General features: G+C 68.7%; 48 protein-coding genes and 1 pseudogene (1 of these 49 only partly in view). 26 read left to right on the top strand and 23 right to left on the bottom strand.

Annotated elements, in window-relative coordinates:
* Window positions 1-906: the 3' portion of a M28 family metallopeptidase gene (locus E2170_RS12810; RefSeq protein ID WP_133000998.1), read on the top strand. Its footprint begins 687 nt before the window's first position; 906 of the gene's 1,593 nt are visible here — the last part of the coding sequence; its start codon lies beyond the left edge, outside the window; its stop codon occupies window positions 904-906.
* A gap of 27 nt (window positions 907-933) precedes the next feature.
* On the opposite strand, the gene E2170_RS12805 is transcribed toward E2170_RS12810, so the two are convergent.
* The 7 genes from E2170_RS12805 to E2170_RS12775 all read right to left on the bottom strand — a co-directional run bounded on the left by E2170_RS12805 (window position 934) and on the right by E2170_RS12775 (window position 8,208).
* Window positions 934-3,459, bottom strand: coding sequence for a diguanylate cyclase (locus tag E2170_RS12805; RefSeq protein WP_207914977.1), 2,526 nt, complete (start codon window positions 3,457-3,459; stop codon window positions 934-936).
* A 29-nt stretch (window positions 3,460-3,488) separates the two neighbouring features.
* Complete coding sequence (locus E2170_RS12800; RefSeq protein ID WP_133000997.1) at window positions 3,489-3,704, bottom strand: hypothetical protein; 216 nt, start codon at window positions 3,702-3,704, stop codon at window positions 3,489-3,491.
* Window positions 3,705-3,861: 157 nt separating this feature from the next.
* Window positions 3,862-4,287, bottom strand: coding sequence for a DUF4920 domain-containing protein (locus tag E2170_RS12795; RefSeq protein ID WP_133000996.1), 426 nt, complete (start codon window positions 4,285-4,287; stop codon window positions 3,862-3,864).
* Window positions 4,288-4,345: 58 nt separating this feature from the next.
* The gene (locus E2170_RS12790; RefSeq protein WP_133000995.1) at window positions 4,346-4,885 is read right to left on the bottom strand and encodes a hypothetical protein; all 540 of its coding nucleotides are present in this window, start codon (window positions 4,883-4,885) and stop codon (window positions 4,346-4,348) included.
* A gap of 115 nt (window positions 4,886-5,000) precedes the next feature.
* On the bottom strand, window positions 5,001-6,575 hold the full coding sequence (locus E2170_RS12785) for an N-acyl-D-amino-acid deacylase family protein (protein WP_165942232.1): 1,575 nt from the start codon (window positions 6,573-6,575) through the stop codon (window positions 5,001-5,003).
* An 82-nt stretch (window positions 6,576-6,657) separates the two neighbouring features.
* Window positions 6,658-7,644, bottom strand: coding sequence for an SDR family NAD(P)-dependent oxidoreductase (locus tag E2170_RS12780; protein WP_133000993.1), 987 nt, complete (start codon window positions 7,642-7,644; stop codon window positions 6,658-6,660).
* A gap of 6 nt (window positions 7,645-7,650) precedes the next feature.
* On the bottom strand, window positions 7,651-8,208 hold the full coding sequence (locus tag E2170_RS12775) for a DUF3228 family protein (protein ID WP_133000992.1): 558 nt from the start codon (window positions 8,206-8,208) through the stop codon (window positions 7,651-7,653).
* A gap of 41 nt (window positions 8,209-8,249) precedes the next feature.
* Here E2170_RS12775 and E2170_RS12770 point away from each other — a divergent pair, with 41 nt between their 5' ends.
* Window positions 8,250-9,584, top strand: a complete 1,335-nt coding sequence (locus E2170_RS12770; RefSeq protein WP_133000991.1) for a M14 family zinc carboxypeptidase — start codon at window positions 8,250-8,252, stop codon at window positions 9,582-9,584.
* A gap of 24 nt (window positions 9,585-9,608) precedes the next feature.
* Here E2170_RS12770 and E2170_RS12765 read toward each other — a convergent pair whose 3' ends face one another.
* Window positions 9,609-10,613 (bottom strand): S66 peptidase family protein, encoded by a 1,005-nt coding sequence (locus tag E2170_RS12765; RefSeq protein ID WP_243708165.1) that lies wholly within the window; start codon window positions 10,611-10,613, stop codon window positions 9,609-9,611.
* Between the two features lie 188 nt (window positions 10,614-10,801).
* On the opposite strand from E2170_RS12765, the gene E2170_RS12760 reads away from it, so the two are divergent.
* Complete coding sequence (locus tag E2170_RS12760) at window positions 10,802-13,429, top strand: hypothetical protein (protein ID WP_133000989.1); 2,628 nt, start codon at window positions 10,802-10,804, stop codon at window positions 13,427-13,429.
* Window positions 13,430-13,520: 91 nt separating this feature from the next.
* Complete coding sequence (locus E2170_RS12755; protein WP_133000988.1) at window positions 13,521-14,702, top strand: DUF3667 domain-containing protein; 1,182 nt, start codon at window positions 13,521-13,523, stop codon at window positions 14,700-14,702.
* A gap of 79 nt (window positions 14,703-14,781) precedes the next feature.
* On the opposite strand, the gene E2170_RS12750 is transcribed toward E2170_RS12755, so the two are convergent.
* A complete protein-coding gene (locus E2170_RS12750) occupies window positions 14,782-15,591 on the bottom strand; it encodes an outer membrane beta-barrel protein (protein ID WP_133000987.1) in 810 nt (269 codons plus the stop codon).
* Between the two features lie 171 nt (window positions 15,592-15,762).
* A complete protein-coding gene (locus E2170_RS12745) occupies window positions 15,763-16,656 on the bottom strand; it encodes an RluA family pseudouridine synthase (protein WP_133000986.1) in 894 nt (297 codons plus the stop codon).
* Between the two features lie 145 nt (window positions 16,657-16,801).
* Here E2170_RS12745 and E2170_RS12740 point away from each other — a divergent pair, with 145 nt between their 5' ends.
* A complete protein-coding gene (locus E2170_RS12740; protein WP_133000985.1) occupies window positions 16,802-18,637 on the top strand; it encodes a glycerophosphodiester phosphodiesterase family protein in 1,836 nt (611 codons plus the stop codon).
* A 30-nt stretch (window positions 18,638-18,667) separates the two neighbouring features.
* On the opposite strand, the gene E2170_RS12735 is transcribed toward E2170_RS12740, so the two are convergent.
* The gene (locus E2170_RS12735) at window positions 18,668-19,372 is read right to left on the bottom strand and encodes a class I SAM-dependent methyltransferase (protein WP_207914976.1); all 705 of its coding nucleotides are present in this window, start codon (window positions 19,370-19,372) and stop codon (window positions 18,668-18,670) included.
* Between the two features lie 159 nt (window positions 19,373-19,531).
* On the opposite strand from E2170_RS12735, the gene E2170_RS12730 reads away from it, so the two are divergent.
* Both E2170_RS12730 and E2170_RS12725 read left to right on the top strand, forming a co-directional pair.
* A complete protein-coding gene (locus tag E2170_RS12730) occupies window positions 19,532-21,070 on the top strand; it encodes a hypothetical protein (RefSeq protein ID WP_133000984.1) in 1,539 nt (512 codons plus the stop codon).
* A gap of 5 nt (window positions 21,071-21,075) precedes the next feature.
* Window positions 21,076-21,342: a barstar family protein gene (locus tag E2170_RS12725; RefSeq protein ID WP_133000983.1), complete on the top strand. Its 267-nt coding sequence runs from the start codon at window positions 21,076-21,078 to the stop codon at window positions 21,340-21,342.
* A gap of 19 nt (window positions 21,343-21,361) precedes the next feature.
* Here the strand turns inward: E2170_RS12725 and E2170_RS12720 are convergent, their stop codons facing one another.
* Window positions 21,362-23,902, bottom strand: coding sequence for a hypothetical protein (locus E2170_RS12720; RefSeq protein ID WP_133000982.1), 2,541 nt, complete (start codon window positions 23,900-23,902; stop codon window positions 21,362-21,364).
* Window positions 23,903-24,186: 284 nt separating this feature from the next.
* On the opposite strand from E2170_RS12720, the gene fabR reads away from it, so the two are divergent.
* Entirely contained in the window at window positions 24,187-24,879 is a 693-nt protein-coding gene (gene fabR, locus E2170_RS12715; protein ID WP_425477864.1) for an HTH-type transcriptional repressor FabR, read from the top strand.
* A gap of 61 nt (window positions 24,880-24,940) precedes the next feature.
* Here fabR and E2170_RS12710 read toward each other — a convergent pair whose 3' ends face one another.
* Entirely contained in the window at window positions 24,941-26,386 is a 1,446-nt protein-coding gene (locus tag E2170_RS12710) for a hypothetical protein (RefSeq protein ID WP_133000981.1), read from the bottom strand.
* 297 nt (window positions 26,387-26,683) lie between these two features.
* Here E2170_RS12710 and E2170_RS12705 point away from each other — a divergent pair, with 297 nt between their 5' ends.
* Window positions 26,684-27,100, top strand: coding sequence for a VOC family protein (locus E2170_RS12705; protein ID WP_133000980.1), 417 nt, complete (start codon window positions 26,684-26,686; stop codon window positions 27,098-27,100).
* A gap of 33 nt (window positions 27,101-27,133) precedes the next feature.
* Here the strand turns inward: E2170_RS12705 and E2170_RS12700 are convergent, their stop codons facing one another.
* Together E2170_RS12700 and E2170_RS12695 are read right to left on the bottom strand one after the other, a co-directional pair.
* Window positions 27,134-27,529 carry a cupin domain-containing protein gene (locus tag E2170_RS12700; protein ID WP_133000979.1) on the bottom strand — a complete coding sequence of 132 codons (396 nt, stop codon included), beginning with the start codon at window positions 27,527-27,529 and terminating at the stop codon, window positions 27,134-27,136.
* 27 nt (window positions 27,530-27,556) lie between these two features.
* A complete protein-coding gene (locus E2170_RS12695; RefSeq protein ID WP_207914975.1) occupies window positions 27,557-28,396 on the bottom strand; it encodes an amidohydrolase family protein in 840 nt (279 codons plus the stop codon).
* Window positions 28,397-28,476: 80 nt separating this feature from the next.
* On the opposite strand from E2170_RS12695, the gene E2170_RS12690 reads away from it, so the two are divergent.
* The 3 genes from E2170_RS12690 to E2170_RS12680 all read left to right on the top strand — a co-directional run bounded on the left by E2170_RS12690 (window position 28,477) and on the right by E2170_RS12680 (window position 30,380).
* Window positions 28,477-28,953 carry a YaiI/YqxD family protein gene (locus E2170_RS12690; RefSeq protein ID WP_133000978.1) on the top strand — a complete coding sequence of 159 codons (477 nt, stop codon included), beginning with the start codon at window positions 28,477-28,479 and terminating at the stop codon, window positions 28,951-28,953.
* A gap of 144 nt (window positions 28,954-29,097) precedes the next feature.
* Window positions 29,098-29,574 (top strand): lysozyme inhibitor LprI family protein, encoded by a 477-nt coding sequence (locus tag E2170_RS12685; RefSeq protein ID WP_165942231.1) that lies wholly within the window; start codon window positions 29,098-29,100, stop codon window positions 29,572-29,574.
* Between the two features lie 245 nt (window positions 29,575-29,819).
* Window positions 29,820-30,380: a hypothetical protein gene (locus E2170_RS12680; RefSeq protein ID WP_133000976.1), complete on the top strand. Its 561-nt coding sequence runs from the start codon at window positions 29,820-29,822 to the stop codon at window positions 30,378-30,380.
* Here E2170_RS12680 and E2170_RS12675 read toward each other — a convergent pair.
* Window positions 30,377-30,739 carry a hypothetical protein gene (locus E2170_RS12675; RefSeq protein WP_133000975.1) on the bottom strand — a complete coding sequence of 121 codons (363 nt, stop codon included), beginning with the start codon at window positions 30,737-30,739 and terminating at the stop codon, window positions 30,377-30,379. The two genes, E2170_RS12680 and E2170_RS12675, sit on opposite strands and share 4 nt — an antisense overlap.
* A gap of 22 nt (window positions 30,740-30,761) precedes the next feature.
* Window positions 30,762-31,085 (bottom strand): hypothetical protein, encoded by a 324-nt coding sequence (locus tag E2170_RS12670; protein WP_133000974.1) that lies wholly within the window; start codon window positions 31,083-31,085, stop codon window positions 30,762-30,764.
* A 165-nt stretch (window positions 31,086-31,250) separates the two neighbouring features.
* Between E2170_RS12670 and E2170_RS14170 the strand changes: the two genes are divergently transcribed.
* From E2170_RS14170 to E2170_RS14270, 6 genes and pseudogenes are all read left to right on the top strand, one after another.
* On the top strand, window positions 31,251-31,385 hold the full coding sequence (locus E2170_RS14170; protein ID WP_279432869.1) for a hypothetical protein: 135 nt from the start codon (window positions 31,251-31,253) through the stop codon (window positions 31,383-31,385).
* Window positions 31,382-32,047: a hypothetical protein gene (locus tag E2170_RS12665; protein WP_133000973.1), complete on the top strand. Its 666-nt coding sequence runs from the start codon at window positions 31,382-31,384 to the stop codon at window positions 32,045-32,047. Before E2170_RS14170 ends, E2170_RS12665 begins: the two co-directional genes overlap by 4 nt.
* A 148-nt stretch (window positions 32,048-32,195) precedes the next feature.
* Entirely contained in the window at window positions 32,196-33,080 is an 885-nt protein-coding gene (locus E2170_RS12660; RefSeq protein ID WP_133000972.1) for an HNH endonuclease, read from the top strand.
* A 370-nt stretch (window positions 33,081-33,450) separates the two neighbouring features.
* A pseudogene (locus E2170_RS13845) lies at window positions 33,451-33,777 on the top strand (integrase core domain-containing protein); the annotation flags it as partial.
* Window positions 33,778-33,819: 42 nt separating this feature from the next.
* Complete coding sequence (locus E2170_RS12650; protein WP_133000970.1) at window positions 33,820-35,859, top strand: BbrUII/HgiDII family restriction enzyme; 2,040 nt, start codon at window positions 33,820-33,822, stop codon at window positions 35,857-35,859.
* Window positions 35,816-36,121, top strand: coding sequence for a PDDEXK family nuclease (locus E2170_RS14270; protein ID WP_425477863.1), 306 nt, complete (start codon window positions 35,816-35,818; stop codon window positions 36,119-36,121). The genes E2170_RS12650 and E2170_RS14270 overlap by 44 nt, the downstream gene beginning before the upstream one ends.
* 125 nt (window positions 36,122-36,246) lie before the next feature.
* Here E2170_RS14270 and E2170_RS12640 read toward each other — a convergent pair whose 3' ends face one another.
* On the bottom strand, window positions 36,247-37,308 hold the full coding sequence (locus E2170_RS12640; protein WP_133000969.1) for a DNA cytosine methyltransferase: 1,062 nt from the start codon (window positions 37,306-37,308) through the stop codon (window positions 36,247-36,249).
* A gap of 385 nt (window positions 37,309-37,693) precedes the next feature.
* Window positions 37,694-41,227: a methylmalonyl-CoA mutase family protein gene (locus tag E2170_RS12635; protein ID WP_133000968.1), complete on the bottom strand. Its 3,534-nt coding sequence runs from the start codon at window positions 41,225-41,227 to the stop codon at window positions 37,694-37,696.
* Window positions 41,228-41,394: 167 nt separating this feature from the next.
* Between E2170_RS12635 and E2170_RS12630 the strand changes: the two genes are divergently transcribed.
* A complete protein-coding gene (locus E2170_RS12630) occupies window positions 41,395-42,642 on the top strand; it encodes a serine hydrolase domain-containing protein (RefSeq protein WP_133000967.1) in 1,248 nt (415 codons plus the stop codon).
* Here E2170_RS12630 and E2170_RS12625 read toward each other — a convergent pair.
* The 4 genes from E2170_RS12625 to E2170_RS12610 form a co-directional block, all read right to left on the bottom strand.
* Window positions 42,626-43,963: a metal-dependent hydrolase family protein gene (locus E2170_RS12625; protein ID WP_133000966.1), complete on the bottom strand. Its 1,338-nt coding sequence runs from the start codon at window positions 43,961-43,963 to the stop codon at window positions 42,626-42,628. The genes E2170_RS12630 and E2170_RS12625 overlap by 17 nt on opposite strands.
* Before the next feature lie 14 nt (window positions 43,964-43,977).
* Complete coding sequence (locus E2170_RS12620) at window positions 43,978-45,678, bottom strand: GAF domain-containing protein (protein WP_133000965.1); 1,701 nt, start codon at window positions 45,676-45,678, stop codon at window positions 43,978-43,980.
* Window positions 45,675-46,268 (bottom strand): biliverdin-producing heme oxygenase, encoded by a 594-nt coding sequence (locus E2170_RS12615; RefSeq protein WP_133000964.1) that lies wholly within the window; start codon window positions 46,266-46,268, stop codon window positions 45,675-45,677. The genes E2170_RS12620 and E2170_RS12615 overlap by 4 nt, the downstream gene beginning before the upstream one ends.
* Window positions 46,269-46,356: 88 nt before the next feature.
* The gene (locus tag E2170_RS12610; RefSeq protein WP_133000963.1) at window positions 46,357-48,456 is read right to left on the bottom strand and encodes a C1 family peptidase; all 2,100 of its coding nucleotides are present in this window, start codon (window positions 48,454-48,456) and stop codon (window positions 46,357-46,359) included.
* Window positions 48,457-48,690: 234 nt separating this feature from the next.
* Between E2170_RS12610 and E2170_RS12605 the strand changes: the two genes are divergently transcribed.
* From E2170_RS12605 to E2170_RS12575, 7 genes are all read left to right on the top strand, one after another.
* The gene (locus E2170_RS12605) at window positions 48,691-50,325 is read left to right on the top strand and encodes a phospholipase D family protein (protein WP_133000962.1); all 1,635 of its coding nucleotides are present in this window, start codon (window positions 48,691-48,693) and stop codon (window positions 50,323-50,325) included.
* A gap of 197 nt (window positions 50,326-50,522) precedes the next feature.
* The gene (locus tag E2170_RS12600; RefSeq protein WP_133000961.1) at window positions 50,523-51,626 is read left to right on the top strand and encodes a Glu/Leu/Phe/Val dehydrogenase dimerization domain-containing protein; all 1,104 of its coding nucleotides are present in this window, start codon (window positions 50,523-50,525) and stop codon (window positions 51,624-51,626) included.
* 104 nt (window positions 51,627-51,730) lie between these two features.
* A complete protein-coding gene (locus E2170_RS12595) occupies window positions 51,731-52,888 on the top strand; it encodes an isovaleryl-CoA dehydrogenase (RefSeq protein WP_133000960.1) in 1,158 nt (385 codons plus the stop codon).
* 77 nt (window positions 52,889-52,965) lie between these two features.
* Entirely contained in the window at window positions 52,966-54,141 is a 1,176-nt protein-coding gene (locus E2170_RS12590; RefSeq protein WP_133000959.1) for a thiolase family protein, read from the top strand.
* Between the two features lie 137 nt (window positions 54,142-54,278).
* Entirely contained in the window at window positions 54,279-54,614 is a 336-nt protein-coding gene (locus tag E2170_RS12585) for a hypothetical protein (protein WP_133000958.1), read from the top strand.
* Window positions 54,615-54,734: 120 nt separating this feature from the next.
* The gene (locus E2170_RS13840) at window positions 54,735-55,124 is read left to right on the top strand and encodes a hypothetical protein (RefSeq protein ID WP_165942229.1); all 390 of its coding nucleotides are present in this window, start codon (window positions 54,735-54,737) and stop codon (window positions 55,122-55,124) included.
* Window positions 55,125-55,238: 114 nt separating this feature from the next.
* Window positions 55,239-56,846 carry a carboxyl transferase domain-containing protein gene (locus E2170_RS12575; protein ID WP_133000957.1) on the top strand — a complete coding sequence of 536 codons (1,608 nt, stop codon included), beginning with the start codon at window positions 55,239-55,241 and terminating at the stop codon, window positions 56,844-56,846.
* Window positions 56,847-57,014: the final 168 nt, after the last annotated feature.

Here is a 57,014-nt window from a genome sequence, read left to right as displayed (position 1 = left end):
GGCATCATCCGCGTGGCCGGCGGCGGTTCGCGCAAGGCCGGCGAACCGGTGGGCATCCCGGAGCTGGCGATGATCGCCGAGCACTTCAATCCGCTGGTGCGCGCGCTGGAGCGGAAGCAGACCGTGCGCCTGCGCGTGAACGTGGACGCCCGCTTCACCGGCGACACCGACGAGCCCGGCTACAACACCCTGGCCGAGATCCCCGGCCGCGGCCGCAAGGCGGCCGAGATCGTCATGCTCGGCGCGCACATGGACTCCTGGCACACCGGCACCGGCGCCGCCGACAACGCCGCGGGCGTGGCGGTGATGATGGAGGCCATGCGCATCCTCAAGGCCGTGGGCGCGCGCCCGGAGCGCACCATCCGTGTGGCGCTCTGGAGCGGCGAGGAACAGGGCCTGATCGGCTCGCAGGATTACGTCGCCCGCCACTTCGCGGCTTATCCGGAGCCCACCGACCCGGCGCAGAAGGCGCTGCCGGGTTCGCTGCGCGAACCCACCGGCGCCCTGCAGAAGAAGCGCGACTACGACCGCTTCTCGGTCTACTTCAACATGGACAACGGCTCGGGCCGCTTCCGCGGCATCTACGCGCAGGAGAACCTGGCCGCGATCCCGATCTTCAAGGCCTGGCTGGAGCCCTTCCACGACGTCGGCGCCACCACCGTGGCCACCCGCAACACCGGCAGCACCGACCACATCGCCTTCGACCGCGTCGGCCTGCCCGGCTTCCAGTTCATCCAGGACCGGCTGGACTATTTCACCAACGTCCACCACACCCACCTGGACACCTGGGACCACGTCGAACCCGAGGACCTGAAGCAGGCCGCGGCCATCGTCGCCTCGTTCGCCTACCACGCCGCGATGCGGGAGGAGCGCATGCCGCGCAAGCGGGTGATCGAGCCCAGGTAAATCCCTGCCGGCGAAGACGGGCGCGGCTCAGGCCGCGCCGGCAACGCCCCTCACCCGCTCGCGCGCGCCGGGTTCGGCGCGCGGCGTGTCCAGCGGCGGGATCGCCAGGGTGGTGTATTCCTCGTAGTGCGCCGTGGGCAGGTCGCGCAGGGCCAGGCGCTCGATCCGCGGCGCATCGATCGGCAGCTGCGCGGCTTCGTACAGGATCACTTCGTGGTCGGCGGGGTACCAGCGCAGCAGCTTGTCCACCAGCGCCTCAAGCCCGTCGGGATCGGCGTGCAGGCGCGTGCACGACAGGTCCCCGGCCAGCGTCACCTGCCACAGCAGCACCAGCGCGGCCGTGTCCAGCGGGCGGTCGTGGATGAGGAAGTGCGTCGCTTCCAGCGACTGCACCCCGCGCTGCCCCGGATCCAGCCCGAGGTCGGCGTACAGGCAGGCTTCGGCGGAGATGCCGGGCTCCATGCGCGCCGGCAGACCCTTCGCCAGCGTCCTGCGCATGACATCGTGCGGCACGTCGGCGAACACGCCCGGGTGGCCGTAGAACACCGCGCATACCCGGTTGCCGGCCTCGACCCCGGCCATGATCGCGTCGCCGATCTCCCGGTACGTCTCGCGCCGGTCCTTGCCGGGCGCGTAATGCACGCCGAGGTTGACCGCGTCGGGCCGGATCGCGTGGATCATGCCCAGGGCGAAGGGATCGACCAGGCAGAACACCTGCTCGGCCTCGCGGATTTCCGACAGGGTGCGTTCGCTGACGTGGCGGCCGAACTGGATGCCGCTGCCGACCACCACCAGCGAACCGTTCGCGGCGGCGTCCACGGCGGCCTCGCCCTTCGCACAGACCACGCGGTCGCGGCCGCCGTGCTTGGCCCGGTACAGCGCCTGGTCGGCCTTGTGGATCAACTGCTCGAGGGTGTCGATGCGGCCATCGTCCTGGCAGACGCCGGCGCTGAGGTTGAAGCCGAAGGTCTGCCCGAACACGGTGATCGGCTCGACCCGCTTGCGCAGGCGCTGCAGCAGCGCATCGGCCGCCGCATTGTCGGCGTCAAGCAGGATGGTGAACTCGTCGCCGCCGCTGCGCCCGGCCAGGCCCTGGCTCCCCATCACTTCGCTGATCCAGCCGCCGAGCGAGCGCAGCGCCTCGTCGCCCGCGGCGTGGCCGTAGCGGTCGTTGACCTGCTTGAACAGGTCGATGTCGGCGACGACCACCGTGAAAGGGCTCCCGTGCAGGCGCGCGCGCCGGAAGGCGTCCTCGCCCAGCAGGCGGATCTGCTGGTAGTTGTACAGCCCGGTCAGCCCGTCGCGCTCGGATTGCCAGCGGTAGCGGCGGCGCTCGCGGAACGAATGGCGCAGCAGCCCCGAGAGCAGGACCGCGGTGACCAGCAGGGCGACGATGCCCAGGCCCAACAGCCACTGCCGGCGCTGGGTCGCGGTGACCTGCAGCGCGGCAAGTTCCTTCTCGGCCTCGAGCAGCGCGATCTGCTGCTCCTTGAGACGGGTGTCGAACTCGACCTGCAGGTAGGCCAGGCGGCGCTCGCGGGCATCCCGCTCGGCTTCCTCCTGGGCAGCCATCGCCTGTTGAAGATGCGACAGGGCGCCCTCCAGATCACCACGCTGCTCGGCAAGCCTGGCATACAGGCGCTCCGTCTCGGCCACCGCGAGTTCGGAATTCTGCGCCCGGTAATACTGCAGCGTGTCGTCGAGCAGGCTTTCCGCGCGGTCAAGATCACGATCGAGCGCGATCAGGTTGCCCGCGATTTCCAGCGTGGCGCTCCACGCGCCGGCGCTGAAGCCCGCGGCCTCGAATTCCGACAACGCCTGGCGCGACCAGTCCAGCGCCTCGGCGTGCCGCCCCTGGGCAGCGACCATCTTGCCCACGCCATACTTGCCGTTGGCCACGAAGACGAGGTCGCCTGCAGCCTCGCAGGCCTCGATCTGGTGCCGCCGCCAGGTCTCGGCTTCCTTGAAGTTCCCCGCATGGTCCTCGGCCATCGCCAGGTCGGCCAGGGCCAGGCAACGCGCCCGCGGGTCGCCACTGGACTCGACCGCTTCGAGCGCCTGCTGCGCCAGATCCCGCGCCTTGCCGGTTTCCCCCACCAGGGTATGCAGGTAACTGGCCGCGCCCAGCAGCCCCGGCGCCGCCTCGGGTTCATCGGGAAGGTGCCCCAGGGCCTCGCTCAGCCAGCTGAAAGCCAGCGGCCAGTCCTCGACATTGGCGGCGACGCTGATCGCAGTGGTGTAAACGCGCAGCCGCAATGCCGGCGACATGTCCTGCTGCAGCAGCCGCGAGAAAGCCGGCAGCGCGGCGGACTCTCTGCCCGCCAGTCCCAGGTTGCGCAGGCGCACGAACTCGATCCGGTGGCGCTGCTCCGGGGACAATTCGTCGTGACGCGACGAAAGGTCGTCGATCCTGCGATCTGCTTCGCGCCAGTGCGCCGTCGTGGCCAGTCGTTCGATCTCGACGACACTCGCCTCCAGCGCGTCGTCGGCGGACACCGGTCCGCCCACGCATGCAAGCACCAGCAGCAACGCGATGCGGACCAGCCGGAACACGGTCTGAAGTTCGCCAGCCGGGAACGGGGCTACTCGAATGCCTTGACGATATGGTTCGTCGCGAACTGGCCGTCGGCGAGCCCGGTGAATTTCTTGATCGAAGCGTAGTCCTTGTCGAGCATCGCCTTCTGCTCTTGGTCGGACAGGCCGGCGCGCCGCAGCACCGTGGCAGGATCCTTTTCGTACTCGGCAGCGAGCGACGCGTCGCTAGCCAGCTTCCTCATCAGGTCAAGCAGTGTGACCATCTTGCGCCTCCCCTTGAACAATCCGGAACTTCCATTGTCATGTAGCCGGAAGCACCCCCTTGCTTCCGGTCCGTCAAGTAATGAACGACATTATCACAGGAGCCAGGCCAAACACCGCCGTGCCCGGCCATCGGAGCGCCCCCGGGGCCGCCGGATCTCAGCCCGCGACGAGCACTCCGTCGGCGACGATCCGGTACTCCACCGGCTCCGCCGCGATGCCCTTGCCGCTGTCGCCACTCAGGTGCTCGACCTGCTCCGGCGTCAGCGCCTTGCGCTCCAGCACGCCGTGCACCACGGCGCGGCCGGTGCTGTCCTTCGGGATGAAGAAATCGTGCTTGCCGAACATCACCCGCGCCACCTGGCCGTCGTCCTCCAGCATCAGCCAGCAGCCTTTGGCCTGGCAGACCTCGGCGATGCGGCCGCTGAAGCGCCGGGGCTGTCCCGCGACCTCGTCGAAGCTGGCGATCGCTTCGGACACCGGCATCACCGGGCCTTCGCTGAACGGGGCGCCATAGGACGCGGGGCCGCCGGCGTGGGCGAACGCGGCAACAGCGGTGAGGGCGGCGAAGGCGAGGATGCGCATGGGCGTGTCGACCAGGGGAATGCGGAAACCGGACCTTAGCGCATGCGGCCGGCGGCGGTCAGTCCCGCGCGTCGATGTCGCGGATCATCTGTGCGGCAATCGCGGCCAGCTGCTTCGGCGTCATCGCCGAGAAGATGCCCTGCCAGGCCGTGGACGAGGTCGAGTATTCGCGCGTGCCGGCCAGTCGCTGCTCCGGCAGGACGTGGAACGTGGCCTCCGCCTCTGCCCGCGCGTTGCCCGTCATCACGCCCAGGCCGTAGCGTGCGCCGGTGGACACGTAGCGGTAATCCGTGACGGTCACGACCACCAGCGTGCCGGGCCCGTCGAAGCTCGACGGCAGGCTGTCGAGCCAGACGAACTCGCGGCCCTCGGCCGCAGCGGCTTCGGCCATCGCCGTGCGCCACTGCGTGCGGAAGAACGTCCAGTCGTCCGACGCGGTCATCTCGGGTGTTCCCTTGACGTGCAGCTGGATGCGCGTGGTCGCCACCGCGGGGATCGCCAGTGGCGCGGCGCCGGCGGTCGGACGCTTGACCGTGGCCGCGCAGCCGGACAGGACGATGCACGACAGCAGGAACAGCAGCGCGGCGGACTTCTTCATTTCGGCGGAACCTCGTGGACTGGGGACTTGCATCGGGACTCTAGCGGTCATGCCCGGGAACGCATCCAGGGGAAAACCCTGAGTGCCCCCGACGCGGCCGACCCGCGGTGGCCGGTCAACGCCGCCGCAGCAGGCGCCCGTCCCGCCCGGCCGGCTCACCGGCCTCGTACGCAGGCCGCCCGTTGACCAGTACCAGGTCGAAGCCTTCGGCGATCGCCGTCGGGTTCACGTAGTCGGCGCGGGCGCGTACGCGACCGGGATCGAACAGCACCAGGTCGGCCTTCGCCCCCTCGCGGACCGTTCCACGGTCGCGCAGCCCCAGGATCGAAGCCGGGAGCGAGGTCGCCTTGCGAACGGCATCTTCCAGCGACACCCGCGGCTGGCGCACCACGAAGTCCTCGATCCACCTGGCGAAGGTGCCGGCGCCGCGCGGGTGGCTGCCGCCGGGCGAGCCGTCGCTGCCCAGGGCCACGAACGGTGCCAGCATCAGGCGGTCCTGCAGCGCGCGGTCCATCACGAAGTGCGCGGCCTGGCCGCCGCCGGGGCCGAGATCCACCAGGACTTCGGCGAAGGGCTTTCCTTCCGCCGCCGCCACCTGCGCCAGCGTCCGGCCGGCGTGGCGGCCGGTGCCGAACAGCAGCGCTTCGGGGCCGTTGCGCTGCTCCATCCGCGCCTGCAGGTGCGCGCGCAGTTCATCGCCGCGGGCGGCGGCCACCGCAGCGTAGTCGTTCGGCGGCAGCGCCCACTCCGGGAACAGGATGCCGACGCCGGTGTAGCTGGCCTCGTAGGGATAGGCGTCGGCGGTCGGCGAGTTGCCGTCACCGCGCAGCCCGCGCAGGAAGTCGAGCAGCCCGTCGGCGGCGGCCTCGCCCTTGCCGTAGACCATCTTCAGGTGCGAGACGTGGGCGCGCGCCGGCCCGCTGGCCTCGACCAGTTCCTGGATGGACGCGCGCACATCGTCGGCGTCCTCCGAGCGCATGTGGCTCATCGCCACGCCGTCGAAACGCGCGACCACCGGGCCGAGGCTGCGCAGTTCCCGCAGCTCCGCATAGCGCCCCGGCACGTACTCCAGGCCGCTGGACAGGCCGAAGGCGCCGGCGCGCAGGTCGGCTTCCAGCACCGACTGCAGCCTGGCGAGCTGTCCGTCCGAGGGTCTGCGCGTGCCATCGTCGATGCCGGCGCGGCGGCGCAATGCGCCGTGGCCGGACAGCGTGGCGATGTTGATGTCGGGCGTGGCCGCATCGACCGCGTCCATCCACGCGGCCAGGCTGCTGGCGTCGCGCGCAGCACCCTCCAGCGAGGGACTGCCGCCATCCTGTCCCAACAGCACCGTGGTCACGCCCATCGCGAGGAAGGGAGTGAACGCGGACTCCAGCGGATCGCCATGCGTGTGCAGGTCGATGAAGCCCGGTGCCAGCACGCGGCCACCGCCGTCGACCACGCGCAGACCGCGCGCCTCGCCGCGGGACAGGCGGCCGATCCGTTCGATGGTGTCGCCGCGCACCAGGACGTCCGCGCCACGCGCCGGCGCGCCGCTGCCGTCGACCAGGCGCACGTCGCGCAGCAGCAGGCCGGTGCCATCGGCAGCCGCCACGCGCCCGGCAGCGAACGTCGGCGGCATCGCCGCACAGGCGGCGCCCGCGATCATCGAAGCCAGCACCTTGCGCCTGGACCAGGCCTGCGTCGGCATCACCCGCTCTCCCATCGATGGACCAGAGGCCACGGTAGCCGAAGCCGATGGCGATGGTCACACCCGGGCCAGCCCTGAGCATTCAGCCGCGGGCGGCGTCCCCGACCAGCGCTTCCGAGACATCCCACAGGCGCCGGGCCATGGCGGCGTCGCGCTGCACCGCTCCCTGCTCCGCCGACCGGAAATCGCGCAGGTAGTGCCCGCTCACGCCGGCCATCGCGGGATGCACCGCCGCGTAGCACGGCGTCGCCGCGCCCACCGCCACCGTGCGCGCGTCGGCGCGATAGCCGTCCCCCACGTGGCGCAGGATGTTGGTACGCGTATGTCCGGGCGTCACGCAGTTCGAAGTCGCGCGGGTTCCGCGCAGGCGGCGCGCGAGTTCGAGCGAGAACAGGCCGTTGGCGAGCTTGGAGTGCGCATAGCGCGCCTCCCAGCCGCGGCCCGACAGGTCGTCGAACTGGATACCGCCGACGGGCGCGCGCTCGTGGTCACCGCTGCCCAGCACGACCACCCGCCCCGACGGCGCGGCCAGCACCTGCGGCAGCAGTTCATTGACCAGCAGGAAGTGCCCGAGGTGATTGACCACGAAGGTCTTCTCGATGCCTCGTACCTGCTCCAGCCGGTCCAGCACGATGCCGGCATTGCACACCAGCGCGTCGAGCCGGGGCACGAGCCCGCGGACCCGGACGGCGGCGTCACGCACGGAATCGAAATCGGCCAGGTCCAGGACCAGCGGCGTGAAGCGGCCCGGAATGGCGGCCGCGGCAGCCGCGCCTCCGGCCTGGCTGCGTGCGGTGCCGATCACGTGCGCGCCGCGAAGCGCGAGCACGCGCGCGGTCTCGCGCCCGATGCCGGAGGTGGCGCCGGTCACCAGCACCGTGCGGCCGGCGAGGTCGAGCCCACGGGTGGCGGCTTCGGCCGTGGTGGTGTCGTCGAAGCCCTCCGGAGGCTCCGGTATGCCGGGACCTGCGGCGGGCCCCGCCCGCAGCGCTGCCGCCAGCGGCGTGGCCGCGAGGAACGCCGCGGCCTGCAGGAAGCGCCGGCGCCGGATCATCGATACAGGTGCCATCCGTCCCTAACCCCGCCAGTTCGCGTGCGTGTCCCAGAATTCCACGCTGCGCCGGTAGGCCTCGCGGTCGATGGGCACGCCGGAGCCGCCCTCCTCCACGCCCAGCGCGTTGCGCATCATCGTGATCGGCGCCATCGGCGTTTCCTCGGGCTCGGCGGTGTACATGCAGCCGACCACGCCCCAGTCGGCGTCGACCGGCGTGCCCTCCTTCGCCATCTGCTCGCGGCTGTAGAGGATGACCACAAGGTACTCCGCCACCGGCGGCTCCAGGCCTTCGAACCAGCGCACCAGCACCGGCAACTCCTCGCGGCTGCGCGCCTCGTAGGCCGAACGCAGCAGGTGGCGGTTGGCGTCGGTGATGGGCACTGAGAGGCAGCGGGTCGAGGTCCAGTTGCGGTGCACGTGCAGCTTGCAGAACGGCGCATAGCCGTCGAGGACCTTCAGCGGCGGCACCTCGTTGAGATGGCGCTCGAACTGCTCCGGCGTGCAGTCCTGGATGGTGTTGCGGCGCGGTTCCCGGGGGAACAGGCGGGCGCGGGCGAAATCGGTGAGGATGATCGACATGGGGGCCATGCTACAGCCCCGCCCGCACCTGGAGCCTTGCGATGCGCCTTGCCCTGATCCTCCTGCTTTCGCTGTCGATGCTGCCGGCCACCGCCGCGACCGCGACGCCACCACCGCCGGACTGGCTGGACGGGCTCGAGGCACTGTATGACGCCGGCCTCCGCGTCGACGGCCTGGATGACCGCCGGTTCCAGCCGGAGGCGTGGTGGGACATCGCCCTGCCGCTGGCGACCCGCAAGCGCGGCTTCACGGTGGAAACCATCGGCAGCAGCGTCGAAGGCCGGCCGCTGCGCCATGTGGCCTGGGGCGAAGGCGACACGCGCGTGCTGCTGTGGTCGCAGATGCACGGCGACGAGAGCACGGCATCGATGGCGCTGGCCGACCTGCTGCGCTTCCTGGGCGAACACCCCGACGACCCGCTGGTCCGGCGCCTGCGCAGCGGCACCACCCTGCACTTCATGCCGATCGTGAACCCCGACGGCGCGGCGCGCTTCCAGCGCCGCAACGCCCAGGGCGTCGACGTCAACCGCGACGCCCGTGCCCTGGCCACGCCGGAAGGCCGCGCCCTGCACGGACTGCGCGAGCGCGTGCGGCCGGCCTTCGGCTTCAACCTGCACGACCAGCACGTCGGCTACCGCGCCGGCGATTCCGACCGCGGCACCGCCATCGCCCTGCTCGCCCCCGCCTTCAACGAGGCGCGCGAGGTGGACGCCAGCCGCGCACGCGCCATCGAAGTGGCGGTGGCGATCCGCGCCGCGCTCGAGCCCCGGATCGCCGGCCACATCGCGAAGTGGGACGACACCTTCAATCCGCGCGCCTTCGGCGACCTCACCGCGAAGGCCGGCGTGTCCACGATCCTGATCGAATCCGGCGGCATCGAGGGCGACGTGCAGAAGCAGCGCCTGCGCAAGCTCAACTTCCTGGCGCTGGCCGCCGCGCTGGACGCCATCGCCACCGGCGCGCACGCGGGCCTGCCGCACGCGGCCTACGAGGAGCTTCCGGAGAACGGCGAGACCTGGCCCGACCTGCTGGTCACCGGGGGCACCCTCGTCCTGCCGGGACGGCCGCAGGCCCGGGTCGACCTGCTGCTGAGGTTCGAGCAGCCGCTGCTGGGACGCGGCGGCCGCATCGCCGATGTCGGCGACCTCGGCGGCGAGAAGGCACGCCGCGTGATCGACGCCAGTCGCCTGTACATCATTCCCTTCGATCCGCCAGGCAGCGACGCGACCCGGGAGCGCGGTACCTTCGGGCCCGGCATTCCCGCGCATTTCCACCTCGCCCGCGACGCCGAAGGCCGCGATGTCGCCTGGACGCTGGACGGCGACATCGACCCGACCCTGCCCATGCCTGCGGCTGCCACGGAGGACAGCGAGTAAGCGCCCTGCTGCGCAGGTAGCGCCCTACCCCGCCTGGAACACCGGCTCCAGCAGCCGGAAGCTGCCGGCGTCGGCATCCATCTCCACCCGGCCGCCCACCGGCACGATGAACTGCTGTCGGATGTGGCCGATCATCGCGCCGCTGTAGGCGGGCACGCCCAGCGGCCGGATGTGGTCGTCGAAGATCTGGTCGAGGGTGAGCGAGCCGTAGCCGTCGCCCGGATCGCAGTCGGTGCACTCGCCGAAGATGAAGCCGGCGATGCCGTCCAGCGCGCCCATCAGCTTGAGCGTGGTGAGCATGCGGTCGACGCGGTACGGCGCCTCGGACACGTCCTCCAGGAACAGGATCCTGCCGCGGAAGTCCGGAAGGTAGGGCGAGCCCGCCAGCGCGCTGAGCACCGCGAGGTTGCCGCCCACCAGTTCGCCCCGTGCGCGACCGCCGGTGATGGTGAGCGTGCGGTTGCGACGCGCCACCAGTTCGTCGCCGGCTTCGACCAGGTTGCGGTATTCCACCAGTTCGCGTTCGAAGAAGATGCGGCGAAACTGGTCGGCGTTGAAGCGGTTCCAGCTGCCGGTGCCATTGGGACCGTGGAAGGTGACCAGGCCCGTCTGCGCGTGGATCGCGCAGTGCAGCGCGGTGATATCCGAGTAGCCCAGCAGGGCCTTGGGGTTGGCGCGGATGGCCTCGTAGTCGAGCAGCGGCAACAGACGCGCCGCGCCGGATCCGCCACGCAGGGCGATCACGGCCCGGACCTCCGGGTCGGCAAAGGCGGTGTTGATGTCCCCCGCACGCTCGGCGTCGGTGCCGGCGAGATGGCCGTAGCGCGATCCGTAGTGCGCGCCGGTCTTCACCTTGAAGCCGAGCGCCTCCATGACTTCCCGTGCGAGCTGCAGATTGATGCGTTCGTCGGTGGCCGACGAAGGGCTGACCAGGGCCACCGTGTCGCCCTTGCGCAGCGGAACCGGCAACAGGCGGCTGCGCGATGCCGCGAACGCGTGGCCACCGAAGCCGCCTGCAAGTGGCAGCAACAAACCTGCAGCTGCGGCGTTCGTGATGAATTCCCGCCTGTTCATGTCGCTCGTCCGCATTCCGGTGGCGGCCCAGCCTAGCAACCGCTCCCCCGCCATGGACAGCGTCGCCGGTGGGGCGAACCCCAGATTGGCACACCGCCCGCGCGCCACGATCATGGTCGCAGACACGTTTCCGGGACCACCGCATGAACCGTCCGGTCGACATCCTTCCCAGGATCCCGCCTCCCCCACCGCCGCCACCGCCGCCACCGCCGCCCCCCGCGGCCGAGAAGGCCAAGGTTCCCGAAGGCGTCAACAAGGACGTGGAGGCGGCGGTCAACAAGGTGGTCGACCCCGATATCGGGCAGAAGGAACTCACCCAGGCCTACCAGGAAGTCCAGGCGTACTACGACGCCGTCGCCAGCGGCGGCGACTTCACCGGCATCGACGCCGCCACCCTGGAAGGCAACGCGATAGGAACCCTGGAACGGGCCGGGATTCCCACGCGCTTCGATTCCGAAGTCGTGGCGGCCGTTGACCAGGCGCTCCACGCAAACACCACCGTCACCCGCGGCGTCACGCTGGAAGGCGCCACCCCGGCGGAGCGGTTGGAGGCCTACCAGACGGTGCAGGACTACGTCGACGGCGTGGGCGGCATCGGCGATGCCGGCATCACTCCGGAATCCCTGCCCGGACGCAGCGACCAGCTGCTGCGCGAAGCCGGCATCCCGACCCGCTCCAGCGCCGCCACGGACTACGTGGAAAATGCGCTGGAGGGCTTCGACGACCTCAGCGACCGCGAGCAGTTCGACGCGATCAAGGAAGCGACCGCGCGCCTGGAGCAGATGACCGCGGACCTCGACCCCGAAGCCGCAGCGGCCATCGTCGACCAGGCACTGGAGCCGATCGCCGGACGCATGGACGACATCGGCTTCTTCCCGGGCACCGTCCACAGCGCCGAGGGCGAAGCGGCACTGGCCTCGCTGGCCACCGTGGCCGACCGCGTGGCCGGCACGCGCCAGGGCGACACCCTGCTGACCCGCATCGCCGACGTGATGTTCGACGCCACCGGCCCGGCGAATGAATCGCTGATGGCGCCGCTGCGCGACGAAGGCATCGGCCTGCCCCTGTACCTGCACATGGCCGACATGGTCGAAACGCGCTTCGGCGAGCACGAGCTCGACATGTTCACCGGCAACATCGACAAGGCGCTCGATGACTACGTGGAGAAGAAGGTGGAGCCCGCCATCGAGGCGTACTCCGAACACACCTCCGAACTCAACTGGATGCTGCAGAACCTGGGTGCCGGCGCGTCTCCGGAGATGCTGCAGCAGGCGATCGAGGACTACGCCGAGGCCAATCCCGGCTGGCAGGAGGAGCACGACCGGCTGCAGGGCGAGGTCGCGGAGCACGGCGGGGCGCTGCTGCAGCAGATCGATGCGCTGCGCGACCTTCCCCCGGGCATCAAGGACGCGTACGGCGACGACGCCAGCGCGCGCATCAAGTCGCTGCTCGAGGACCCGGAGACGGGCTACGCCATCGCCACCGCCGCCAGCACCGATCCCGAAGCCATCCAGGGCCTCGACCTGCCGGAAATGGTGGGCTTCGCCGACGCCCTGAAGCTGGGCAACAGCGGCCAGAAGGTGGTCAAGGCGCTCGCCTCCGCCCATGTACAGAACAACGTGCTGGGCACGCTGGCCAATATCGATCCCGCCGATCCCGAGGCCCTGGCCAACGCGCGTTCGCAGATATCCACCCTGCGCAATCCCGCGATCGCCACCGCACTGGGCCTGGATCCATCGCAGCTCGGCGACCTCGACGCGGCGGTGAACGAACTGCAGCGCATCCTGCCGCAGAACGGGGAAACCCTGTCGCAGGCCGATGTCGACACCCGGCTGCGCCAGCTCAACGACAGCCTCGACAAACTCGATGCCTTCGATCGCACGCAGCCGCTGGGCCAGGTGTTCCGCGGCATCGGCGTGGCGGCGGGCGTGGCGTCGCTGTGGGGATCCACGACCGGCCTCATCGACGATCCCTCGCTGGAGTCCGGTGTCAGGGTGCTGGCCGATTCCGCAGGCCTGGCGGTCGCCACTGGCGACCTCGCCACCGGCCTGGGCGCGATTCCCGAGTCCAGCCCGTGGAGCCGCTTCTCGGCCAGCAGCACGCTGGGCAAGGTGCTTGGCGGCGTCGGCATCGGGCTTGGCCTGGTGGGCGTGGCCGACAGCCTGTCCGAGGGCGACCTGGCGCAGGCCGGCATCGGCCTTGCCGGCGTGGGCGGCGGCGCGCTCGCGCTGCTCGGCACCAGCTCCTGGGCCGGCCCGGTGGGCGTGGGCATCGGCCTGATCGCCGCCGCGGCCAGCTTCGGACTCAACGTCCACCGCGCGAAGGCCGCGGAGGGCGAACTGGAGGATGCCAGCCGCGGCTTCCTGGCATCGATGGGCTTCGATGCCGACGCCGCCGAGGTGCTCTCCGACTTCAGCGGCGATGGCTACAGTTCGATGCTGCTGCTGCAGGAGTACGCGACGCACAAGGGCTACGACCTCGACAAGCCGGAAGATGGCGAGGCCTTCGTGGACTGGATCAACGGCCTCCCCCGGGGCACGCTGGAAGACCTGAACAACAACCTCCAAAAGGTCATCGACGGCTACGAAGGTGATCCCGGCAAGCTGGGCAGCGACACCACCCGGCCGCCCACGGAGTACTACGTGAACCCGAGCACCGGCGCGGCCACTCCGGTCAAGACCGTCTACGAGCCAAACACGGTGGGCGAGATCGATGCCTTCCTGTACCAGCGTGGCCACTACGCCGGCGGCAGCATCCTGGCCGAGAGATAGCGAAGACAGGGCCCGCTGCAGGCAGCGCGCACTGGTGCCCGAGCCCGGCCGCCCGTAACCTTGGCGGCCGCGAACCGGGGAACCATCCAGCGTGAGCAGACAGTCCGTCGATACCGGCGCCCACGACGCACCCGCCCACTGCGAGAACTGCTCCACCGCCCTGCAGGGCGAGTTCTGCCACGCCTGCGGGCAGTCCGTGCACAACCCCATCCGCCACCTCGGCCACGCGGTCGAGGAGTTCTTCGAGGCTTTCTGGCACCTCGACGGGCGCGTCTTCCGCACCCTGCGCGACCTGATGTTCCCCGGCCGGGTGGCCAACAACTACCTGGCCGGCCACCGCGCGCGCTACATCGCGCCGCTGCGGCTGTTCGTCATCCTGTCGGTGCTCACGTTCTTCATCGGCGCCGCGTCGATCCACGTCGAGGAAGGTTCGATTTCGGTCGAAGGCATGCCGGAGATCGAGAATGCCGCCAGCGTCGAGGAGGTCGATCGCATCCTCGACGCCAGCATCGCCTCGATCGAGGAAGCCCGTGCGGCGGCCGGCAATACCCCGGGCGTCGATCCCGCCCTGGTGGCGGCCGAGATCCGCGTCCGCGCCGCCGCGGCCAACCGCATCGTCGAACTGGGCGGACGGGCCGATGGCGCCGCGGGCGATACGGATGCCGCAGGCGTCGATGCCGGGAAACCCCGCGGCAGCGATCCACGGCGCCTGCAGCTCAACATGCTCGGGCACAAGGGCGAGTGGCACCCGAAGGACAATCCCTTCATCGTCGGCTGGTGGCCGAAGTTCGCCAACGACTGGCTCAACCGCAAGCTCGGCAACGTCGAGAAGAACATGCAGTCGCTGGACGGCGCCAGCGCCGACAACTGGGTGCAGGCGATGATGGCCTCGGCGCCGTCCGCGCTGTTCCTGCTGGTGCCGGTGTTCGCGATCCTGCTGAAGATCGCCTACTTCTTCACCCGCCGGGTGTACCTCGAGCACCTGGTGGTGGCGCTGTACAGCCACGCCTTCCTGCTGATCATGCTGACCCTGGCCTTCCTGCTCTCGGCGGCCGGCAGCTGGGTGTCGGGCATCCCGGGCATCCTGCTGAGCCTGTGTTTCGCGGCCGTGCTGGTGTGGATGCCGGTGTACCTGCTGCTGATGCAGAAGCGCGTCTACGGCCAGGCCTGGTGGCTGACGATCATCAAGTACCTGGTCGTCGGCAACATCTATTTCATGTTGCTGCTGTTCGCGACGATGCTGGTGTTCCTGGCGCGCCTGACCGCGGCCTGAGGCCAGGGCGCGGGACGCGCGGCGTCCACGTCCCCCCGGGAGCGGGCGGGACCGGACGCGCCGATCCCGCCGTCGCTGGTCAGAAGCGGACTTCGGCGCCCAGCATCAGGGTATCGGCACGATCCGCGTCGTAGTACAGGGTGCCTTCTTCCCAGTACAGCTCGTTGAAGTACACGTAGTTGGTGTAGGTCAGGCTCAGGTTGAAGTGGCGGTTGATGTCCACGCCCAGGCCCAGGCCGAAATAGCCGCCATCGACATCGACGCTTCCATAGGGATCGTCCATCTCGGCCGACATGTAGCCGGCACGGACCAGGCCATACACGGGGCTGTTGCGCCCGAAATTGAAGCGGGCGTTCACGCCGATGCTGCCGTAGTCGACATCGTTGTACGGCACGCCGCGTTCGGTGGTCTTCTCCAGCTTCCCACCCGCCACCTCGATGCCCACCAGCGCCACCGCGCCGGCCTGCCAGCGGTAACCGGCATTGATCTCGCGCGCGGACTGGTCGACATCGTCGTAGACCCAGCCCTTGCCGCCCTTCACGCCCAGGAAGAAGCCGCCACGGCCCTCTTCGTAGGTCGCGCGCTCCTCCGTCGGCTCGTACGCCTGCGTGCCGTAGGGCGGCGGCGCCTGGTACGACGCGGGCGCGGGCTGGGTGACAGGCTGCGCAACGGGCTGTGCCTGGACGCTGTCCCCCGCCGCGCCCTGCTGCGTGGCGACAGACGCCGGCTGCGTCGCCACCGGCACGCGCTTGGCCGGATCCAGTTCCTGCCGCTGCGGCGGCGTCCAGCCCTGGACCGGCTTGGTCTGGGCCTGGGCGGTGGCGGAAGCCGCAACGGCGGCCACGGCGAAAACGGCGGCCATCGTGGCCTTCGGCTTGGTGTACTTCATGTCTTCCCCTTCAGTGGATGCGAGCCGCGCGCCTGGCCAAACCAGCCTTCCGTGCGAGCGCCCATACCCAAGCACGCCGCGTGCCAACGCCAAGGCCGCGGTCGATTCCGGTGGATCGCGGGCGCATGACCACTTTGTGACAGGAACTGACGTCGGACGGCGGGTCGATCTCTATTCCGCCGCACCCGTCCGGAATCGGCGAAGTTCGCCGGTGAGCGGATCCTCGAAGGCCAGCGCGGTGGCGAACAGCTGCAGGGGGCGCCCGGGATCGTCCGGCTGTGGATCCTGCAGCACCGGATAACAGCGGTCGTGCAGGATCGGCGCGCCCAGCGCCGCCATGTGCATGCGCAGCTGGTGCTTGCGGCCGGTCACCGGCTGCAGGCGGTAGCGCCAGGTATCGTCGCCACGCGCGATCACGTCGATCACCGTCTCGCTGTTGGCCTCGCCCGGCGCCTCGCGCATGCGGAAGAACGGCTCGCCGCGCTCCAGCCGGCTGCGGTGCACGTACGGGAACGCGAGGCCCGGCAGCGGCGGCGCGACGGCCTCGTACTCCTTGCGGATGCGGCGCTCGCGGAACAGCGCCTGGTAGCGCCCGCGGCTGGCGGGATCGGCCGAGAACAGCACCAGCCCGGCAGTGTCGCGGTCGATGCGGTGCAGCGGCACCAGCGCCGGGTTGTCGAAGCGCTGCACCAGGCGGGTCAGCAGGGTTTCGCGCACCCAGGCGCCGGTCGGGGCCACGGGCAGGAAATGCGGCTTGCAAGCCACCAGCAGGTGCGCGTCGGCATGGACCACGGTCTCGGCGAAGGGGATGCGCGGCTCGTCGGCGACTTCGCGGAAATACCGGACCTCCGCGCCCACGCGGTACGCGGCATCGATGCCGAGCGCCCGCCCCTCCGCATCCAGCACGCGCCCGCGCGCGAAGCGGCCGCGCCAGGTGGCGGCATCGATCCGCGGGAAGTGCGCGCACAGCGCTTCGAACACCGTCGTCCAGGGACCGGGCGGCAGCTGCAGGCGCGAGGCAGTGTATCCGGCAACCCGGCAGGGGATCTGCGCGCTTTCGTGCATCGTGTTCCCGGATTCGGACGAACCTCTCGATTCTAGCGGGCGAACCGGAGACGGACTGCGGGCCGTGGGCACCGTCATCGCCGTGCACGGACTAGCCAGGTCCCCACTGCCCCGTGCCAGGCTCCATGAACCCTAAACTCCCGGGATGCCCACCGACCCCGCCATGGACGACCGCCACCTCCTGCGCGGCATCCTCGTCCACGACATCCGCCGCGACCTGCGCCGGCACCTGCGGCCGATGCTGGCCTGGTACCTGCTGTTCACCGCCTTCGCGACGGTGGCCGCCGCGCCGCTGACCACCTGGTCGCTGGCCGCGGTGCTGCACTGGATCGAGCGCCCGCTCGCCGGCGATTTCGCGCGGGCGCTCGACATCCCGCTGGCGTTCGCGTGGCTGATGCTGGCCGGCGCCTTCGCCTGGTTCGTGGTCATGCTGCAGCAGGCCGGCATGCTGCTGGTTTCGGCCAGCCGCGGCTGCCGCTACCGCACCGCCGCCGCGGCCCTGCTGGGCATGCTGCGGCGCGCGGGGCCGCTGGCCGTGCTCGCCGCCGGACAGGTGCTGGCCCATGCGCTGCTGGCGGTGCCGTGGCTGCTGGCGGGCGGCCTGCTCTACCGTCGACTCCTTGGCGGCTACGACCCCTACTACGTGCTGGTCGCACGGCCGCCCGAGTTCGACTGGTTCCTCGCCGGCTTCCTGCCGGTGATCGCGGTCGGCCTGCTGCTGCACGCGACGCTCTATTTCCGCTGGCTGCTCGCCACGCCCGCGCTGGTGCTCGAGGGACTGTCGCCGGTGGCCGCCCTGCGCCGCAGCCGGACGCTCACCCGCGGTCGCCACCTGCGCATCGCGGCGCTGGTGACCGGCGTCGCGCTCCTGGTCGCGACCATGCCGCTGCTGGTGACCGAACTCTACGACCGCGCGGCCACGCCGCTGCTGGACGGACTGCCGCCGCACCGCCTGCTGGTCGGCGCCGGCATGGTCGTGTATCTCACGCTCTACGCCGCCACCGTGCTGGGCGTGCTGCTGCTCGGCACCGCCCTGAACACCCTGCTGGTCCGCGCCCTGTTCCTGCGCCTGGGCGGCGCCAGCGGCGCGCGCGAGGTGGAAGCCACCCCGCCCCGTCCGGCCCGCTTTGTCTGGGGGGCCGAAGCAGTGTTCCTGGCCTGGGCGCTGCTGCAGGCGGCCTTCGCCGTCGGCCGCATGGACCTGCGCACCGACGTCGGCGTGACTGCACACCGTGGCGCGACCACGCTGGCACCGGAGAACACGCTCGCCGCGTTCCAGGCAGCCATCGACGCCGGGACCGATGCGATCGAGTTCGACGTCCGCCTGAGCGCCGACGGTGCCGTGGTCGTGTTCCACGACATCGACTTCCGCCGCATCGCCAGCGATCCGCGGCGGGTCGTGCACACACCGTTGCAGGACATGCGCGACATCGACATCGGCAGCTGGTTCGATCCCGCGTTCTCGGGCGAACGCATCGCCACCCTGGGCGAGGCGCTGGCCTTCATCGACCGGCGCGCAACCGCGCTGGTGGAGCTGAAGCCGGATGCGCACAACTCAGGCGAACTGCTCGCCGCCACCCTGCGCGAAGTCGAGCGCGGCGGTCACGGGGACGCGGTCATCCTCGCTTCGCTTTCGCCCGACCTGGTGCGCGCCGCGCGCGCCGCCGCACCGCAGGCGCGGCTCGCCCTGCTCGCGAACGCCTCGCTGCCCGGCACGGCGCGCCGGACCGACTTCGACATGCTGGGACTCAACCACCACCTGATCGACAAGACGGCGCTGGCCGACGCGCGCCGCCGCGGCTATCGCCTGCAGGCCTGGACGGTCAACGACCCGGAACGCATGGCGCGCTACATGGACATGGGCGTGGACGACATCACGACCGACGTGCCGGCGGTGGCGGTACGGGTCCGGGATGAGCGGGCCGCACTGACCGACGTGGAGCTGCTGCTGGCGCGGCTGCACGGCTGGTTCAGGCGCTGAAACCCGCAGGCGGCGAAGGCGTGTCCGGGCTTACGCCCGCCGCGAAACCCAGGCATGGATCAGGCCCGCCTGGAAGAACTGCACGGGCGCATCGAAGCCTCCGTCGGCGATGATCGAAGCGACCTCCGCCGGCGGCAGGATCGCCACATCCCGCGCATACGCGGCACGCATGCGTTCGATATCAGCGGGCGGCACCTCGGCCGCGGCCATCATCCGCATCCAGGCCGGCAGGAGCACCTCGTACGCGACGGACTCCACGTCGCTCGCCAGGTCGGAACTCGCCAGCAGTCCGCCCTCACGCAGCCGCGCGGCGATCCCGCCGAAGAACGCCGCGCGCTGCCCACGATCGAGCAGGAACTGCGACACCAGGAAGCAGGTGGCCGCATCGTGCGGCGGGCCTTCGGGCAGCGTATCGAGGAAGCCCGCGTGGAAGCTGCAGCGACCAGCGAACCCCTCCGCTTCGGCACGCGCGCGACAGGCTTCGATCATCGCCGGCGACGGATCCACTGCGGTGAACCGCCACCCCGGGAACGCCTGTGCCAGATACGCCGTTTCCGTCCCGGTCCCCACGCCCACGCACAGGATCCGCGCATCGTCCGGCAGCCTCGAAAGCACGGGCCGGAGCAGCAGGTACAGGCAGTCGCGGATGGCCGAGGTCCGCGCCCACTGCTGGTCGTAGCCGGGCGCCTGCCTGTCGAAGAGGGAAACGAGTTCGTCGGGCTGCATGGCGAGCATGATACGCCGGGCACGGAGATGCACCGCTGCGAACCGCGGCGACGTCCATCTGGCGCGACCGCCGGCCACTGGAAGATCGGGGCAGGGGTTTTCCCTGATGGTAGCGAACACGGCCCAGCGTCAAAATGGGACAACGTCCACGGATGCCAGGGATCCTCGATGTCCATTTTCCCCACCTCGTTCTCGGTGCAGCCGGCCCCTATGGACGGTACCTCGACCAACGGAATCGGTACTTGCACCAGCAATGACCCGCAGGTCCAGGAAGCGATCGACCGCACGATCGAGGCGTCCAGGTTCGGCCCCGAACCGAGAAGCGCCATCGCTTACCAGATCAGCCAGACGATGAGCGACCCGACGCTCACGCAGGAGCAGAAGGACGCGTACATCGCCGCACTGCTGGGCATGGCGAACGGCGGAACCGGCTGCGACACCCTGTCGCCGGAGCAGGCGGATGCCATCAACGGCGCCTTCAACGAGATCGGCAATGCCTACAGCGGTGAGAACACGCAGGAGCTGCGGCAGCAGGTCACCGATTCGATCGCGCGCAGTGTCGACAGCGGAGCCTTGGGCGCCGACCAGATCTACGGGCTGGTCAGCAAGCCCGGCACCGCCGGTGCACGGCAGCTGCTGACCGGGATCGGCGACGGCAACCTGCTGTCCGAAGTGTCCCAGCGCCTGGTCGACGATGCCCGCCGCGAAGGTTACGACATCAACCGTTACGAGTCCGGGCCGCAGTTGCTGACCGCGGCTGCCGATATCGCGAACATGGCCGCGGCACAGGGTGACAGCCGAGCCGCCGATGCCGTGCTCGCCGAGATCGACCGCGTCATGAAGTCCGGCCCGGTGGCGGGCGACATGACGCTTGTGCAGGCGATGATGGCTACCAGCCTCGGCAGCCCGGGCCTGCTTCCCGAGCGCGACGGCTTCCATGCTCTTTCCACCCTGCTCAACTCCAGCAGTTCGACCGCAGGCAACCAGGACGCCCAGGACCGCCTGTTCGCCGCGCTGGTGCGCTCGGCCGACGACAGCTACGTCGGAGGCATCGACCAGGGCGGCGAACGCGGCGCAGCCCTCGACGAACTTGGCAAGTACTTCGAGGACAACCTCTCACGTCTGGCCGAAACCGACTGGCGCAAGGACAACACCGGTGACTTCCACCACGGCCTGTTCAAGGACTTCAGCCGCCATGTGCTCCTCGACGAGCAGTACGGCCGCATCGACGAGACCAACGAAGCGATCGCCGCGGAAATGCGCGACCTCGCGCTGGTGATCGGAAACACCGACCTCCCCGCCGAAACGCGCGAAAACGCCGCCAGCACGCTGGGCACCATCATGGGCTCGCTGCAGTGGGCCACCGCGGACTTCATCGCCAACGCCAAGGGGGATGCAGCAGCCAAGACCGAGTTCATCCGCTTCTTCACCGACAAACTGACTGACAAGCTGATCAGCCATGGCGCCAGCAAGTTGCCAGAGGGAGACGTACGCACCGGCGGAACCGCTGCGGCGAATGGCTTCGTGGACGCGATCTGGGAGGGCATCACCGACTGGATGGCATCGGGCGAGATCGCCCGAGGCGACGAGGTCACCGGTGGAACCCTGGACCTCGCCCGCATTTTCCGCGACGCGATGTCCGAAGGTGACGCCTCACTGTTGAACGCATTCGACCTCCGCGTCGAGCTTTACTACGATCCGGACTGACACCGTTGAGTCCTCGCATCACCCTCGACGGCAGCCGCATACACGACATTCCATCCTTCTACGACGAGATCAACCGCGCCTTCCTGCAGGCCAAGCTCGCCCTGCCCGGACGTTACGACCTCGCGCGCATCCGGCGCGAACTGGATGCGCTGGAAGCCGGCACCGGCCAGACGTTCTTCGACACCGTGCTGGAGATCATCGCCGCGCACCCGAACATCACGCTCGATCCGCATTGCGCAGGACGTCGATGGTTTCCCGCGTCCGGACCCTGATCGAGGCCGCCCGGCGGGGTTAGCCTCCCCCGAGCAGCAGGTGCTGGTTGGCGTAGCGCAGCTGGTTGACCTGCGCCTGCAGCGCGTTGAGCTGGTCCGCATCGCCGCTCATGGCGTTGAGCGCCTCGATCGTCTCCTCCGCGGTCATCCGCTTGCCTTCGTGGCCCACCAGACCGCCGAACCGCGCCGTCTCCAGGATCAACGGCACGGCCGGCACCGCCGGGCCTCCCTGGGTCTCGCCAGTGTCGGCCAGCAGCTCGGCGACGTCGCGCTCAAGGCCGGCGGCCACCAGGTAGTCGATCGAGGCCTCGCGGGCCTCCTGGCCTTCGTGGAAGCCGGCCAGGCTGGCCTGCCCGAACATCGAAAGCGCGATCATGCTTCCGCCCACGATCCAGCCGACCGGGCCCGATGCCACGCTCAGCACCACCGTGCCGGCGCCTGCCAGGGCGTGGAGCCCGGCCTCCACCCCTTCGCCCTCGCGGATCGCGTCGACCATGTAGGCGAGGTCGCCCACCGCCGAGAACACGCCCAGCGCCTTGCCCCAGTTGGCCAGCCCCAGCGGCCCGAGGCGCCCGCGCGCGTCGTCGAGTGCGCCGACGCCGGACACATCGACGCTGCCCGGCTTCTGCAGCAGCGCGATGGTGGCGCTGCCGAGCCCGGAGGCCGCGCCGAGCGTGGCGACCTGGTCGCGCAGCGTGGGATCGTCGACCGCCTGGCTGGCGTACTTGTTGAGCGCCAGCACGCCCGCGGCCACGCCCAGCGAACGCAACAGCACGCCCGGAGCGCTGTCGCGGCCGAAGCCTTCGATGCGGCCGAGCGCCGAATCCAGGCGCGTCGCCGCCGCCTCCACCTGCGCCGCAGTGGCGTTCGCCGGCAGGTCGGCGAAACCGTCCAGCGCGCCGATCGCCTGGCGGTACGCGTCGGCGTCCCCGCCGAACAGCACCGCCACGCGATCGCCCAGCGCCCGCAGCTCCGCCTTCGCGGCGGTCGCGCTGGCCGGGTTGCCATGCTCGAGGTCGGCGAAGATCAGCGAGGCCTGCTGCTGGATCGCGTGGTTGCCGATCTGACGCAGCGTGTCCGCACCCGCCGCACCGGCGCGCGCCGGGTCGGCCAGTGCGATCATCAGGTCGGCCTCGGGGCCGGTCAGGAAGCTGCGATCGCGGCTGGCGGCCAGGTTCACCGCGTCCAGCACGTCTTCGCGATTGAACAGGTCCTTCAGCTCCCCCTCGATGTCGCCCTTCGCGTCGTCAGGCAGCGCGGCCACGCCGGCCAGCAGCTCGCGCATCGTTTCCGCGCGTTCGATCAGGCGGCCCTCCAACGCTTCGAAGTCCGACTGCCACTCCGGATCCTGCCCGTCCAGCCAAGCCTGGATCGCGGCATCGGTGGCCTCGGCGGGCAGGCCCTCGTTGCGCTTCAGCAGGATGCCCAGCTCCGCCAGCATCTCGTTGTAGTCCTCGAGGTCACCGGCGATGTCGTCGGCCAGCGACTCGCCGGCCTCCACCAGCTTCGTGGTCGCAACCTCGGCAAGATCGCCCTCGCCGACGTCCGGCAGCTGCTCGATGATCTCAAGCGCAAGCCCCGGGCTGGATCCGTTTCGCACCGCATCGGCCATGACCGTGGCGAGCGGACCGCCCTGCCCCCGGTCGATGCCGCCGGCCACGAACAGCGTTGCGATGTCCGCGCGCAGCGCATTGCCTTCCGGCGTATCGCCCAGCGCGGCCACCGCGTCGGACAGGCGCCCGAAGGCCTCGCCGCCGAAGGCCGACGGATTGCCCAGATACATCGGTTTCAGCTGCGCGATGTTCTGGATCGTATCGAGGTTGCCGAGCACCACGCCGTAGGCGAGATCCGGGGGCAGGCCCTCGGTCAGCGCCTGCAGCCGACGCGAGGACTCGTTCGCAGCCGCGGTCGCGGTCAGCAGCGCATCGCCCTGCAGGCCCGAATACGGCCCGGACACCCAGGGTTCGACGTTTTCGCGGATCAGGGTCGCGAGCTCGGGACTGGTGGTGAGGTACGCGCGATCGCTTTCCGACAGCCCATCCAGGCCTTCTGCGAGCGTTTCGACCACCGATTCCGCATCCGGCTGCGCCTTCGCCTCGTTCAGCAGGCGCTCGACCGCGGGGCGCTGCGCAAGCGGCTGCAGCGCTTCGAGTTCCGCCACCACCCCATTGACCGCGTCCAGCGCGGCCGGATCGTCCGCATAGCGCTGCAGCACCGGGCCGGACTTGGCCTCGATGCGGCCGGTGCCACCCGCGACCGGGCCGACAAAATCCGGCAGCGCCTCGATCTCCGCGCGCACCGCGGTTTCGAAGGCCTCGCGCTTCTCGCGCGCGCTGGACACCGCCGTGTAGTCATGGGGTGGCGCATCGGCCGCGGCCTGCTCGGCCTCCTGCCATTCGGCATGCGCCTGGTCGGTGTGTTCCGCGGTGCCGGGGTCGCCGGCAGCATCCGCGGGCTTCGATCCGTGGTCCACCGGCATCACGGTGCCGTCCGCAGGTGCAGGTTCGTGGCGGAGGGGTACGACGTGCAGCGTGGACGAACCGTCTATGGTGGGGTGCATTCGGGGCTCCGTGGGGGCGGAAGGGAACTCGTCCATTTTTCCGGAGCACCCGATACCCACCTACTGGGGAAAACCCGTGCTTCGAAGCACGCGGCCAGGATGAATGCGCGATACCCACGCCAAACCGTCATCCGTGCCGCATCGCATCAAGTCCTTTCGCAACGCGCGAAGCGACGTGGCCGCCCAAGTCGATGCCGGGTCGGGGAGCAGCGCCTACCAGCGCGACCGGGACTGCAGCGACGGCAACCGGTCAACGCCGGCGGCACCCCACCCCGGTTTGCGCGATGATGACGGCAGACCCTCCGATCACTCCATCCGTGCCCGATTCCAAACCGCTCCCCCGCCGCGGCCTCGGCCGCAGGCCTTCGATCACGCGCGAGGACCTGATCGCGGCGGCGATGGCCCTGCTCGGCCCCAACCGCAGCGTCTCCACCCTGGGCCTGCGCGAAGTCACGCGCGAGGCCGGGATCGCGCCCAACAGCTTCTACCGCCACTTCCGCGACATCGACGAGTTGGCCGTCACCCTCATCGAACGCGCCGGCGCCTCGCTGCGCACGGTCATCGGCCAGGCCCGCCATCGCGCGACCTCCGGACACAGCGTGGTGCGCAGTTCGGTGGAAGCGTTCTTCGACCGGCTGCGCGCCGACGACAAGTTCCTGCACCTTCTCCTGCGCGAGGGCCTGGCCGGGTCGGACGCCTACAAGCATGCGGTGGACGCACAGCTGCGCTTCTTCGAGGAAGAACTGCGCGAGGACCTGGTCCGGCTCGCCGAGACCACCGGCATCCCCCTGCATGCACCGGACCTGGTGGCCCGTGCCATCACGCGACTGGTGTTCGCGGTCGGCGCCAGCGCGATGGACCTGCCGCCCGAACGCGATGCCGGACAGATCGACGAACTGACCACGATGGTCAAGATGATCGTCATCGGTGCACGCGGCATCAGCGCGAAAGCCTCCGCCACGTCCCGACCCGCCTGACCCCGGATGCGACGACGCCGGACCAGCGTCCGGCGTCGCCGTGCCACATCGCTACCGGCGCTTACTGCGCGCCGCAGGTCGGCGCGTACGCCGAGAACCACGAATCGCCACAGCGGCCGCCCGTGACGGAGTAGGACTGCCCCCGCACCGCCCTGACCTGGACCGAAGAATCGTCATGGCAGTTGTGGTGCCCGCCGCGCGCGATCGCCCAGTACGGCGTGCTGCAGGTATGGCCACCGGCATCCGAGCGCCGCGACGGCAACCGGTACCAGGTCAACCGTGGGCCGGTGAACGTGCACTTGTGGGTCATTTTCGAACCCGCCGCGCAGGTGCCGTGGTTGCAGTAGCTGACCCAGCCCTGGTGGACCTTGGTGCTCGACGTCGAGGTACTCCTGAACTTCCACTTGCCCACGCGCGTGCCGGAGTGCTCCGCGATCACGACGAAGGGCTTGCGCCACACCTGGATGTAGGTCTGGTACAGGCCGGCGGCGCGGGTGAGCCGCTCGTCCCCGGACTTGCCGTCGTCGATCTTTTCGTCGCGCACCGGCAGCAGGTGGGTGGCCAGGGTCTGCGCCAGCCGCTGCAACGAGGCCTGCTCATTGTCCGGGCTGAGGGCCGCGCCCGCGCTCCGGACCCCATAGGCGAGCGAGTTCAGGGCCGTGGCCGCGCGGCCGAAGTCCGCCGCCAGCGCGTGGTGCTCCCGCTCGTTCACCCGATCCATCGCCTCGTCCCAGCCCTCGGGAAGCTCGTCGCCGCCCAGTTCGGTCGCCAGGACATAGCCGTCGGCCGCCCTCACCATCGAATAGGTGTCGAAGCGGCCCATGCGGCCGTCCTCGTCGGGCTCGTCCGCGATGAAGCGCTGCGAGGCCTCCAGCGCGATGCCCCCACCGAGATCGGCGACCAGCGTGCCGTCGGGTTTGCGCTCGAGCTTCAGGTCGCGGGCCGACTGCAGGTAGAAGTCGGACACCTGGGCCGCAGCCGGCGCCGCGTACGTGGTGGCGTCCGCGCCCGTGCGCAGCGGGAATCCCGCGGACGTGCCCGCGGCCTGCCTGGCCAGTGCCGCCAGCGCCGACTTCTCGGCCGACAGCGACGGATGCAGCCTGGCGGCTCCCAGCGCCTCGCCCAGACTCGCGAGCATCCGCGCCTGTTCCGCCCCCTCCCCCTTCCCGAACTCGCCAGGCTGCGGCACCCAGTGTTTCGCGTAGGGCTCGCCGCCCAGCGCGAGCGTGCGCGCTTCGGCATCGATGACGCGGACGCTGAGCGCGCCGGGCGCGCCAGTGGCCGGATCCAGCGCCCGGCGGGCTTCGAAGTAGAGGTCGGTGCCATTGGCGCTGTAGACGCCGGCCAGGCCCAGTTCCGGGTCCGCGACGAAGAAGGTGACGTTCCCCTCCGCGACGGCGGTGGCGTCGATGCCGGCGGCGCCCCCCGTACCGCCGGAGCGGGCGGCGACGGGACCGGCCAAGGCCAGGCCCGTGGCCAACGCAATGCAGACTGCGATCTTGCCCATGCGAATCATGTGTGTATCCCCAAGAGTGTGTGGTTGGACTACTGGACTGCGGAACAGCAAGCAGCAACGCGACTCAAGAGCTCCTTCGACATGTCCCCGGTCTGGCGTCCCCCAAGGGACCTGCGGTGAGCTCGAGGACAACTGTACACAAAATAGACAAGTGTTCATTTTGCATCGCAGCAGGCCCGCCGGATGCGGTCGACTTCGGCGTGCGCCCGTCCTGTGGACCGTGGACGATCCGGCGCCGGAGACACGACTAGAACCCATCTCCACCCACCAGCCGCGGGCACCACCGCCATGAACCCCTACCTCAGCTTCCCCGACGGCGACTGCAAGGCCGCCTTCGATTTCTACCAGCAGGCCCTGGGCGCCGACTGCCTGTTCACCCACACCTGGGCGGAGTCGCCGATGGCCGACGAGGCGCCCGGCGGCGACGGCAGCAAGATCATGCACGCCACGCTGCGCTTCCCCGACGGCTCCATCCTGATGGGATCGGACTGCCCGCCGGACTACGCCACGCCGTTCGGCGGCTTCTCGCTGTCGCTCAACGCGAAGGATGTGGCCGAAGCCGAACGCCTGTTCGCCGGCATCTCCGAAGGCGGCAGGGTGACGATGCCGCTGGAGAAGACGTTCTGGGCCGAGCGCTTCGGCATGTGCACCGACCGCTTCGGCGTGTCGTGGATGGTGAACTGCGAGCAGGCGCCTGACGCCTGACCGGGCCCGCGCACAGGGACTGGCTCGGGCCCGTCAGTCCTGCTCCAGGTCGGTCTGGATCCACCGCGGCGAATGGTGGATGTCGACCGTCTGCAGGCGGCCGGGCCCGAGATTCTCGAATCGATGAGGAACCCCCGCGGGGCCGAGGAGGACGTCGCCGGCGGCGGCGTCGATGGTCGTGTCCCCGATGAAGAACCTGGCCCGCCCCGCGACCACGATGAATGTCTCGTCATACGGATGCACGTGGAGGCGCGGGCCTTCGCCGGGCGTGTCGGTCCCGTAGGCGAGCACGGTGACCGCCCCTCCAAGGGCGATGCCCTCGACGGATCCGCGCCAGGGCCCGTCGACGGCCGGATCGAACAGCTGCTCCTGCGTCGGCGGGCGCCCGTCCGGCTTGACCGTGGCGGGGTCGAAATCATTGCGTGCCATGCGTCGTCCTCCGGTCCAGATCGCGGTTCACCGCCCGAACAGGCGGGCCGCGTTGCCGTGGCGGATCTTTTCCTTCTCCGCGTCGGTCAGATCCAGCCGCTCCAGCGCATCCACCGCGGCACCCAGGCCCATCTGCGGGTAGTCGGAGCCCAGCAGGACGTGGTCGATGCCCACGTTGCGGAGCGTCCAGACGAACTCGTCCTCGATCGGCGAACCCGGCGCCAGCAGCACCGGCCCGGAGATGTCGAAATACAGGTTGTCCATCGCGAATCCGTCGGCGGTCCGCGCCAGCGCCACGATGTTCCAGTAGCGGAAGTTCATGCCGCCGATGTGGGCGAGGATGAACTTCGTGCCCGGCACCCGCACCACCAGGTTGAACAGCTTCTCGCTGTCACCGGGCAGGATGTGGGCGTTGTCCGTCAGCACGACCATCTCCAGTTCCCCGGCACGCCGTACCAGCGCCTCCACCCGCGGATCGGAGATATCGAAGCGCTGCGTGTGCGCATGCAGCTTCAGCACCCGCACGCCCGCTGCGGCGACACGTTCCAGCTCGGCGATCGCCGCGGCTTCGTCGTAGGGATGGACGGTGGCGATGGGCACCACCTGCGCATGTGTCTTGGCCAGTGCGATGACGCGGTCGTTGCCGGCGCGGATCGCATCGGGATCGCCCTGGCGGGCCTGGTGTGGGCCGCCGAACCACATGGCGCCCAGGCCGGAGAGCTCCACCCCCGATGCCTCCACGTCGGCCATGTATTCCCGCAGCGACATCTCGCCTTCGCGGAGATGCACATGGACGTCGAAGACCGGGCCTGAAGCCGCAGCGCCGCCGGCAACCAGCATCATGAGGAACAGCAGCAGTCTGGGCACGGGCATTCTCAGGCGACGGACGCGGAACTGTAACCGAAGGCGCCCCCGCCAGCCCGGAAGCGCGAGTAGGCTCTACCGCCATGACCGATGCCATGCCCCCGCCCGCCACGCCGCAGATCTGGGTCGATGCCGACGCCTGTCCCGGCCCGGTGAAGGACATGCTGTTCCGCGCCGCCGAGCGCGCGCAGGTGCCGGTGACCCTGGTCGCCAACCAGTGGCTGCGCACGCCGGGCTCGCGCTTCGTGCGCGCGCTGCAGGTGCAGGGCGGCTTCGACGCGGCGGACGACCTGATCGCCGAACGCGCCGGACCGGGCGACCTGGTCGTCACCCAGGACATCCCCCTCGCCTCGCGCGTGCTGGCCAAGGGGGCGGACGCCGTGAATCCGCGCGGCGAGCGGTTCACCAGGGACAACATCGCCGAGCGCCTGTCGGTGCGGAACTTCATGGAAGAACTGCGCGGCGCGGGCGTGCAGACGGGCGGACCGGCGGCCTTCGGTGCGCGGGACAGGCAGGCGTTCGCCAAGGCACTGGACACCTGGGTGGCGCGGCGGAAGTAGCCGCCAGGGCTGCGTCAGCGGATATCCTCCCCCTTCACCACCCGCATGGAGCACCGCCGTGGCCCTGAAACTTCCTCCCATCCACCTGGCGCTCGCAGCCAGCCTGATGGCCGCGCCCATCCCGGGCGAGGCACCCTGAGCCGCATGAAGACCCTTCCGACCCTCGCCGCCACGGCGCTGGTCACGCTGGCGGCCTGCGCGCATGCACAGGACGGACGGGACGAGTGGCCCGAAGGCAGCGCGATGCACACGCTGTACGTGGTGGGCGATGAGCTGGACGCCGCCCGGGCGGCACTTGCCGAGGCCCGCGGCCGGCTGCTCACCGCCCTGGACGGTGATGCCGATGAACCCTCGCCACTGGCCCGCGCCGTCACGTCCCAGCACGAAAGCTGGCTTGCCTACCGGAACGCCGACTGCGAACTCGCTGGCGCGCTGACGGGTGCCGGAGGTGCCTGGCCAAGCGTCCACGGCATTTCGTGCCGGATCGAACACATCACGCAGCGGACCAGGGCGATGGACGCCGCAAGCACCTGCCTGCGCGCACTTCCCACCGATGGCCCCCGCTATGAGCGGCTGGAGTGCCTCCAGGGGCTGGTGGACTGGGCGATGCAGGGCAACTGACGCAGAGCCACGTGGCGTCGGGCTTGCCGGTCGGATGGCCGAGGGCCTTTTGCCGATCAAGCCGGTCGCAGCACGCGATCGTTGCCGGTGCCGCCGCTGGCCGCCAGCGCCACGCTCCGCCGTTCGCCACGAGAGACCCGCCGGGGACCCCGCATGCGCAAGCCACGACGTTGGCGGGCCATCGCACTCGTCGCATTGCCGGTCCGCACGCCCCCCTGACCTGCGTTTCGCACGGAGACAAGACCATGGCCGCCACCCGCAGGAAGAACCGCAGCGTCCAGGTGCCCCTGTTCCTCGTGATCCTCGTACCGCTGGCGACCCTGCTGCTTGGCCTGTGGACGCTTGCGCTCGCCTATGATCGCAACCCGCTGCCGTTCCCGGATCGCGACTACCAGGTGTTCAGCGCCAGCTCCGCCGAGGCGTTGGTGGCGATCGAGGACGTGATGCAATCGCTGGGCCAACGCCCGCGCTTCCGTGCCGACTCGCCCAACGTGCAGCGCACCATCTTCGCCAGCGGCACCATCATCAACCAGCCCGATCCGCGCATGTTCGAGCTGCTGGGCCCGCACGGCGCGGCGCTGGGATTCGTCGTCGACGATCCGGATGCCACCGCGCGCCAGGTCGCGCAACAGCTGCAGCACCGTGGATTCCAGGCAGCCTCCATCCACGACGCCGAACCGGGGCTTCCCATCGCGTTCGTGCGCACCGATGCCTTGTCGGACAGCGTGCTCGTGTTCCGCAAGCACATGCTCCGCATGGGCGCGAAGCCGGATGCATGGACTCCGCGCGTGTCGCCAGAGCGCTAGCGTGCCCGTCTATGCCTCAGGCGCGGCAGGTCGCGGTCGGCGCGGTCTCGGAGCCGGACGTCTTCCCAGTGCGCGTCGAAATGCAGGTTGCCCAGGTACAGGGCCTTGCCGCTTTCGACCCGGAACGGGATGCCGATGGCCTGGGTCGAGCGCGAGACCATCTGCCCCTGCTCCACGCGCCAGCCCACGATGATGTAGTCGCCCTCGGGCATCGCCACTGCGAACCCGCCACCGCGCTGCTTCGGCGCCTGTCCGCGCGAGAAATCGGCGTCGTTGTCGGTGCCCATGCAGGGCCAGACCGGACAGCCGAACTGCATGTCGTAGCGTTTCGACGCGCCGCGCCCCTTGGCTTCGAGCACGAAGCGGCCGATCCCGCTCTCGTCAGTCCGCCGTCCCAGCCATCCCCCCGTACTTGGCCCGCATCGCGGCGCCGTCGCGGCGTCCCATCTCGGCAGCGGTCTCGCGCAACCAGCGGTCCGCGCTCGGCTTTCCGTCTTCGCGCACGCGGCGCTCGTACTCCGGCCGCAGCTCCCGCTTGCGCTGTTCGACCATGCGCTTCATTTCGGCCTTTATCGTGGCCTCGTCGAGGGCCTGCGGGGCGGGCCCGGTGCCCGACTGCGGTACCGGCTGCTGCGGGGCTGCCTCCTGCGCATGTGAGGCCAGTGCGGGCAAGGCGGCGCAGGCAGACATCAGCAGGACGGCCATCCACCTGCGTGAAACTGAGACGTTCGAACGGCCCATGGTGTCCTCCGCGACTGATTTTTCCGCACGGACGCTAACAAGCAGCGCGTTAAACGACCGCAATCCTCCCTGCGGGAGGGCAAAGCGGCGACCGACTACGCCGCAGGGTCACGCCGGCAGTCCAGCGACGTGGACGGCATTGTGAGCTACGTGGATGTCTGGCGCTGGGACATCGTGATGTACCTGCATTCCGTAGCGATCAAGATCTTCGACGCACGCAGCGGCGACCTGCTGGTCACCGGTGACTGGAAGAATCAGGCATGACAGCCAGGGATGCGACCGGTAGTATCCGCGCCGATCTCAAAGGAATGACGCCCATGTCCCGGAAGACCCATTGCGCCCGCGCGCTGGCCCCGATGGCCATCGCACTGCTCCTGGCCAGCTGCGGCGACGATGCCACCCCGGTCGCCGCTGCCGCGCAGAACGACAGGATGCCGCCCGCATCCGCCCTGCCCGACTGCGCCAGCATCGCAGCGACCACCAACGGTTTCGTGGATGGCTGGGCCCTGGCCAAGGACAGCGGCCCCTTCCATCACGATGCCGACAATTACGGCGTGGAATGCAGCTGGATCTCGCCGCGGGCGCAGTCCGGCAACCCGCACGAGATCATCCAGGCCATGGCATTCGGCGTCATCATCAACGTGCATGCCCACATGCAGACGGAGGCCGAGGTACGCAGCATCGGCTGGATCGTGGACGATCCCTCGGTAGAGGACGTGGGTGGATTCCTCGTGTTTCCGTCCGGCCGCATGGACTTCGACAAGCAACTACGTGTAGTCGGTCCCAATGTGACCGTCGGCAAGACCAGCGTCAGCGTGAGCCAGACCGGGATGATGCTGGTCAACGAGATCGACGAAGGCAAGCCCATGACCAATCGCAGGGCCGTGGATGCGGCCGTGGCCGTGCACCGGTTGATTGACAGGTAGCGCTGACGGGTAGCGCGGTGCGGCACCGCCAAAGCCGTCGTGCCGGCACCCTTTGCCGGGTGACATCGCGGCGAAGAACCGTGGCGAGCAGCGAGGCCTGGTGAGTCCTCCAGGCCCCTGCTAACCTGGCGCAGCGCCAGGGGACGTCATGACAAACGCCGTATTCACCGCTTCCGAGAGTTCGATTTACGACGACCTGATCGAGGAGCGTTACCACTTCCCGCGCACGTATCTGAGGCAAGTCGAAGCGGCAGTTGGCGACTGGATCATCTACTACGAACCTCGGCGAACTACCGGTCCGAATAGCGCCACAGGGCGGCAAGCCTATTTCGCCATGGCGCGGGTGGCCGGCGTGATCCCGGATCCGCAGCGCCCTGACCATTTCTATGCCCTGATACGCGATTACTTGGCATTCGATACCGCTGTTTCCTTTCGTGACATTTCCGGCTACCGCGAAAGCAGGCTGCTTCGTGAGGACGGGCAAACCAACAAGGGCGCCTTCGGAAGATCTGTCCGCGCGCTGCCGCGGGGAGAATTCGAAGACATCGTCCGCCGCGGCGTCAGCCTGCAGGCCGAGCCGTGGGAACAGCTATCTAGGGTCGCGGAAGATGTTCCGGAGTACGTCGTCCGCTCGATCATCGAGACCGTGACAGCCCGCAAGGTGCGTGACGCCGCGTTTAGGCGGCAAGTGCGGAATGCCTACTCCAACACCTGTGCCGTGACCGGATTACGGCTGATTAACGGCGGCGGCCGACCTGAGGTTCAGGCAGCACATATACGCTCAGTGGAGGCCGATGGTCCCGATGCTGTTCGCAATGGGATCGCCCTGACCGGGACTGCGCACTGGCTCTTCGACCGCGGACTTATGACCTTTGGCGACGACTACAAGATCATTCTCTCGCCCCACGGTGTACCGGCAGACCTGGACAAGCTCATCCGGCCAGAGCGAGAGCTCATCGTCCCGAATGAAGTCGAGCTGCGACCGCACCCGACCTATCTCCGCTGGCACCGCGAGAACTGCTTCAAGGACTGAGCGTCGTCACAGGTCGCAGCTGGGTGACAGAGTGACGTCCCACTTCCCGCGGCCTTTTGCATCCGCCCCAGCATTGCTCCAAGCGTGCCCCATACCGGCAGCGCCATATCTCCGGTTTCGGCCGGACGGAGGCCTACAAACTCATGAAGTGCATGATCCAGATCCGAAGAAGCGTCGGATCACGGCCTCAGCGCTCTGGTCGTGCCCTGATAAAAGCAGGCAGCCACCTGTTTTGAAGTTACCGCCGTCGCGGTACATGTACTCAAAGACCGTGAATCCCTCTTTCATGTTCTGTCCTAGCTGGCTATCGGAGAGTCATCCTAAGGACCGTCAGTCTCATAGCCTGCGAGGGTTCGGGAGCCGCCCTGACCTGCTAGCCTGGGCGCACGCTCGCGGAGTCGCCTTGCACCTGATTGAGCCGAGAAAGTCCAATCAGAACGCCTACGTCGAGAGCTTCAATGGCCGGCTGCGCGACGAGTACCTCAACGAGCACTGGTTCATCAGCCTGCTGCATGCCTGCACGGTCATTGAGACCTGGCGCCGCGAGTACAACGAAGAGCTGCCAAAGAATGCACTCGGCGGGCTGACCCCAGAAGCCTATGCCAAAGTCTTGACCAGCTCGGATAACCTAACCCCTGACTCCAAAGCCAAACGCTATTGCAGGCGGGGGCGTCGCCCCCCCCGCAAAGACCATTAATCTCGTTATATTATCTCACTGGGGAAAACAAGGAACGGCACCATGGGTAAAAAGGGAAGAGATAAGAAAATTCCAGCGGTGTTGCGCAAGTCAAAGCTGATCCCAAGCCACCCGCAAAAGTACGAACTACAGATTGACTTGAGCGTCCTTGATCATCTCGGAATCAATCTTTACAGCAACGTCCCGGCTGTAATGACAGAGATGGTGGCCAACGCTTGGGACGCTGACGCTACCGAGGTCAACATCACCGTCGACACCAATGCGGACATCATCACCGTAACCGACAATGGGATCGGCATGACAGCCGAGGAGATCAACAAGAAGTTCCTGACAGTCGGTTATCGACGTCGAGAGGAAGCCTCCGCGGGTGGCAGAAGTCCTTCGGGCCGTCCAGTGATGGGCAGGAAAGGGGTAGGAAAACTGGCTCCCTTCTCCATCGCCGATCAAGTGGAAGTCTTCTCTGTGAAGGACGGCGAGAAGAGCGGGCTACGCATGACGATCGACGGTATTAGACAGGCACAGTCAAACAAGACCGATAAAAAGTACCATCCAGAGGTATTGGACGGATCAACTGAAACCCCTGAAAGAGGAACAAAGATAGTCCTAAGAAAGCTGAAAAATGAGCGTGTCAAAAGGGCAAACCTGAGAAGCCGACTCGCCAGGAGGTTCTCCATAATTGGAACCGACCAGTTCGCTGTCACGATTGACGAGAAGGAAGTCACGTCACGCGATCGCGGCGACTTGGAAAAGCTCCAGTACATCTGGACGATCGGCGGTTGGGAAAAACCGGACTGGTGCACTCCAACGAGAGAGTTCACGCTCCAAGACCGCCTTGATGGCTGGGAGGATGGTTGGGCCATCAGAGGATGGATCGGCACTTCACATAAGCCCAAGGATCTCGCCAGCGTTGCCGGGAACCTCAATGGAATTGTGGTAATTGCACGCGGCCGACTCTTTCAAGAGAACATTCTTGCCGAATTCAACGACGGCAGGCATTACACGAAGTATCTGACCGGCCAGATTGAGGCGGACTTTCTCGACGAGGGGCCGAATGACATTGCCACAAGTGACCGTCAACGCCTGATTGAGGACGACCCGCGTTACGTTCAGCTAAACGCTTATCTACAAAAAGTGCTAGGCATTCTTGAGGCTGGCTGGAGCAAGAACCGCGCGATTGACGATCCCAAGAAGGTTCAGATCCAGTACCCGCAAGTTCAGGAATGGATTCAAGCCATGCCCGATGCAGCCCACAGAAAGCACGCGGAAAAGCTTGTGGGTGCCGTTGAACGAATGGAAATCGAGGGCAAGGATAAGGAAGAGCTCCTCAAGCACGCAATCTTCGGCTTCGAACGCATGAGGCTGAGAGGCCTGACTGAGGAGCTAGTTCACGCCATAGAAATGGGCGATGCCGAGATGGTCAAGCTGTTTATGGATCAAGATGATCTAGAAGCTACTGTCTATCGCGACATAGTCAAAGGGCGATTGAATTCTATTCAGCTTCTTAAGAATGCCGTCAGTCGCAACGACAAGGAGAAGGTCCTTCAAAAAATCCTGTTCGACAGACTCTGGCTGCTGGATCCGTCATGGGAACGAGCAACAGGAACCGAGGAGATAGAGAAGCAGTTTAAATCCATTTTCCCACCCGAATCGAGTGATGGGGACGACGAGTCAAAAGACCATTCAAAAGGCAGATTCGATATTACCTATCGAACCATTCCAGGAAAACATGTAATCGTTGAGCTGAAGAGAGCCAAGAGACAAGTGTCGCTTTTGGAGCTTGCCGAGCAAGGCAACAAATATGTTGACGAGTTAAAGCGACTGCTCGTCAAGCACGGCGAAGCAGAGGATCCCGAAAAAATCGACGTGGAAGTGATCTTTGTTCTCGGGGATCGCGTCTCGGAACAATATTCAAACCCAGACAGGTATAAGTTCCAGATGAATTCGATTTCTCCAGGCTCAAGAATCTGCACATATGACGAGCTAACAACCAACGCTCTTAATTCCTATTCGGAGTACCTGGCGAGAACGAAGCGCCTCGGTGAACTCGCCAAGCTCGTGGACAGCATCGGTGCCGCGTCCTGATCCAGCGCAACGGAGTACCTTCATGCGCTCCGTTAAGCAGAGAGACACCAGAGCCGAATTGGTCGTACGCCGCATCGCGCACTTGATGGGCGTCCGCTACCGGCTACATCAAAGGGATCTTCCAGGCAGCCCGATCTTGTCTTCTCACGACACCATCTCTGCATCTTCGTCCATAAATGATTCTGGCACCGCCACCCCGGCTGTGACTCGGGCAGTGCGCCCCCTCCAACGCCGAGCTCTGGCAAGAGAAGTTCGCCCGTAATGATGAGCGCGACGAACGCAAGGAGTCCGAACTCCGAGCAGCCGACTGGAATGTCGAGACCGTGTGGGAATGCGAGACAAAAGCGCCGTCATGACTGAGCGCGCTTACGCCCCCTACTTTTCCCACTAGTTTAGGCACCCGCGAGTCTCGACTTGCTTAAGGTGCTCCTTGATGCTCAACGCGATCACCTCGCCAAGCCTCACAGGTACCGCGTTGCCAATGAGGCGACCAACCACTCGGAAGTTCACGCATTCGCCCTGTGGAACGAACTTATAGCTCTTCGGGAAAGTTTGGAACAGCGCTGCCTCGCGCAAACTAATCGCACGGTCCTGCTCGGGGTGGCCAAACCGACCATTGCCGAATCCATAACAGAGCGTGGTCATGGTGGGCGCTGGCTCGTCCCAACGCATGCGTCCGTAGACGGAGCTGAAGGTCTTGCCCGTGTCACGGCGATGACACTCGGCCACTAACTCCTTGTCCCAGTCCTCCCAAGAGCCCCCTGGCCGGGACTGGCGAATCCGCTCCAAGTTGAGTTCACTCATCCCTGCGGCTGCATGCAGCGGGTCGTTCCAGTGCGAATCGCCCGCCGCGATGTTGGGTAGATAGGAAATCGTGTCGGCGACGGTCGGATGACGGTCTTTGTGCGTAGGTGAAATGAGCGAGATCGGTCCCAGTCGCGAGGCGAGGAATACCAATCGGCGACGACGCTGCGGAACACCGTAGGCCTCGCACTCCACCACGCCCATCCAGGTCTCGTAACCATCGAACGCGCGGAGGAATTCATCGAAGATGGCGTGCTTCGGCAACTGGGGCACGTTCTCCATAGTCACCAGATCTGGCTGGACCCTGCGTACCATCTTTGCAAACGAACGTAGCAGACGCCATTTCGCGTCGCTGCTGGTGTCTTTGCCCTTAGCGTAGGTAGAGAACGGCTGACATGGCGCGCATCCAGCCAACAAACTGTACTTGCCCTTCGGGAACAGCCCGGAAATCTCCTCAGCCGTCAACGACTCGACATCGCGCTCAAGGAACTTGGCACCTCTATTGTTGGCTTCGTAAGCAAATCGGCACGCAGGGTCAAGATCCACGCCAGCCTTGACATCAATACCTTTCTTGCGCAATCCATGCGTGAGACCACCGGCCCCACAGAACAAATCTACACACGCGACGGGAAGACTCTGTTTCATGATCGATAAGCGTCCGGTACCAGAAAGAAGCGGCTGCGCACGATCCGCGCGGCTGCAAGAGCAGCAGCTGATTCTAGCGGCTTTGCGAGGCTAGAAAGAAGGGATACCCACGCCTCGTATGCCAAGTACAGACATTGGCCGACAGCTTCGTCATGAGCCAGACTCGCTATCCTCACAGTCAGTCTGCATGGACCAGATCACCTCACCATGCGCCCCGAGGGGCGAAGCCCCAAGGCACGCGTTAAGGCCAAGCTCCATTGTGTCTGCTGGGGCCAGTTCAAGCACTGTGCATGACTGAGGCGCAACCCAGCTCCAAAGTCGTTATCCGCCGCTTCGACGAAGCTCATGTCCACTGAATCTGCGATTCTCCGAACATTAAGACTCCTTACATATTCCGCCGATACTCCCCACCCACATCATAAAGCGCATGGCTGATCTGCCCCAGGCTATGCGTCTTCACCGCCTCCACCAGCGCCTCGAACACATTCCTGCGCTCCCGCGCCGTCTTCTGCAGGTAGTCCAGCCCATGCCCGTCATGCGGCTCGGTCGCCGCCGCGGCCTGGTCCTCCACCACGTGCCCATGCCCGGTCTCCCCGACCGGCGCCAGCACGTTGCGTGACTGCTGCCACCCGCGCACGTTCTCGATCTGCTGACCCTTCTCTTCCTCCGTCGAGCGGATCAGCTCGATCTCGGTCGCGATCTCGCCGGCGTGCTCCTTCGGCAGGAACATGTTCACGCCCACCAGCGGCAGGCTGCCGTCGTGCTTTTTGTGCTCGTAGTACAGGCTCTCTTCCTGGATCTTGCCGCGCTGGTACATGGTGTCCATCGCGCCCAGCACGCCGCCGCGCTCGCTGATGGCTTCGAACTCCTTGTACACGGCCTCTTCCACCAGGTCGGTCAGGTAGTCCACGGCAAAGCTGCCCTGCCAGGGGTTCTCGATGAAGTTGAGCCCCATTTCCTTGTTGATGATCATCTGGATCGCCACGGCGCGGCGCACGCTCTCTTCGGTCGGCGTGGTGATGGCTTCGTCGTAGGCGTTGGTGTGCAGGCTGTTGCAGTTGTCGAACAGGGCGTACAGGGCCTGCAAGGTGGTGCGGATGTCGTTGAACTGGATCTCCTGCGCGTGCAGTGAGCGGCCGCTGGTCTGGATGTGGTACTTCATCATCTGGCTGCGTTCGTTGGCGCCGTAGCGCTCGCGCATGGCGCGCGCCCAGATGCGGCGGGCCACGCGGCCGATGACGGTGTACTCGGGGTCCATGCCGTTGGAGAAGAAGAACGACAGGTTGGGCGCGAAGTCGTCGATCTTCATGCCGCGCGCCAGGTAGTACTCGACGATGGTGAAGCCGTTGCTGAGTGTGAAAGCCAGCTGGCTGATCGGGTTCGCGCCGGCCTCGGCGATGTGGTAACCGGAAATCGACACCGAGTAGAAGTTGCGGACCTTGTTGTCGACGAAGTACTGCTGGATGTCGCCCATCATGCGCAGGGCGAACTCGGTGCTGAAGATGCAGGTGTTCTGGGCCTGGTCTTCCTTGAGGATGTCGGCCTGCACGGTGCCGCGCACGGTGGCGAGCGTCTCGGCCTTGATGCGGGCGTAGGTGTCGGCGTCCACCAGCTGGTCGCCGGTCATGCCGAGGAAGGCCAGGCCGAGGCCGTCGTTGGTGGGCGGCAGGTCGCCGTGGTACTGCGGACGCTCGCGGCCTTCGAAGAAGGCGTCGATCGTCTTCTGCGCTTCCGCCCAGCGCGCGTCGTCTTCCTTCAGGTACTTCTCCACCTGCTGGTCGATGGCGGTGTTCATGAACAGCGCGAGGATGATCGGCGCGGGGCCGTTGATGGTCATCGAGACGCTGGTGGTCGGCGCGCACAGGTCGAAGCCGGAGTACAGCTTCTTCATGTCGTCCAGCGTGGGGATGTTGACGCCGGAGTTGCCGATCTTGCCGTAGATGTCCGGGCGCGGCGCTGGGTCTTCGCCGTACAGGGTGACGCTGTCGAAGGCGGTGGACAGGCGCGCGGCGGGCTGGCCGACGCTGAGGTAATGGAAGCGGCGGTTGGTGCGCTCGGGCGTGCCTTCGCCGGCGAACATGCGGATCGGGTCCTCGCCGGTGCGGCGGTAGGGGTACACGCCGCCGGTGTAGGGGTAGCTGCCCGGGAGGTTTTCCTTGCCCAGGAACACCAGCAATTCGCCCCAGCTCTTGTAGGTGGGGGCGGCGATCTTGGGGATCGGCTGGTGGCTGAGGGATTCCCGGTAGTTCTCGACGCGGATGGTCTTGCCGCGCACCTGGTACTCGTTGACATCGTCGGTGATCGACTTCAGGCGGGCGGGCCACTCGCGCAGGTTGCGCAGGTTCTCGCTGGTCAGGGACTGGACGGCGTCGTTGTAGCGCTGGCGGAGGGTCGACAGCGAGCGGTCGCCCTCCACGTGCAGGTCTTCGCCGTTGTAGAGGTCCAGGGCCTTGGGCAGCCTGTCGTCGCCGAGTTCCTGCAGGGACTGCCAGAACGACTGGGCGCGGTCGGCGGCCTCGGCCTGCTTCTCGATGCCGGCGTTGATCGCCCTGCCCTGCTCTGCGATTTCGGCCAGGTAGCGCACGCGGCTGCCAGGGATCAGCACGGTGGCGCGCGGTTCGCGCAGCGAGGTGTCGATGTCCGGATCAAAGTCCACGCCCACCTTCTCGCGCAGCAGGCGGCAGAGGTTGGCGAACATCCAGCTGATGCCGGGGTCGTTGAACTGGGAAGCAATCGTCGGGTAGACGGGCACGTCCTCGTCCTTCACCTGGAAGGCGACGCGGTTGCGCTTCCACTGCTTGCGGATATCACGCAGGGCGTCCTCGGCGCCGCGCTTGTCGTACTTGTTGAGCACGATCAGCTCGGCGAAGTCGATCATGTCGATCTTCTCAAGCTGGCTGGCGGCGCCGTAGTCGGACGTCATCACGTACATCGGGAAGTCGACCAGATCCACGATCTCCGAGTCCGACTGGCCGATGCCGGCGGTCTCCACGATCACCAGGTCGTAGCCCAGGCCCTTCAGGAAGCCGATGCAGTCCTTCAGCACGGCGTTGGTGGCCACGTTCTGGCGGCGCGTCGCCATCGAGCGCATGTACACGCGATGGCTGCGCAGCGAATTCATGCGGATGCGGTCGCCCAGCAGCGCGCCGCCGGTGCGGCGGCGGGTGGGGTCGACCGAGATCACGGCGATGCGCATCTGCGGGAAGCTGGCGAGGAAGCGGTTCAGCAGTTCGTCGGTCACCGAGCTCTTGCCGGCGCCGCCGGTGCCGGTGATGCCGATGACCGGCGTGGTGCCTTCGTGCCCGGCCGCGCCGGACGCCCACTGCTTGCGCAGCATGGCCAGCTCGGCATCGGAGTACACGCCGTCCTCGATCGCCGACAGCACGCGACCGATGGCGATCTCGTCCTCCAGCGCGGGGCGGGTGCTGGCGGGCTCGCGCGCTTCGGCGGCCTGGGCGTCGCGGGCGCCGGAGACGCGCTTCACCACGTCCTCGATCATCTCCACCAGGCCCAGCTTCATGCCGTCGTTGGGGTGGTAGATGCGCTCGACGCCGTAGGCCTCGAGTTCGCGGATCTCCTCCGGGGTGATCGTGCCGCCGCCGCCGCCGACCACGCGGATGTGGCCGGCGCCGCGCTCGCGCAGCATGTCGACCATGTACTTCATGTACTCCACGTGCCCGCCCTGGTAGCTCGACAGCGCGATGCCGTCGGCGTCCTCCTGCAGCGCGGCGCGCACCACGTCCTCCACCGAGCGGTTGTGTCCGAGGTGGATGACCTCGGCGCCCTGCGACTGGATCAGCCGGCGCATGATGTTGATCGCGGCGTCGTGGCCGTCGAACAGGCTGGCAGCGGTGACGAAGCGCAGCGGGGTGGCCTCGGCGCGGGCGGTGTCGATCGGGTGGCTGGCGGGGACGCTCATCGGGCTTTCCAGGGGCGAAAACGGAATCTCCTCGATTGTACCCCGGCCATCCGCGGGGGCCCGCCGCCCCGCCGGGGCATGCCTTGTTGCCCGGTGACCATCGGCCCGGGACCACGATCCGTCGACGCCCTACAGTCCAGGCCTCACCTGGAAACCCGAGGTCGACGATGACGTTCCGCCCCCTGCTGGCCGCCACCGCTGCGGCGTCCTTGTTCGCGGCCTCCTGCCTTGCGGCCCCGGCTGCTCTCGCGCAATCGGCGGCGCTGCCCGCCCCCGCCGCCGAGGCGCTCGCCGCGATCGAACGCGCGGGCCGCGACAGCCACAGCGATGCCCTGCTGGTGATGCGCGACGGCGAGGTCCTGCTCGAGCGCCATGGCGATGACGAACCCGGCCCGATCGAGCTGATGTCGGCCACCAAGTCCGTGGTCGCGCTCGGCATCGGCCTGCTGCTCGCCGACGGGCAACTGGACTCGCTCGATGCGCCGGTGTCCACCTGGTATCCGGAGTGGCGCCAGGGCCGCAAGGCCGATATCACCGTGCGCATGCTGCTCGACCACACCTCGGGCCTGCAGAACACGCCCAACGCCGGCGCCGAGATCTATCCGGCCCCGGACGTAGTGCAGCTCGCGCTGGCCGCCGAGCTCGACAGCGCGCCGGGCGAGGAGTTCTCCTACAACAACAAGGCCACCAACCTGCTGGCCGGGATCATCCACAAGGCGTCCGGCAAGCCGATGGACGAGTACCTGGGCGCGCGGCTGTTCACGCCGCTGGGCATCGAGGCCGGCGAGTGGCATCACGACAGCGCGGGAAACCCGCACGCCATGGCCGGCCTGCCGCTGACCGCACGCGATGCCGCGAAGCTCGGCCAGCTGCTGCTCGACGACGGCCGCGGCCCCGACGGCGCGCGACTGCTGCCGGAAGGCTTCGTGGATGCGCTGTTCACGGCGTCTGCCCGCTCCGAACGCGTCGGTCTGCTGTGGTGGCGCGCGCCCGCATGGGAGCGCGTCACGCTGCGCGACGACGCCGCCGCGCGCCTGGCCGCGCAGGGCGTGGACAAGGACACCATCACCGCCCTGGAGTCGCTGGCAGGGCGCAGCTTCGACAGCGTGCTGGAGGCGCTGCGCGAGGCCCTGGGCGAGGACTATGGCCTGCGCTACACCAACGAGGTGGCCGCCCGCGGCCTGAAGCGCGCCGACCTGTTCGACGAGGCGCGCGGCCCGGTGGTGGCCTACGAAGCCAACGGCTACCTCGGCCAGTACATCGTGGTGGTCCCGGAGCAGCGCGTGGTGGCGGTGCGCCAGATCCGCAGCCGCGAAGACGAAGGCACGCATCCGCCCGACAGCGACTACGCCCGCTTCTCGCGTGACGTGGTCACGCTGGCGCAGGCGCTTCCCGCCGTCACTCCGGACCCTTGACCACGCGTCCGTCCTTGACGATCACAAGGAAGTTCCGCTCCGGGTCGGCGAGCACGTCGAGGTCCGCCAGCGGGTCGCCGTCGACCAGCAGCAGGTCGGCCAGGGCACCCTCCTCGACCACGCCCAGGCGGCCCTGGTAGGGGCTGCGCAGGCCGGACAGCGCCAGCAGTGCGGCGTTGTCGTGGGTCACCATCTTCAGGATCTCGGCGGGGGTGAACCACTCGCGCAGGCCGAGGATGAAGGCGTTCTGCTCCACGTTGAGCCCGGGTTCGAACAGGAAATCGGTGCCCCAGGCGATGCGCACGCCGGCGCGCTTCGCCGCGGCGATGGTCCGCGCCTGGCCTTCGATCACCGGCTTGCGCTTCTCGCGGCGCAGCGGGTCCATGGCCTCGGTGCTCGGGCGCAGGGTCTGGGTGGACAGCCACACGCCCTTCCCTGCCATCAGCCGCAGCGTGTCCTCGTCCAGCAACTGGCCGTGCTCGATGCACTTCACGCCGGCCTCGATCGCACGCCGTACCGCGCGCGTGGTGTACGCGTGCACCGTGACGTAGGTGCCCCAGTCCTCCGCGGCTTCGACCGCCGCGCGCATCTCGCCCAGCGTGTACTGGGTGACGTCGACCGGGTCGTAGGCCGAGGAGGTACCGCCGCCGGCCATCAGCTTGATCTGGCTGGCGCCCATGCGCAGGTTCTCGCGCACGGCGGTCAGCACTTCGTCGCGGCCGTCGGCGATGAAGGTCGCGCCCATTTCCTCGGCCAGGGACGGCTTGCCGAAGAAGCGCCGCGAGCGCTCGTGCGGCTGGCGCAGGTCGCCGTGGCCGGCGGTCTGGCTGACGAAGGCGCCCGAGGGCCAGATACGCGGGCCCTGCAGCTGGCCGGCATCGATGGCGGCCTTGAGCTCGAAGATCGGCCCACCCGCGTCGCGCACGCTGGTGAAGCCGCGCAACAGGGTACGCCGGGATTCGGCGGCGACGGTGGCGGCCAGGGTGTCCGGCGATGCGTCCGGCGCCAGCAGGTCGGCCTGCGACAGCGCGGTGAAGGTGCTGTGCCAGTGCACGTCGATCAGGCCGGGCATCAGGGTGCGGCCGCGGCCTTCGATCACGCGGGCCGCCGCATTGGCCCGCGCGCCCTCACCGATGGCGGCGATGCGGTTGCCGCGGACCAGGACATCGGTCGGCGCGCCCAGCGTGCCGCGCGCGGTGTCGAGCACGCGGACGTCGCGGAACAGGAGTTCCGCCTCGGTTGCGGTCACCGGCGCCTGCGCGTGGGCGAAGGCCGGAAGCAGCAGCGACAGGACCAGCGCGCATCGGCGTACCGGTTTCATCTCAGTCCAAGGCGTCAGTCCAGGGCGTCGGCCAGCGCGCCCAGTTCCTCTTCCATCTGCTCCAGCAGCCCATGGATGCGCCGCAGGCGCTCGCGGTCGGGCGAGGCGCCGTCGAGCAGCTGCGCCAGCCGGCGCAGGCGCTCGGCCTGTTCGCGCGCGTCCCAGCGCAGCATCGGCATGTCCGGCTCGGCGACTGGCTGGCCGGGCGCGCGCAGACGGGCCGCGCCGGAGAGATAGCGCTCCAGCACCATGCGCAGGCGCCGTGCCAGTTCGAAGTCGCGGCCGCTCCACGGCAGCGAGGTCGCGCGCACGTCCTCTTCCCAGGCCTCGAAGCTGGCGCGGGGGCCGATGCGCGTGCCGTCGGCGTCGATCTGGAACGGCGCGTCCGGCCGGCCCGCCCAGCGCACGGTTTCGCGCTGCTCGCGGCGGAACAGCAGCAGCCAGTCGCCGGCGCCCTGCCCCAGCGGCGCGGCCAGCAGGCCGCAGGCGTCCTGCGGGGCGTCCGCTTGCCAGTCGCCGCCGCGCGCGGTGGCCGCGGTGCCGCGATGGCCCTGGGTGCCGGCCCAGGCGATGGCGTTGGCGAGGCTCTGGCTGTCCGGGGTGTGGCCGTGCACGTGCCAGGCGCCGTCCAGGCAAAGCGCCAGGCCATCGGCGTCCACCGAGCCCAGCGCCAGGTCCATCAGCTCCGGCAGCCGCGCCAGCGGATCGGAGTCGCGGTGCAGGTGGCCTTCCAGCGCGTCGCGCTGGCCGCGGCGCGAGGCCTCGGCGCGGGCGCGGCCGCGAAGCTCGTGCGCGTCGAGGATCATCGACGCGTGCCGGCCGACCATCTCCAGCGCGGTGCGCTGGCGGGCGTCGACGGGGCGCGGCGTGCCGTGGTGGCAGGCCACCAGGCCCCACAGGTGGCCGTCGACCACCAGCGAGATCGACATCGACGCGGCCACGCCCATGTTGCGCAGGTACTGCAGGTGCACCGGCGACACCGCGCGCAGCGCGTCGAAGCTCATGTCGATCGGGCCGTCGAGTTCGGGCGACTGCATCAGGGGCTGCGGCTCGGCGTCGACGTCGGCGATCACGCGCACGCGGTTGCGCAGGTACAGCGCGCGCGCCTGCGGCGGGATGTCGGAGGCGGGATAGCGCAGGCCATCGTACGAGGCCAGGTCGCCAGCCAGGGCCTCAGCCACCACCTCGCCGCTGTAGTCGGCCAGGAAGCGGTAGACCATCACCCGGTCGTAGCCGGAGATGCGCTGCACCTGGCGGGCGATGCTGGGCAGGAAGTCGGCGCCGTCGGCCGCGGCGTCGAGGCCGGCGACCATGGCGTGGCCGCCTTCCAGCGGCTGGCCGAGGCCGGAGGGCTCCAGCTCGACGTGGACCAGGTCGCCGGACGCGTGCGTGGAGATGTCGTACAGCGTGCCCATCGGACCGACATTGGTGGCGCAGGCGAACTGCGAGGCGCCGTGCTCGCCGCGCGCGAGCACGCGGTTGATCGCGGCCAGCGACGCACGGTCCAGCAGCGACTCGACCGGCTGGTGCAGCAGCGCGTCCATGTCGCCGGTGTCGAACAGCGCCACGGCGTTCGCGGAGGCGGCGACGATGCGCAGGTCGCGGGCGTGGTAGACCATCAGCACGCCCGGCGGCTGCACCGCGCCGATGACGTGGATCGGCTCGCGCGCGCAGGCGGCGAGGGCGTGTTCGAACAGGGCGGGGTCTGGCTTCATGCCGGGGCTCCTCCAGGGGCAAGGCGCGAATGCACGATGGCGAAGCCGTCGCGCGCGCCGGAAGTCGCTGCCTCCGCGTCGCCTTCCGGCAGCGCGTCGAGCAGGCGGACGAAGCGCCCCCAGCGAGGGGGGTCGGACGTGATGTGGCCGAGGAAGCGGCGGGCGCCGCGCACTTCGGCGTGTTCCTCCGCCAGGCCGGCGGCATGGCGGGACAGCAGCCGCGCGCCGAGCGCAGAGCCTTCGATCACGTAGCAGCCGCCGAGCCAGTGCGGCCAGCTGGGCGGGGACGGCGCGATGGCGGGCGTGGTGTCGATGTCGAGCGCGGCGCAGTCCGCGCGCAGGCAGTCGAGGCGCTGGCCGTCGTCCCAGTCGGTCTTCGCACGGGGCCAGTCGGGACGATCGCCGTGCGCGAGCCACTCGGCCAGCGGCAGCAGCGCGCCCAGGTAGCGGCGATAGTCCTGCAGGTCACGCAGGCCCACCGGCAACAGCGCATCCAGGGCGTCGTGCGTGCCGCGCGTGGCGAGGCGGACCTGGGCGAGCACGCCCCGGTCCGCGGCGCCATTGGCGGCAGGTGATGTGCGTGTCGGCATCGGGATCCAATGGCGGCGACGGCCGCCTGCGAACCCGCATTCAAACATCCCCGGCCAGCGCGCACCACCGCCCCCCGGCTGAACCCGTTCATGTTCTTTCGTCGAGCCCGGCCAGGAGGCGGTCGCGACGCTGCCCGCGCGATGCCGCCGTGGCGTGCAGTCCGATGCGCGCGCCGCTGCGGCGCTTGCCGAGCACCGTGGCGACCAGTGCGGCAATCGTCGCGGGGTCATCGTCGAAGCCGCCATGCGTGCTCGCGCGGGCGGCGCCGGCATCGCCCAGTGGACGGTCATTGGGCGACTGCACCCAGTCCAGGCGGCCGTTGGCGATCGCCTTGTGCACACGCTCGTATCCCCATGCCTGGTCGGCGGGGTCGGCGGCCTGGATGAAGCGCGCCATGCCGGCCAGTGGCGTGCCCTGGCGCAGGCGGCGGTCGATCCAGTTGCGCGGCTGCCGTTCGAACGCGCGCGCCACCAGGTACAGCAGGGACTTGTTGTAGATGCGCAGGCAGTGGTCGTCCTGCTCGGCGGCGTCGGTGAGCGTGAACAGCGCGGCGCGCTCGACCGCGCGCGATTCGATCGCCGGCATGCAGGCCTGTATGAAGGTGTCCATGTCGATGGCCGGCGCCCACAGGCTCAGGCTCGCCACGCGGCCGCCCATGCCGAGCATGCCGTGCGCCGGGCCGCCGATGACCTGGCCGGGGCGCGTCAGCAGCTGCAGCAGCGGCGCCATCAGGATCGAGCCGGCGCTGTGCGCGGCGAGGTGGATCTCGACGTCGGGGTCCTCTCGCCGCCATTCGTCGACCAGGCGCGCGACCTGGGCCGCGCCGCCGTTCTCGACGAGGCCACCGCCGACCGCCGCCGACACCGCGGTGGTGGCCAGCGTGGCGTTCTCCTTCATCTCGTCCCACAGCGCCTTGCCGCCGATGGCGCGGGCGAGCGGCTCGATGGTGTCGTCGATGCGATCGAGCAGCAGGTCCTTCGCCTTCTCGACCACGCCCTCGGTGCGCGGGCGCGCGGCGTCCTTGAGGATGTTGCCGAGCGTGGTCCAGAGGTCGGTCTTCCAGACGAAGCACAGCGGGTAGATCTGCTGCGCCAGCATGGTCTGGCGGAAGTCGGCCACGCGCTGGATCGCCGCGTCCTCGGACACCAGGCCGCCGTGGGCGTACAGCAGCACGCGCTTCTTCTTCCAGCCCTTCGTGATCGCGCGCATGTCGCGGCGGACGATGTTGCGCACGTCGTCCTTCGTACAGGCGAAACGGCCTTCGCAGCGCAGGGCACCGTTGTTGCCGAGACTGATGACGTGCGGTCGCAGGTCGGCCTGCGAATAGCCCACCGACTGCCGGCCCAGCGGCGAGTTGCTGGTGGCGGCGGATTCGGCGTTGGCCAGCTCCACCGGCACCGCCAGGCGCGCGGCCCAGACGTCGGTGCCGCGCTCAAGCCATTCGTCGTAGCTCATCCAGCCGTAGCCGCCGTGGCCCCAGCCTTCGCCCCAGGAGTTCTGCAGCCAGAAGCCGCCGCGGTCATAGCCGACGATGGCGTAGGCATGCCAGCCGATCGTCGGCTGCTGCGTCCAGCGGATGCGGCCGCTGGCGGCGGGCGCGTCCCAGCCGGCGTGCACGGCCGACGAGGCGTAGAGCACGCCGGTTTCGGCGAAGGCCGCGTGCATCGCCACGAGATCCTTGTGGTTCACGCGCGCATAGGCGCCCAGCGGGTTGCGCAGGGCGTCGCGGGCGCGCTCCTCGGTGTAGGGCTCGATCTGCATGCCCGGTGTGTAGGGCCAGAGATCCTCGGAACACACGCCGTGGCGGTGCCATGCCTTCATCGCACCACGGCAGCTGGAACCGGAATAGCCCTCGCCTTCCCATTCGTCATAGCGGCGGGCCATGTCGTAGAGCATGCGCGTGCTGACCCGGCCGGCGTCGGGCTCGGGACGGCGGCGGCGCAGCAGGGCGTGGGCCACGGTGGCCAGGCCGAAGGCGGTGCAGGCGCCGTCGCTGCCCTGGTCGAGCACGGGCACGCCCAGCGACTGGAAGCGCTCCAGCGGGACTTCGGTGGGCACGTCGACCAGGGTCGGTTCGAACATGCGGTCGCGGAAATCCGCGGTGTCGGGACGGGCGTCGAACAGGCGGCGGGTGCCGCCGGCGAAGCCGGCGATCGCCGGCGGCGGTGCGGTGGGGACAGCGGCCATGCCGGGATTCTCCTTGGGATCACTGGAAGAACGCGACGCCGCGATGCCGCGGGACAGCGGCCCACGAGCAGCGGCGCGACAGCCCGAGCATCGCCCAGCCGCGGCGCAGGAACCGCGACGCAGCCGGCAAAGCGGGCAAGCCGGCGCCGGCATCCGGTGCCGGTTTTCCTCTAAAGTCGCGCCTCACCTTCATCCATATGCGGGGCAAGCGTGGTCAGCCGGGCGAAGCGCATCATGCTGTGGGGCACGTTCACGCTGCTGGTGCTGGTCGGCAGCGGCCTGCTGCTGGCCGACCATCTGAGCCCTCCCAATACCGGCGAACCCTCGCACGCCCTGCCCCTGGCCGCCGATCACACCGCGCTCGACCGCGAGCTGGCGCCGCTGCTGGCGCGCAATCCCGGCAAGACCGGGGCGATCACCCTCGTCGACGGCATCGACGCCTTCGCCGCGCGCGCGATGTCGGCGCGCCAGGCCGGGCGCAGCCTGGACCTGCAGTACTACATCTGGCACGACGACCTCACCGGCCGCCTGCTCGCGCGCGAGGCCTGGCTGGCCGCCGAGCGCGGCGTGCGCGTGCGCCTGCTGCTCGACGACATCAACGCCGGCGGCAAGGACACCCCGCTGCTGGTGCTCGACGGCCACCCCAACATCGAAGTGCGCCTGTACAACCCCTTCCGCAACCGCAGCGGCATCGCGCGACTGCTGGAGATGCTGCAGCGCGGCTTCAGCCTCAACCACCGCATGCACAACAAGGCCTGGATCGCCGACGGCCGGGTGGCGATCGTGGGCGGGCGCAACGTGGGGCTGGAGTACTTCAGCGCCTCGGAGGAGAGCAACTTCCACGACCTCGACCTGCTGCTGTTCGGCCCCGAGGTGGCGCAGGCCAGCCGCATCTTCGACCAGTTCTGGAACAGCGAGGCGGTCGCGCCGCTGTCGGACCTGGGCGAACTGTCGCTGGCCGACATCCGCGCCATCGTCGAAGACATCGGCGATGACGCCCGCACCGCCGCCGCGCAGCGCTACCTCGAGCGGGTGGAGGGCTCGCCAAGCGTGCGCGCCTACCTGCAGCAGTCGCTGTCGCCGCACTGGAGCGACCGTATCCGCATCGTTTCCGATCCGCCGGTGAAGCGGCCGGGCGACGACGCCTCACACTGGCTGGTGGCGAAGATCGACGCCAGCCTGCGCGGTGCGCGCGAGGCGGTGCTGCTGGTGTCGCCCTACTTCGTCCCCGGCGACGACACCACGGAGCTGCTGGTCGAACAGGCGGCGGAGGGCCGGCACGTGGGCGTGGTCACCAATTCGCTGGCCGCCAACGACGTGGCGGCGGTGCACGGCGGCTACGGCAAGTACCGCGAGCGCCTGCTGACCGGCGGCGTGCACCTGTATGAGCTGCGCCCCGAGGCGGCCGGCGCCGAGGCCGCGGACGCAGGGACGGGCGATGGCGATGCGGGCGGATCCGGCGACGACCGCGCCCCCGCGCGCCGCGGCGGCGGTTCCGGCTCCGGCAGCGGCAGCGGCTCCAGCACCGGCAGCAGCGGCGCCAGCCTGCATACCAAGGCCTTCCTGGTGGACGCCGGCCACGGCTTCATCGGCTCCTACAACCTCGACCCGCGTTCGGCCTACCTGAACACCGAGATGGGCGTGTTCTTCGACGACCCCGGCCTGGCCGCCGACCTGCGCGCCGAATACCTGTACCTGGCCGGCCCGGACCTGAGCTGGTACGTGGGCCTGGATGCCCGCGGCGACCTGTACTGGCTGGACGCGGCCGGGCCGGAACCCCGGCTGCTGCGCAGCGAACCCGAAGCCGGTCGCTGGCGCCGGATCCAGGCCTGGGCCTTCCGCTGGCTTCCCCTCGAATCCCAGCTCTGATTGCTGCATTGCGGCATCGCCGCCATACCCACGGGCACGGGAAATCGAAACCCGGGCGGCGTAGAATGCCGCGCCTGTCGCCCCCGCCCTCGTGACCCCCGACGGCACAGGCGACTGTCAAAACAGCCACTTACCCAAACCACCGGCAGCCCGGGCGCCCTGCGCGTCCCCGAGGCAAGCCGGCTGCGGAGTCCGGAATGATCTTCGAGCACCTCGACACCTACGGCCACGAGCAGGTCGTGTTCTGCCACAACAAGGACGCGGGCCTGAAGGCCATCATCGCGATCCACAACACCGTGCTGGGCCCGGCCCTGGGCGGCACGCGCATGTGGCCGTACAAGACCGAGCAGGACGCGCTGAACGACGTGCTGCGCCTGTCGCGCGGCATGACGTACAAGAACGCCGTGGCCGGCCTCGACATCGGCGGCGGCAAGGCCGTGATCATCGGCAACCCGGCCACCGACAAGTCCGAGGCCCTGTTCCGCGCCTTCGGCAAGGCCGTGCAGTCGCTGGGCGGCCGCTACATCACCGCCGAGGACGTCGGCATCGACGTCAACGACATGGAGCACGTCTACAAGGAGACCGAATACGTCACCGGCGTACACCAGGTCCACGGCGGCTCGGGCGATCCGTCGCCGTTCACCGCCTACGGCTCGCTGCAGGGCCTGATGGCCGCCCTCAACGCCAAGTTCGGCGACGAGGAAGTCGGCAAGTACAGCTACGCCGTGCAGGGCCTGGGCCATGTCGGCATGGAGTACGTCAAGCTGCTCAAGGAGCGCGGCGCGAAGATCTTCGTCACCGACATCAACCAGGACCTGGTGGACAAGGCCGTGACCGAGTACGGCGCCGAGGCCGTGGGCCTGGACGAGATCTACGACGTCGACGTCGACGTGTACTCGCCCTGCGCGCTGGGCGGCACCGTCAACGAGGAGACCCTGCCGCGCCTGAAGGCCAAGGTCATCTGCGGCTCGGCCAACAACCAGCTGGCCACCAACGCCATCGGCGACGAGGTGGAGAAGCGCGGCATCCTGTACGCGCCCGACTACGCGGTGAACGCCGGCGGCGTGATGAACGTGGCGCTGGAAATGACCGGCTACAACCGCGAGCGCGCGATGCGCCAGATGCGCACGATCTACCACAACGTCAGCCGCATCTTCGAGATCGCCCAGCGCGACGGCATCCCGACCTACCGGGCCGCCGACCGCATGGCCGAAGAGCGCATCGACGTGATGGGCAAGCTCAAGCTGCCGATGGGCCGCACCGCACCGCGCTTCCACGGCCGCATCCGCGGCGGCGCGTAAGCCGCGCGCGTTCCGATAGACGACGGGGCCAGGTGCCCCGTCGTTGTTTCAGCATCTCCCGCCGGGCAGGACGCGCCGGCAGCAACGAACCAGGAGAGACCGACATGCGTACCTTCCCGCTGGGCGAAGAGCTCGACGCGCTGCGCGACGCCGTGCGCCGCTTCGCCGAGGCCGAGATCGCGCCGATCGCCGAGTCCGTCGACCACGACAACGCCTTCCCGCAGGCCCTGTGGCCGAAGCTGGGCGAGATGGGCCTGCTCGGCATGACCGTGCCCGGCGAGTTCGGCGGCAGCGAGATGGGCTACCTGGCCCACCTGGTGGCGATGGAGGAGATCTCGCGGGCTTCCGGCTCGATCGGCCTGAGCTACGGCGCGCACTCCAACCTCTGCGTGTCCAACCTGTATGCCAACGGCAACCAGGCGCAGCGCGAGAAGTACCTGCCCAAGCTGTGCAGCGGCGAGTGGAAGGGCGCGCTGGCGATGAGCGAGCCGGGCGCGGGCTCCGACGTGGTCGGCTCGATGAGCTGCCGGGCCGAGCTGCGCGACGGCACCTGGATCGCCAACGGCAACAAGATGTGGATCACCAACGGCCCCGAGGCCGACGTGCTGATCGTGTACATGCGCACGGCCGGCAAGGATGCGGGTTCGAAGTGCATGACCGCCTTCATCGTCGAGCGCGGCATGAAGGGCTTCTCCACCGCGCAGAAGCTCGACAAGCTCGGCATGCGTGGCAGCAACACCTGCGAGCTGGTGTTCGACAACTGCGAGATCCCGCAGGAGAACGTGCTGGGCGAGGTCCACAACGGCGTCAAGGTGCTGATGTCGGGGCTCAACACCGAGCGCCTGGTGCTCAGCGGCGGGCCGCTGGGCCTGATGCAGGCCGCGATCGACATCGCCCTGCCCTATGTGCGCGAGCGCCGCCAGTTCGACGCCGCCATCGGCACTTTCGGCCTGATGCAGGGCAAGGTCGCCGACATGTACACCGCACTGCAGTCTTCGCGCGCCTACGCCTACCAGGTCGCGCGCGACTACGACGCCGGCCACAAGTCGCGGATCGACCCCGCCAGCTGCCTGCTGCACGCCAGCGAGTCGGCGGTGAAGGTGGCGCTGGAGGCGATCCAGGCCCTGGGCGGAAACGGTTACATCAACGAATTCGCCACCGGCCGCATCCTGCGCGACGCCAAGCTCTACGAGATCGGCGCCGGCACCAACGAGATCCGGCGGATGCTGATCGGGCGGGAGCTGTTCGAAGGGCGGAACTGACCCCCCGCCCAACGGCCGGTAGCGCAGCCATGCTGCGGTGCGATAATGGGCGGACATATCCACTGGAGTCCTTCCCCATGACCGACGTCGTCATCGTCGGTGCCAAGCGCACCGCCATCGGTTCCATGCTCGGCCAGTTCACCGGCGTCCCGACCCCCACCCTCGGCGCCGCAGCGATCGAAGGCGCGCTCGGCCACGGTGGCGTGGCCGCCGACCAGGTCGACGAAGTCATCATGGGCTGCGTGCTCCCCGCCGGCCTCGGCCAGGCCCCGGCGCGCCAGGCCTCGCGCGCGGCCGGCATCCCGGACGCCGCGGGCTGCACCACCATCAACAAGGTCTGCGGCTCGGGCATGAAGGCGATCATGCTCGCCACCGACATCATCAAGGCCGGCTCGGCCAAGGTGGTCGTGGCCGGCGGCATGGAGTCGATGACCAACGCCCCGCACCTGCTCAACGGCTCGCGCACCGGCATCCGCTACGGCACCGCGGACTTCCTCGACCACATGGCCTGGGACGGCCTGACCAACCCCTACGACGGCCAGGCCATGGGCGTGTTCGGCGATGCCGCCTGCGCGAAGTACGGCTTCGACCGCGAGGCCGTGGACGCGTTCTCGGCCGAGAGCGCGCGCCGCGCGCAGCAGGCGATCGCCGATGGCGCCTTCAAGGACGAGATCGTCCCGGTGACCGTCAAGACCCGCAAGGGCGAGGCGCAGTTCGACACCGACGAAGAACCGGGCAAGATCGCGCTCGACAGGATCCCCACCCTGCGCGCGGCCTTCGGCAAGGACGGCGTGCTGACCGCCGCCTCCTCGTCGAAGATCTCCGACGGCGCCGCCGCCGCGGTGCTGATGTCCGCCGACGAGGCCCAGGCCCGCGGTCTGCAGCCGCTGGCCCGCGTGGTCGCCCATGCCAACCATGCCCAGGCCCCGGAGTGGTTCACCACCGCGCCGGTGCAGGCGATCTCCAACGTGCTGGAGAAGGCCGGCTGGAAGGTGGAGGACGTGGACCTGTTCGAGGTCAACGAAGCCTTCGCCTGCGTGGCCATGGCGCCGATGAAGGACCTCGGCATCCCCCACGACCGGCTCAACGTCAACGGTGGCGCCTGCGCGCTGGGCCACCCCATCGGCGCCAGCGGCGCCCGCCTGGTGGTGACCCTGCTGCATGCCCTCAAGGCCCGCGGCGGCAAGCGGGGCGTGGCTTCGCTGTGCATCGGCGGCGGCGAGGCCACCGCGATCGCGGTCGAGCTTGCCTGAACGGACGCCGCGCGGGTTGACGGATTCTTTACACCTGCGAATTCAAACTTGCGCTTGACAGTCGTACAAGGCTTGTCATCATGATATCCGGCGCACTTGCGTGCGTTCGACACTATCCACGACGAGGAAACGTAACAATGAGCATGAACAAGCTGCTGATCGCGCTGGTGCTGGGCCTGGGCCTGGCCGCCTGCTCGAACCAGGATCAGGCCACCAACGCCGCTGCCGACGCCGCCGAGGCCGCTGACCAGGCCGCCGCGGACGCCGCGCTGGCCGGTACCACCGCCGCCGAGTCGGCCGCCGACAGCGCCTCTGCTGCTGCCGACGCCGCCGCCGACGCCGCTGCCGACGCTGCCGCCCTGGAAGGCTCGGCCGAAGCCGCTGCCGCCGACGTGGCGCAGGACGCCGCCGACGCCGCCGAATCGGCTGCCGACGCCGCCGAAGAGGCTGCCGACGAGGCCGTCGAGCAGTAATCAACTGCTCGCAGCACTCGAAAGCAACACGCAATACCGGAGAGCCGCTGGAATTCCAGCGGCTTTTCCGTATCCACCACGGGCCGCGCCGCCGGGCCCTTCCATGACAAGGACACCCTCATGAAGATCAAGACTGCCCTGCTGGCCACCGCCTGTGTTTTCGCCCTGGCCGCCTGCCAGAACCAGTCCAGCGCCGAGCAGCAGGCCGCCGAGGCCGAGGCCGCGATGGAGCGTGCGGGCGAAGCCGCCCAGGACGCCGCCACGGCCGCCGGTGATGCCGCCGAAGCCGGTTGGGACGCCGCTGCCGCCGCCACCCAGGAAGCGGCTGACGAGGCCGGCGCCGCCGCCGACGAGGCTGCCGCCAACGCCGAAGCCGCCGCGCAGGACGCTGCCGACGAGGCCAGCGCCGCTGCCGCCGACGCCGAAGCCCGCGCCCGCGAAGCCGCCGCCAACGCCCTGGAAAAGGCGTCCGAGGCTGCCGACAACGCCGCCGAGAAGGTCGACAACTGATCCCGGCCTGCAGTACCCGAAGGGCCCGCTCCGGCGGGCCCTTTTTCGTGCGCGGCCACTCGCCGCCGGCGCTCCCGGTATGCTGTTGCGCCTTTCCACCACGCTGATCGCCGCATGCCCGCCCTCGCCTCCAGCCTCGACCCGCGCTCGCAGGACTTCCAGGACAACGTCGCCTTCCACCGCGCACTGGTGGACGAACTCGACGCCCGCCTGGCACGGGCCGCCGACGGCGGCGGCGACAAGGCGCGCGAAAAGCACGTCGCCCGCGGCAAGCTGCTGCCGCGCGAGCGCATCGCCGCCCTGCTCGACCCGGGTTCGCCCTTCCTGGAAATCGCGCCGCTGGCCGCCGAGGACATGTACGAGGGCGCCGCGCCCGCCGCCGGCATGGTCTGCGGCATCGGCCGGGTGATGGGCCAGGAAGTGGTGGTGGTCGCCAATGACGCCACGGTCAAGGGCGGCACCTACTTCCCGATGACGGTGAAGAAGCACCTGCGCGCGCAGGAAGTCGCGCGCGAGAACCATCTGCCCTGCGTCTACCTGGTCGACTCCGGCGGTGCCTTCCTGCCGCTGCAGGACGAGGTGTTCCCGGACAAGGAGCACTTCGGCCGCATCTTCTACAACCAGGCGCGGATGAGCGCGGAAAACATCCCGCAGGTCGCGGTGGTGATGGGCAGCTGCACCGCCGGCGGCGCCTACGTGCCGGCGATGTGCGACGAGTCGGTGATCGTGAAGGAACAGGGCACGATCTTCCTCGGCGGCCCGCCGCTGGTGAAGGCGGCCACCGGCGAAGTGGTGGATGCGGAATCCCTGGGCGGTGCCGACGTGCACACGTCCGTGTCGGGCGTGGCCGACCACTTCGCCGAGGACGACCGCCACGCGCTGCAGATCGCACGCGACATCGTCGGCAGCTTCAACCGCCACAAGGTGCTGCCGGTGGCGACGCGCCCGGTGGTCGAGCCGCTGTTCGCGGCCGAGGAGCTGTACGGCATCGTGCCGAAGGACACGCGCCGGCCCTTCGACATCCGCGAGGTGATCGCGCGCATCGTCGACGGCAGCGAGTTCCAGGAGTTCAAGGCGCGCTACGGCAAGACGCTCGTCACCGGCTTCGCCCACCTGCACGGCTATCCGGTGGGCATCGTCGCCAACAACGGCATCCTGTTCTCGGAGTCGGCGCTCAAGGGCGCGCACTTCATCGAACTGTGCAACCAGCGCGGCATCCCGCTGGTGTTCCTGCAGAACATCACCGGCTTCATGGTCGGCAGGAAATACGAGAATGCCGGCATCGCCAAGGACGGGGCGAAGATGGTCACCGCGGTGGCCTGCTCGTCGGTGCCGAAGTTCACCGTGGTCATCGGCGGCAGCTTCGGCGCCGGCAACTACGCCATGTGCGGCCGCGCCTACGGCGCCCGCTTCCTGTGGATGTGGCCCAACGCGCGCATCAGCGTGATGGGCGGCGAGCAGGCGGCCAGCGTGCTGGCCACCGTGAAGCGCGACGGCATCGAGGCCCGGGGCGGCGAATGGAGCGCCGGGGACGAGGAAGCCTTCAAGGCGCCGATCCGTGAGCAGTACGAGTCGCAGGGCAGCCCCTGGTACGCCAGCGCGCGGCTGTGGGACGACGGCATCATCGATCCCGCCGACACCCGCCGGGTGCTCGGCCTGGCGGTGTCTGCGTCGCTGAATGCGCCGGTGGAACCCGCGCGCTTCGGCGTCTTCCGCATGTAGGCGGGCCCGGCGGCGCCACGGCCTGGGCCGACACTGCCGGAACCTGGCCTGAGCTTCCCGCGCTAAGTCCTTGTCGGGCTTCGGATTTGGTGAGCCGCGTCACAGGCGCGTGAAGCCGGCCGCGTGCTATGGTCGGCCTCCACCTCATCCCCCGAACGCACCGAGGAC

This window comes from Luteimonas arsenica, from assembly GCF_004352825.1.
GTDB classification, from domain to species: domain Bacteria; phylum Pseudomonadota; class Gammaproteobacteria; order Xanthomonadales; family Xanthomonadaceae; genus Luteimonas; species Luteimonas arsenica.
This window is presented reverse-complemented; position numbering and strand designations above follow the sequence as displayed.

What these genes read in the sequence shown, in the direction of transcription:
- E2170_RS12800 (WP_133000997.1), bottom strand. Translation starts at nt 3,704, where the DNA reads ATGGTCACACTGCTTGACCTGATGAGGAAGCTGGCTAGCGACGCGTCG.
- E2170_RS12795 (WP_133000996.1), bottom strand. Translation starts at nt 4,287, where the DNA reads ATGCGCATCCTCGCCTTCGCCGCCCTCACCGCTGTTGCCGCGTTCGCC.
- E2170_RS12790 (WP_133000995.1), bottom strand. Translation starts at nt 4,885, where the DNA reads ATGAAGAAGTCCGCCGCGCTGCTGTTCCTGCTGTCGTGCATCGTCCTG.
- E2170_RS12785 (WP_165942232.1), bottom strand. Translation starts at nt 6,575, where the DNA reads ATGCCGACGCAGGCCTGGTCCAGGCGCAAGGTGCTGGCTTCGATGATC.
- E2170_RS12780 (WP_133000993.1), bottom strand. Translation starts at nt 7,644, where the DNA reads ATGGCACCTGTATCGATGATCCGGCGCCGGCGCTTCCTGCAGGCCGCG.
- E2170_RS12775 (WP_133000992.1), bottom strand. Translation starts at nt 8,208, where the DNA reads ATGTCGATCATCCTCACCGATTTCGCCCGCGCCCGCCTGTTCCCCCGG.
- E2170_RS12770 (WP_133000991.1), top strand. Translation starts at nt 8,250, where the DNA reads ATGCGCCTTGCCCTGATCCTCCTGCTTTCGCTGTCGATGCTGCCGGCC.
- E2170_RS12760 (WP_133000989.1), top strand. Translation starts at nt 10,802, where the DNA reads ATGAACCGTCCGGTCGACATCCTTCCCAGGATCCCGCCTCCCCCACCG.
- E2170_RS12750 (WP_133000987.1), bottom strand. Translation starts at nt 15,591, where the DNA reads ATGAAGTACACCAAGCCGAAGGCCACGATGGCCGCCGTTTTCGCCGTG.
- E2170_RS12745 (WP_133000986.1), bottom strand. Translation starts at nt 16,656, where the DNA reads ATGCACGAAAGCGCGCAGATCCCCTGCCGGGTTGCCGGATACACTGCC.
- E2170_RS12740 (WP_133000985.1), top strand. Translation starts at nt 16,802, where the DNA reads ATGCCCACCGACCCCGCCATGGACGACCGCCACCTCCTGCGCGGCATC.
- E2170_RS12735 (WP_207914976.1), bottom strand. Translation starts at nt 19,372, where the DNA reads ATGCTCGCCATGCAGCCCGACGAACTCGTTTCCCTCTTCGACAGGCAG.
- E2170_RS12730 (WP_133000984.1), top strand. Translation starts at nt 19,532, where the DNA reads ATGTCCATTTTCCCCACCTCGTTCTCGGTGCAGCCGGCCCCTATGGAC.
- E2170_RS12720 (WP_133000982.1), bottom strand. Translation starts at nt 23,902, where the DNA reads ATGCACCCCACCATAGACGGTTCGTCCACGCTGCACGTCGTACCCCTC.
- fabR (WP_425477864.1), top strand. Translation starts at nt 24,187, where the DNA reads ATGATGACGGCAGACCCTCCGATCACTCCATCCGTGCCCGATTCCAAA.
- E2170_RS12710 (WP_133000981.1), bottom strand. Translation starts at nt 26,386, where the DNA reads ATGGGCAAGATCGCAGTCTGCATTGCGTTGGCCACGGGCCTGGCCTTG.
- E2170_RS12705 (WP_133000980.1), top strand. Translation starts at nt 26,684, where the DNA reads ATGAACCCCTACCTCAGCTTCCCCGACGGCGACTGCAAGGCCGCCTTC.
- E2170_RS12700 (WP_133000979.1), bottom strand. Translation starts at nt 27,529, where the DNA reads ATGGCACGCAATGATTTCGACCCCGCCACGGTCAAGCCGGACGGGCGC.
- E2170_RS12690 (WP_133000978.1), top strand. Translation starts at nt 28,477, where the DNA reads ATGACCGATGCCATGCCCCCGCCCGCCACGCCGCAGATCTGGGTCGAT.
- E2170_RS12685 (WP_165942231.1), top strand. Translation starts at nt 29,098, where the DNA reads ATGAAGACCCTTCCGACCCTCGCCGCCACGGCGCTGGTCACGCTGGCG.
- E2170_RS12680 (WP_133000976.1), top strand. Translation starts at nt 29,820, where the DNA reads ATGGCCGCCACCCGCAGGAAGAACCGCAGCGTCCAGGTGCCCCTGTTC.
- E2170_RS12670 (WP_133000974.1), bottom strand. Translation starts at nt 31,085, where the DNA reads ATGGCCGTCCTGCTGATGTCTGCCTGCGCCGCCTTGCCCGCACTGGCC.
- E2170_RS12665 (WP_133000973.1), top strand. Translation starts at nt 31,382, where the DNA reads ATGACAGCCAGGGATGCGACCGGTAGTATCCGCGCCGATCTCAAAGGA.
- E2170_RS12660 (WP_133000972.1), top strand. Translation starts at nt 32,196, where the DNA reads ATGACAAACGCCGTATTCACCGCTTCCGAGAGTTCGATTTACGACGAC.
- E2170_RS12650 (WP_133000970.1), top strand. Translation starts at nt 33,820, where the DNA reads ATGGGTAAAAAGGGAAGAGATAAGAAAATTCCAGCGGTGTTGCGCAAG.
- E2170_RS12640 (WP_133000969.1), bottom strand. Translation starts at nt 37,308, where the DNA reads ATGAAACAGAGTCTTCCCGTCGCGTGTGTAGATTTGTTCTGTGGGGCC.
- E2170_RS12635 (WP_133000968.1), bottom strand. Translation starts at nt 41,227, where the DNA reads ATGAGCGTCCCCGCCAGCCACCCGATCGACACCGCCCGCGCCGAGGCC.
- E2170_RS12630 (WP_133000967.1), top strand. Translation starts at nt 41,395, where the DNA reads ATGACGTTCCGCCCCCTGCTGGCCGCCACCGCTGCGGCGTCCTTGTTC.
- E2170_RS12625 (WP_133000966.1), bottom strand. Translation starts at nt 43,963, where the DNA reads ATGAAACCGGTACGCCGATGCGCGCTGGTCCTGTCGCTGCTGCTTCCG.
- E2170_RS12620 (WP_133000965.1), bottom strand. Translation starts at nt 45,678, where the DNA reads ATGAAGCCAGACCCCGCCCTGTTCGAACACGCCCTCGCCGCCTGCGCG.
- E2170_RS12615 (WP_133000964.1), bottom strand. Translation starts at nt 46,268, where the DNA reads ATGCCGACACGCACATCACCTGCCGCCAATGGCGCCGCGGACCGGGGC.
- E2170_RS12610 (WP_133000963.1), bottom strand. Translation starts at nt 48,456, where the DNA reads ATGGCCGCTGTCCCCACCGCACCGCCGCCGGCGATCGCCGGCTTCGCC.
- E2170_RS12605 (WP_133000962.1), top strand. Translation starts at nt 48,691, where the DNA reads ATGCTGTGGGGCACGTTCACGCTGCTGGTGCTGGTCGGCAGCGGCCTG.
- E2170_RS12600 (WP_133000961.1), top strand. Translation starts at nt 50,523, where the DNA reads ATGATCTTCGAGCACCTCGACACCTACGGCCACGAGCAGGTCGTGTTC.
- E2170_RS12595 (WP_133000960.1), top strand. Translation starts at nt 51,731, where the DNA reads ATGCGTACCTTCCCGCTGGGCGAAGAGCTCGACGCGCTGCGCGACGCC.
- E2170_RS12590 (WP_133000959.1), top strand. Translation starts at nt 52,966, where the DNA reads ATGACCGACGTCGTCATCGTCGGTGCCAAGCGCACCGCCATCGGTTCC.
- E2170_RS12585 (WP_133000958.1), top strand. Translation starts at nt 54,279, where the DNA reads ATGAGCATGAACAAGCTGCTGATCGCGCTGGTGCTGGGCCTGGGCCTG.
- E2170_RS13840 (WP_165942229.1), top strand. Translation starts at nt 54,735, where the DNA reads ATGAAGATCAAGACTGCCCTGCTGGCCACCGCCTGTGTTTTCGCCCTG.
- E2170_RS12575 (WP_133000957.1), top strand. Translation starts at nt 55,239, where the DNA reads ATGCCCGCCCTCGCCTCCAGCCTCGACCCGCGCTCGCAGGACTTCCAG.